The sequence below is a fragment of the Streptococcus sp. SG2 genome, assembly GCF_030439925.1.
GTDB lineage: Bacteria > Bacillota > Bacilli > Lactobacillales > Streptococcaceae > Streptococcus > Streptococcus gordonii.
This window is the reverse complement of sequence record NZ_JAQFJD010000006.1, coordinates 1-56451: the sequence shown is the minus strand read 5'-3', so window position 1 is coordinate 56451 and position 56451 is coordinate 1. Positions and strand designations below refer to the sequence as shown.

General features: G+C 41.1%; 61 protein-coding genes, 1 pseudogene and 1 other annotated feature (1 of these 63 only partly in view). Of the genes and pseudogenes, 53 read left to right on the top strand and 9 right to left on the bottom strand.

The features are described 5' to 3' along the window. A protein-coding gene (locus PCY09_RS10025; RefSeq protein WP_060554070.1) for an XRE family transcriptional regulator crosses the window boundary here: on the bottom strand, nt 1-372 show its 5' portion. Its footprint begins 306 nt before the window's first position; the window shows 372 of its 678 coding nt (coding positions 1-372); it begins with the start codon at nt 370-372; its stop codon lies off the left edge, out of view. A 182-nt stretch (nt 373-554) separates the two neighbouring features. Here PCY09_RS10025 and PCY09_RS10020 point away from each other — a divergent pair, with 182 nt between their 5' ends. From PCY09_RS10020 to trpA, 15 genes are all read left to right on the top strand, one after another. Next, complete coding sequence (locus PCY09_RS10020; protein ID WP_125397334.1) at nt 555-1043, top strand: YcxB family protein; 489 nt, start codon at nt 555-557, stop codon at nt 1041-1043. A 72-nt stretch (nt 1044-1115) separates the two neighbouring features. Further along, nucleotides 1116-1664, top strand: coding sequence for a 16S rRNA (guanine(966)-N(2))-methyltransferase RsmD (gene rsmD, locus PCY09_RS10015; RefSeq protein ID WP_185760636.1), 549 nt, complete (start codon nt 1116-1118; stop codon nt 1662-1664). Continuing rightward, the gene (gene coaD, locus PCY09_RS10010; RefSeq protein WP_125397336.1) at nt 1654-2148 is read left to right on the top strand and encodes a pantetheine-phosphate adenylyltransferase; all 495 of its coding nucleotides are present in this window, start codon (nt 1654-1656) and stop codon (nt 2146-2148) included. The genes rsmD and coaD overlap by 11 nt, the downstream gene beginning before the upstream one ends. Beyond that, nucleotides 2135-3178, top strand: coding sequence for a SepM family pheromone-processing serine protease (locus tag PCY09_RS10005; RefSeq protein WP_125397337.1), 1044 nt, complete (start codon nt 2135-2137; stop codon nt 3176-3178). The genes coaD and PCY09_RS10005 overlap by 14 nt, the downstream gene beginning before the upstream one ends. Nucleotides 3179-3349: 171 nt before the next feature. Continuing rightward, nucleotides 3350-3886, top strand: a complete 537-nt coding sequence (locus tag PCY09_RS10000; RefSeq protein ID WP_045773873.1) for a YutD family protein — start codon at nt 3350-3352, stop codon at nt 3884-3886. Between the two features lie 9 nt (nt 3887-3895). Beyond that, nucleotides 3896-4984, top strand: a complete 1089-nt coding sequence (rlmN, locus tag PCY09_RS09995; protein WP_045501838.1) for a 23S rRNA (adenine(2503)-C(2))-methyltransferase RlmN — start codon at nt 3896-3898, stop codon at nt 4982-4984. Beyond that, nucleotides 4971-5510, top strand: coding sequence for a VanZ family protein (locus PCY09_RS09990; RefSeq protein ID WP_125397338.1), 540 nt, complete (start codon nt 4971-4973; stop codon nt 5508-5510). The genes rlmN and PCY09_RS09990 overlap by 14 nt, the downstream gene beginning before the upstream one ends. Nucleotides 5511-5580: 70 nt before the next feature. Then, nucleotides 5581-5815, top strand: a binding site (T-box leader). Nucleotides 5816-5876: 61 nt separating this feature from the next. Beyond that, nucleotides 5877-7058: a tryptophan synthase subunit beta gene (gene trpB / locus PCY09_RS09985; RefSeq protein ID WP_125397339.1), complete on the top strand. Its 1182-nt coding sequence runs from the start codon at nt 5877-5879 to the stop codon at nt 7056-7058. A gap of 395 nt (nt 7059-7453) precedes the next feature. After that, nucleotides 7454-8812: an anthranilate synthase component I gene (gene trpE / locus PCY09_RS09980; RefSeq protein WP_125397340.1), complete on the top strand. Its 1359-nt coding sequence runs from the start codon at nt 7454-7456 to the stop codon at nt 8810-8812. Continuing rightward, nucleotides 8809-9372, top strand: a complete 564-nt coding sequence (locus tag PCY09_RS09975) for an aminodeoxychorismate/anthranilate synthase component II (RefSeq protein WP_046165907.1) — start codon at nt 8809-8811, stop codon at nt 9370-9372. The genes trpE and PCY09_RS09975 overlap by 4 nt, the downstream gene beginning before the upstream one ends. 10 nt (nt 9373-9382) lie before the next feature. Continuing rightward, the gene (gene trpD / locus PCY09_RS09970; RefSeq protein WP_125397341.1) at nt 9383-10387 is read left to right on the top strand and encodes an anthranilate phosphoribosyltransferase; all 1005 of its coding nucleotides are present in this window, start codon (nt 9383-9385) and stop codon (nt 10385-10387) included. Beyond that, nucleotides 10384-11151 carry an indole-3-glycerol phosphate synthase TrpC gene (gene trpC / locus PCY09_RS09965; protein WP_125397342.1) on the top strand — a complete coding sequence of 256 codons (768 nt, stop codon included), beginning with the start codon at nt 10384-10386 and terminating at the stop codon, nt 11149-11151. The genes trpD and trpC overlap by 4 nt, the downstream gene beginning before the upstream one ends. Further along, nucleotides 11138-11725: a phosphoribosylanthranilate isomerase gene (locus PCY09_RS09960; protein WP_061597630.1), complete on the top strand. Its 588-nt coding sequence runs from the start codon at nt 11138-11140 to the stop codon at nt 11723-11725. Before trpC ends, PCY09_RS09960 begins: the two co-directional genes overlap by 14 nt. After that, nucleotides 11715-12938 carry a tryptophan synthase subunit beta gene (gene trpB / locus PCY09_RS09955; protein ID WP_012000139.1) on the top strand — a complete coding sequence of 408 codons (1224 nt, stop codon included), beginning with the start codon at nt 11715-11717 and terminating at the stop codon, nt 12936-12938. Before PCY09_RS09960 ends, trpB (PCY09_RS09955) begins: the two co-directional genes overlap by 11 nt. Next, nucleotides 12931-13710: a tryptophan synthase subunit alpha gene (trpA, locus tag PCY09_RS09950; protein WP_125397343.1), complete on the top strand. Its 780-nt coding sequence runs from the start codon at nt 12931-12933 to the stop codon at nt 13708-13710. Before trpB (PCY09_RS09955) ends, trpA begins: the two co-directional genes overlap by 8 nt. Here the strand turns inward: trpA and PCY09_RS09945 are convergent. Together PCY09_RS09945 and PCY09_RS09940 are read right to left on the bottom strand one after the other, a co-directional pair. Next, nucleotides 13679-13834 (bottom strand): annotated as a pseudogene (locus PCY09_RS09945) (prepilin peptidase); the annotation flags it as partial. The gene trpA and the pseudogene PCY09_RS09945 overlap by 32 nt on opposite strands. An 81-nt stretch (nt 13835-13915) precedes the next feature. Then, on the bottom strand, nt 13916-14815 hold the full coding sequence (locus PCY09_RS09940) for a YafY family protein (protein WP_125397344.1): 900 nt from the start codon (nt 14813-14815) through the stop codon (nt 13916-13918). 78 nt (nt 14816-14893) lie between these two features. Between PCY09_RS09940 and PCY09_RS09935 the strand changes: the two genes are divergently transcribed. Beyond that, nucleotides 14894-15343 (top strand): effector binding domain-containing protein, encoded by a 450-nt coding sequence (locus tag PCY09_RS09935; protein ID WP_125397345.1) that lies wholly within the window; start codon nt 14894-14896, stop codon nt 15341-15343. Here the strand turns inward: PCY09_RS09935 and PCY09_RS09930 are convergent. After that, entirely contained in the window at nt 15337-15999 is a 663-nt protein-coding gene (locus PCY09_RS09930) for an A24 family peptidase (RefSeq protein WP_125397346.1), read from the bottom strand. The two genes, PCY09_RS09935 and PCY09_RS09930, sit on opposite strands and share 7 nt — an antisense overlap. 168 nt (nt 16000-16167) lie before the next feature. Here PCY09_RS09930 and PCY09_RS09925 point away from each other — a divergent pair, with 168 nt between their 5' ends. From PCY09_RS09925 to PCY09_RS09915, 3 genes are all read left to right on the top strand, one after another. Then, on the top strand, nt 16168-16683 hold the full coding sequence (locus PCY09_RS09925) for a DNA starvation/stationary phase protection protein (RefSeq protein WP_008809115.1): 516 nt from the start codon (nt 16168-16170) through the stop codon (nt 16681-16683). A gap of 142 nt (nt 16684-16825) precedes the next feature. Further along, on the top strand, nt 16826-17086 hold the full coding sequence (locus PCY09_RS09920; protein WP_012000142.1) for a YqgQ family protein: 261 nt from the start codon (nt 16826-16828) through the stop codon (nt 17084-17086). Then, nucleotides 17083-17460 (top strand): rhodanese-like domain-containing protein, encoded by a 378-nt coding sequence (locus PCY09_RS09915; protein ID WP_020992684.1) that lies wholly within the window; start codon nt 17083-17085, stop codon nt 17458-17460. The genes PCY09_RS09920 and PCY09_RS09915 overlap by 4 nt, the downstream gene beginning before the upstream one ends. Before the next feature lie 174 nt (nt 17461-17634). Here the strand turns inward: PCY09_RS09915 and PCY09_RS09910 are convergent, their stop codons facing one another. After that, nucleotides 17635-18360 carry a 16S rRNA pseudouridine(516) synthase gene (locus PCY09_RS09910; protein ID WP_125392777.1) on the bottom strand — a complete coding sequence of 242 codons (726 nt, stop codon included), beginning with the start codon at nt 18358-18360 and terminating at the stop codon, nt 17635-17637. A 181-nt stretch (nt 18361-18541) separates the two neighbouring features. On the opposite strand from PCY09_RS09910, the gene typA reads away from it, so the two are divergent. The 13 genes from typA (at nt 18542) to ileS (ending at nt 33434) form a co-directional block, all read left to right on the top strand. Beyond that, on the top strand, nt 18542-20389 hold the full coding sequence (typA, locus tag PCY09_RS09905; RefSeq protein ID WP_045634711.1) for a translational GTPase TypA: 1848 nt from the start codon (nt 18542-18544) through the stop codon (nt 20387-20389). A 23-nt stretch (nt 20390-20412) separates the two neighbouring features. After that, nucleotides 20413-20691: a DUF3165 family protein gene (locus PCY09_RS09900; RefSeq protein WP_012000145.1), complete on the top strand. Its 279-nt coding sequence runs from the start codon at nt 20413-20415 to the stop codon at nt 20689-20691. Nucleotides 20692-20935: 244 nt separating this feature from the next. Further along, on the top strand, nt 20936-22288 hold the full coding sequence (gene murD, locus PCY09_RS09895; RefSeq protein ID WP_125397347.1) for a UDP-N-acetylmuramoyl-L-alanine--D-glutamate ligase: 1353 nt from the start codon (nt 20936-20938) through the stop codon (nt 22286-22288). A 1-nt stretch (nt 22289) separates the two neighbouring features. Further along, entirely contained in the window at nt 22290-23360 is a 1071-nt protein-coding gene (locus PCY09_RS09890) for a UDP-N-acetylglucosamine--N-acetylmuramyl-(pentapeptide) pyrophosphoryl-undecaprenol N-acetylglucosamine transferase (protein WP_045773859.1), read from the top strand. Further along, entirely contained in the window at nt 23357-24538 is a 1182-nt protein-coding gene (locus tag PCY09_RS09885) for a cell division protein FtsQ/DivIB (protein ID WP_061602274.1), read from the top strand. The genes PCY09_RS09890 and PCY09_RS09885 overlap by 4 nt, the downstream gene beginning before the upstream one ends. Nucleotides 24539-24658: 120 nt before the next feature. Beyond that, nucleotides 24659-26038, top strand: a complete 1380-nt coding sequence (ftsA, locus tag PCY09_RS09880; protein WP_053794841.1) for a cell division protein FtsA — start codon at nt 24659-24661, stop codon at nt 26036-26038. 16 nt (nt 26039-26054) lie between these two features. Next, the gene (ftsZ, locus tag PCY09_RS09875) at nt 26055-27314 is read left to right on the top strand and encodes a cell division protein FtsZ (protein WP_045773856.1); all 1260 of its coding nucleotides are present in this window, start codon (nt 26055-26057) and stop codon (nt 27312-27314) included. A 2-nt stretch (nt 27315-27316) separates the two neighbouring features. Continuing rightward, the gene (locus PCY09_RS09870) at nt 27317-27988 is read left to right on the top strand and encodes a YggS family pyridoxal phosphate-dependent enzyme (RefSeq protein ID WP_045773855.1); all 672 of its coding nucleotides are present in this window, start codon (nt 27317-27319) and stop codon (nt 27986-27988) included. Between the two features lie 9 nt (nt 27989-27997). Beyond that, nucleotides 27998-28567, top strand: a complete 570-nt coding sequence (locus tag PCY09_RS09865) for a cell division protein SepF (RefSeq protein WP_046165895.1) — start codon at nt 27998-28000, stop codon at nt 28565-28567. 1 nt (nt 28568) lies between these two features. Beyond that, the gene (locus tag PCY09_RS09860) at nt 28569-28835 is read left to right on the top strand and encodes a YggT family protein (RefSeq protein WP_046165894.1); all 267 of its coding nucleotides are present in this window, start codon (nt 28569-28571) and stop codon (nt 28833-28835) included. Next, complete coding sequence (locus PCY09_RS09855) at nt 28832-29626, top strand: RNA-binding protein (protein ID WP_046165893.1); 795 nt, start codon at nt 28832-28834, stop codon at nt 29624-29626. The genes PCY09_RS09860 and PCY09_RS09855 overlap by 4 nt, the downstream gene beginning before the upstream one ends. Before the next feature lie 9 nt (nt 29627-29635). Further along, a complete protein-coding gene (locus tag PCY09_RS09850) occupies nt 29636-30376 on the top strand; it encodes a DivIVA domain-containing protein (RefSeq protein ID WP_045501894.1) in 741 nt (246 codons plus the stop codon). A 265-nt stretch (nt 30377-30641) separates the two neighbouring features. Then, complete coding sequence (gene ileS, locus PCY09_RS09845) at nt 30642-33434, top strand: isoleucine--tRNA ligase (RefSeq protein ID WP_061602275.1); 2793 nt, start codon at nt 30642-30644, stop codon at nt 33432-33434. A gap of 137 nt (nt 33435-33571) precedes the next feature. Here ileS and PCY09_RS09840 read toward each other — a convergent pair whose 3' ends face one another. Then, entirely contained in the window at nt 33572-34027 is a 456-nt protein-coding gene (locus PCY09_RS09840; protein ID WP_061602276.1) for a MarR family winged helix-turn-helix transcriptional regulator, read from the bottom strand. 22 nt (nt 34028-34049) lie between these two features. Between PCY09_RS09840 and PCY09_RS09835 the strand changes: the two genes are divergently transcribed. Continuing rightward, entirely contained in the window at nt 34050-34487 is a 438-nt protein-coding gene (locus PCY09_RS09835; RefSeq protein ID WP_061602277.1) for a GNAT family N-acetyltransferase, read from the top strand. Between the two features lie 36 nt (nt 34488-34523). Here PCY09_RS09835 and PCY09_RS09830 read toward each other — a convergent pair whose 3' ends face one another. Further along, nucleotides 34524-34823 carry a DUF1827 family protein gene (locus tag PCY09_RS09830; RefSeq protein ID WP_008809096.1) on the bottom strand — a complete coding sequence of 100 codons (300 nt, stop codon included), beginning with the start codon at nt 34821-34823 and terminating at the stop codon, nt 34524-34526. Nucleotides 34824-34921: 98 nt separating this feature from the next. Next, complete coding sequence (locus tag PCY09_RS09825; RefSeq protein ID WP_125397348.1) at nt 34922-35374, bottom strand: NUDIX hydrolase; 453 nt, start codon at nt 35372-35374, stop codon at nt 34922-34924. A gap of 159 nt (nt 35375-35533) precedes the next feature. Here PCY09_RS09825 and PCY09_RS09820 point away from each other — a divergent pair, with 159 nt between their 5' ends. Next, on the top strand, nt 35534-36424 hold the full coding sequence (locus PCY09_RS09820) for a YafY family protein (protein ID WP_045773848.1): 891 nt from the start codon (nt 35534-35536) through the stop codon (nt 36422-36424). Between the two features lie 59 nt (nt 36425-36483). Continuing rightward, complete coding sequence (locus tag PCY09_RS09815; protein ID WP_045773847.1) at nt 36484-37089, top strand: GyrI-like domain-containing protein; 606 nt, start codon at nt 36484-36486, stop codon at nt 37087-37089. A 51-nt stretch (nt 37090-37140) separates the two neighbouring features. Here the strand turns inward: PCY09_RS09815 and PCY09_RS09810 are convergent, their stop codons facing one another. Next, nucleotides 37141-39402 (bottom strand): ATP-dependent Clp protease ATP-binding subunit, encoded by a 2262-nt coding sequence (locus PCY09_RS09810; protein ID WP_125397349.1) that lies wholly within the window; start codon nt 39400-39402, stop codon nt 37141-37143. Between the two features lie 252 nt (nt 39403-39654). Between PCY09_RS09810 and PCY09_RS09805 the strand changes: the two genes are divergently transcribed. The 18 genes from PCY09_RS09805 to PCY09_RS09720 form a co-directional block, all read left to right on the top strand. Next, complete coding sequence (locus PCY09_RS09805; protein WP_008809091.1) at nt 39655-39885, top strand: DUF1797 family protein; 231 nt, start codon at nt 39655-39657, stop codon at nt 39883-39885. A 132-nt stretch (nt 39886-40017) separates the two neighbouring features. Beyond that, nucleotides 40018-40872 carry a bifunctional methylenetetrahydrofolate dehydrogenase/methenyltetrahydrofolate cyclohydrolase gene (locus tag PCY09_RS09800; RefSeq protein WP_061583573.1) on the top strand — a complete coding sequence of 285 codons (855 nt, stop codon included), beginning with the start codon at nt 40018-40020 and terminating at the stop codon, nt 40870-40872. Further along, nucleotides 40869-41642, top strand: a complete 774-nt coding sequence (locus PCY09_RS09795; protein WP_125369993.1) for an HAD hydrolase family protein — start codon at nt 40869-40871, stop codon at nt 41640-41642. The genes PCY09_RS09800 and PCY09_RS09795 overlap by 4 nt, the downstream gene beginning before the upstream one ends. A 107-nt stretch (nt 41643-41749) precedes the next feature. Continuing rightward, entirely contained in the window at nt 41750-42592 is an 843-nt protein-coding gene (locus PCY09_RS09790) for an NAD(P)H-hydrate dehydratase (protein WP_125397350.1), read from the top strand. 155 nt (nt 42593-42747) lie between these two features. Continuing rightward, nucleotides 42748-44088, top strand: a complete 1341-nt coding sequence (gene xseA / locus PCY09_RS09785) for an exodeoxyribonuclease VII large subunit (protein WP_046165881.1) — start codon at nt 42748-42750, stop codon at nt 44086-44088. Further along, a complete protein-coding gene (locus tag PCY09_RS09780; RefSeq protein WP_008809086.1) occupies nt 44066-44278 on the top strand; it encodes an exodeoxyribonuclease VII small subunit in 213 nt (70 codons plus the stop codon). The genes xseA and PCY09_RS09780 overlap by 23 nt, the downstream gene beginning before the upstream one ends. Then, nucleotides 44275-45150 carry a polyprenyl synthetase family protein gene (locus PCY09_RS09775; protein WP_125366920.1) on the top strand — a complete coding sequence of 292 codons (876 nt, stop codon included), beginning with the start codon at nt 44275-44277 and terminating at the stop codon, nt 45148-45150. The genes PCY09_RS09780 and PCY09_RS09775 overlap by 4 nt, the downstream gene beginning before the upstream one ends. Next, nucleotides 45143-45958 (top strand): TlyA family RNA methyltransferase, encoded by an 816-nt coding sequence (locus tag PCY09_RS09770; protein WP_125397351.1) that lies wholly within the window; start codon nt 45143-45145, stop codon nt 45956-45958. The genes PCY09_RS09775 and PCY09_RS09770 overlap by 8 nt, the downstream gene beginning before the upstream one ends. After that, nucleotides 45951-46382 carry an arginine repressor gene (locus tag PCY09_RS09765; RefSeq protein ID WP_008809083.1) on the top strand — a complete coding sequence of 144 codons (432 nt, stop codon included), beginning with the start codon at nt 45951-45953 and terminating at the stop codon, nt 46380-46382. Before PCY09_RS09770 ends, PCY09_RS09765 begins: the two co-directional genes overlap by 8 nt. Before the next feature lie 7 nt (nt 46383-46389). Then, on the top strand, nt 46390-48048 hold the full coding sequence (recN, locus tag PCY09_RS09760; RefSeq protein WP_125397352.1) for a DNA repair protein RecN: 1659 nt from the start codon (nt 46390-46392) through the stop codon (nt 48046-48048). 37 nt (nt 48049-48085) lie between these two features. Next, a complete protein-coding gene (locus PCY09_RS09755) occupies nt 48086-48814 on the top strand; it encodes a metallophosphoesterase family protein (protein ID WP_060554037.1) in 729 nt (242 codons plus the stop codon). Nucleotides 48815-48877: 63 nt separating this feature from the next. After that, on the top strand, nt 48878-49711 hold the full coding sequence (locus PCY09_RS09750) for a DegV family protein (protein ID WP_125366924.1): 834 nt from the start codon (nt 48878-48880) through the stop codon (nt 49709-49711). A gap of 144 nt (nt 49712-49855) precedes the next feature. Next, the gene (locus PCY09_RS09745) at nt 49856-50131 is read left to right on the top strand and encodes an HU family DNA-binding protein (RefSeq protein ID WP_008809079.1); all 276 of its coding nucleotides are present in this window, start codon (nt 49856-49858) and stop codon (nt 50129-50131) included. A gap of 365 nt (nt 50132-50496) precedes the next feature. After that, the gene (gene perR / locus PCY09_RS09740; RefSeq protein WP_082307102.1) at nt 50497-50967 is read left to right on the top strand and encodes a peroxide-responsive transcriptional repressor PerR; all 471 of its coding nucleotides are present in this window, start codon (nt 50497-50499) and stop codon (nt 50965-50967) included. 161 nt (nt 50968-51128) lie between these two features. Beyond that, nucleotides 51129-51821, top strand: a complete 693-nt coding sequence (locus PCY09_RS09735; RefSeq protein ID WP_125397353.1) for a phosphoglycerate mutase — start codon at nt 51129-51131, stop codon at nt 51819-51821. Nucleotides 51822-51931: 110 nt separating this feature from the next. Continuing rightward, the gene (locus PCY09_RS09730) at nt 51932-52147 is read left to right on the top strand and encodes a YozE family protein (protein ID WP_045634687.1); all 216 of its coding nucleotides are present in this window, start codon (nt 51932-51934) and stop codon (nt 52145-52147) included. An 84-nt stretch (nt 52148-52231) separates the two neighbouring features. Continuing rightward, nucleotides 52232-53230, top strand: a complete 999-nt coding sequence (locus PCY09_RS09725; protein WP_125397354.1) for a PhoH family protein — start codon at nt 52232-52234, stop codon at nt 53228-53230. Between the two features lie 388 nt (nt 53231-53618). Continuing rightward, nucleotides 53619-56451: isopeptide-forming domain-containing fimbrial protein (locus PCY09_RS09720; protein ID WP_301556716.1), on the top strand; the 2833-nt coding region annotated here is incomplete at its 3' end.

Below are 56451 nucleotides of genomic sequence, written 5' to 3'. Positions count from 1 at the left end.
GTAGTCTGTTTCATTGTCATAGTAGCTGTGACCGAGACCTGCAGCCAGCTCAACTGATAGAACCTTATAGGCTGTAAGGGAGCTAATCTTACGCTGTCTCTCTAAGAGCCGACTAGCTAGTTGGTCTACTTCTTTTTTATGTGGTGCGGTTAGTAAAGGGTAGGTGTAGATCGCGCTGGTCTTATCCACAAAGTAGTTCTCTTGGACCTTGAGACAGGTGGCCAACCTCCTGAGATTTTTGGCGTGGGGTTCTGCTAAACCATTTTCCCAAGCAGAGTAAGTCTTTCTGGAAATCCCAAGCTCTTGGTAAATGGAAGACTGAGTCAGATTAAGCTCCAACCGGCGTTTTTTTAATTTTTCATGCGAAAACATATCACACCTCCTATGTAACGTTTAAAAAGTTACATATAGTATAACAGAAGAACATTTTAAATGCAAGTTCTTTATCATGGAAAATTAGGCGTAAATCTAAGATAGGATTTGTCAGTATTAAGATTGCTATCTCCGTAAAGTTTGTGGTAAACTAGAAAAAAGATTGATTTGGAGGTAGAGACATGTTTCCTATGACAGCAAAAACGACCATGACAGAAGAAGCTTATCGCCGTTTCGCTTGGGCCAACTTTTGGTATCGAAAGACAGGGCTCTTTCCTCTGATCATTGGTGAAGTGGCTTTGTTAGCAGTAGGATTGGTCTGTCTATTCTTTAGGGAGCCTTTGCCAGCTATTGGTATTTTCATTTTCATGCCGATCATGCCTTTTTTACTTTATCGTTCTTTTAACCAACAATTCCTCAAGCTCTATAAGGATAATCCTCTCTGGCATGATTTGGAGCAAGAGTTTAACTTCTATGAGAGGGATTTTCAGGTCCTTAATCGCAATCATACCTCCCGATATAACTATCAGGATATTGTGGCGATTTTGGATAAGCCAGAGAGTTTTTACATCATGGTTGGTCGGTCAATGGGGTTGATCTTGGATAAGGCAGATTGTCAGCCTGAATTAATTGATCTTTTACTGAAATTAAAAGAAAACAGAAGTCTTTGATATTCATCTACTTCTGTTTTTTATCTGCTTAATTTTCAAAAGATTGGCCTGCTAGAGGCTAGTTATGTTATAATACTCTTTATGAGAGTTGTTGCAGGTAAATACGGGGGCAGGCCCCTCAAGACTTTGGATGGCAAGACGACTAGGCCTACGACCGATAAGGTTAAGGGGGCGATTTTTAATATGATTGGTCCTTATTTTGACGGTGGCCGAGTGCTGGATCTTTATGCCGGGAGCGGGAGTTTGGCCATTGAAGCTATTTCGCGAGGTATGGAGGAAGCTGTCTTAGTCGAAAAGGATCGCAGAGCTCAGGCTATCATTTCAGAGAACATCCAGATGACTAAGGAGGTCACACGTTTTGACTTGCTCAAGATGGAGTCTGGCCGAGCTTTGGAAATATTGACAGGTGCTTTTGACTTAGTTCTCTTGGATCCGCCTTATGCCAAGGAGCAGATTGTGGCAGACCTTGAGAAGCTAGAGGAGCATCAGCTATTGAGTCAGGATGTCCTAGTAGTCTGTGAGACAGACAAGGATGTGGAATTACCCGAAGAAATTGCAGGGCTGGGCATTTGGAAGCAGAAGATATATGGAATTTCAAAGGTGACGGTGTATGTCAGATAAGATAGGATTATTTACAGGGTCTTTTGACCCGATCACTAAGGGCCATGTGGACCTGATTGAGCGGGCCAGCAGCCTCTTTGACAAGCTCTATGTAGGAATTTTCTACAACCGAGAAAAGTCTGGTTTTTTCACCATTGAAGCCAGAGAACGGATAGTCAAAGAAGCACTGCAGCATTTGGATAATGTTGAGGTCATCATCTCTCAGAATGAGCTGGCGGTGACAGTGGCTAGAAGACTGGGAGCTAAAGTTTTTGTGCGTGGGCTTCGTAACAGCCAAGATCTAGATTATGAAGCTGATATGACCTTTTTTAATCGCGAGTTGGCAGGAGAACTGGAAACGATTTTCTTGCTCAGCAAGCCAGCCTATCAGCATATCAGTTCATCACGTATTCGTGAGCTGATTGCTTTTCAACAGGATATCGCGGATTATGTGCCCCAAAGTGTAATCAAAGAATTAGAAAGAAGAACTTATGAGAAAAATTAGTGTTTATAAATGGCCCATTATTATTTTTTCAAGCTTGATTTTGCTTGTCGTATCTTTGACGGTTCCTTTACCATATTATATTGAAGTTCCTGGCGGTGCAGAAGATATTCGAAAGGTCTTGCTGGTTGATAATAAGGAAGATAGGGAAGCTGGGGCCTATGAGTTTGTGACAGTTGGAGTTCAACGAGCAACCTTTGCTCATCTTGTCTATGCGTGGCTGACTGATTTCACGGATATCTACTCTGCTGAAGAAATGACTGGTGGATCATCGGACCAAGAATTTATCCGAATCAATCAGTTTTATATGGAAACATCCCAAAACATGGCCAAGTATCAAGGCTTGAAAACGGCTGGAAAAGATATTAGCATGAAATATCTGGGCGTCTATGTTTTGCAAGTCGCAAAAGATTCGACTTTTAAGGGAATTTTGAATATTGCGGACACGGTAACGGGAGTTAATGACAAGACTTTTGACAGTTCAGAAGAATTGGTGAAATATGTTAATTCGCAGAAATTAGGAGATAAGGTTAAGGTCACTTACCAGGAAGATGGCCAAGAAAAATCAGCGACTGGAAAGATTATTAAGCTAGAAAATGGTAAAAACGGAATTGGTATTAGCTTAATCGATAGAACAGAAGTTACTAGTAACATTCCGATTGAATTTACCACAGAAGGAATTGGAGGACCTAGTGCGGGTCTCATGTTTAGCTTGTCAATCTATACACAACTTGCAGATCCAACCTTACGAGATGGACGTGTGATTGCAGGTACAGGAAGTATCAACCGTGATGGAGAAGTTGGTGATATTGGAGGGATTGATAAGAAAGTCGTCTCAGCTGCTAAAAGTGGTGCCAGCATCTTCTTTGCTCCCAATAATCCTGTAACAAAAGAAATGAAAAAAATCGATCCAAAAGCAAAGACAAACTATGAAACTGCAGTTGAGGTTGCTAAAAAGATTAAAACAGATATGAAAATTGTTCCTGTTAAAACCTTACAGGATGCCATTGATTATCTTAAGAACAATAAATAATAAAGCTGAGGCAGTCTTGTCTCAGCTTTATTTTTTGATGGAAGTCTTATTTGTCAAATTAGAGAAATTATCTGACTTTTCTCAGAAATGACTTTTTAAGGGTAAAAGCTTAAAATCTGCCTGTTTTTGTAGTATAATAGAGGAGTTATCTAGATAGAAGTGAGAAAATATATGCGCAAAGAAATTGCTCCAGAGCTTTATAATTACAATAAATTTCCTGGTCCTGAGTTCAAACAGATTGGTTCACAGGTCTTAACGGAAGAGATTGAGTTTAATTTGGTAGAGAACTACCGAGAAGCCTTTGATGTGACAGCTTTTAACCAACGCTTTTCAGAAATTTTGACCAAGTTTGATTATATTGTCGGTGATTGGGGCAATGATCAGTTACGGCTACGAGGCTTTTATCAGGATGAAAAAGCTAAGGAAAGTGACTTTAAAATCAGTCGTTTGGAAGATTATTTGCTGGAATACTGTAATTATGGCTGTGCCTACTTTGTATTAGAAAATCTTCAGCCTAAGCGAGCTTCCTTTGATAAAAAATCTCGCAGTAAACGGGAGCAAGAACAGAATTCTGGCTCAGCTTCAAAACGCTCACGTTCTAGACGCTCAAGACGTCGGACTGACCAAAATCGCGATAATCGCCAAAACAAACCAAAAGAAAAAGTCGCAAAAGAAGCCAATCGTCACTTTGTCATCCGTCAAAAATAAAGGAGAAACATGAAACCATCTATTTATAGTTTAACACGTCAGGAAATGATTGAATGGGCTGAGTCCCAGGGAGAAAAGAAATTCCGTGCCGCCCAGATTTGGGAGTGGCTCTATCGTAAACGGGTTCAGTCTTTTGAAGAGATGACCAATCTGTCCAAGGACTTGATTGCCAAGCTAAATGATCAGTTTGTCGTCAATCCGCTTAAACAGCGTATTGTTCAGGAGTCGGCTGACGGTACGGTCAAGTACCTCTTTGAGCTGCCGGACGGTATGCTGATTGAGACGGTACTCATGCGCCAGCATTATGGACTTTCTGTCTGTGTGACCACCCAAGTTGGCTGTAATATCGGCTGTACCTTCTGTGCTTCCGGCTTGATTAAAAAGCAACGCGACCTCAATAACGGTGAGATTGTTGCTCAGATTATGCTGGTTCAGAAGTATTTTGACGAGCGTGGTCAGGATGAGCGGGTCAGCCATATCGTGGTTATGGGAATAGGCGAGCCTTTTGACAACTATGACAACGTGCTCAAGTTTGTTCGGACGGTCAATGATGACAAAGGTTTGGCTATCGGAGCCCGCCATATTACGGTTTCAACCTCAGGGCTGGCGCATAAGATTCGCGATTTTGCCAATGAAGGTGTGCAGGTCAATCTAGCAGTATCTCTCCATGCTCCAAATAATGATCTGCGGACCAGTATTATGCGGATTAACCGGTCCTTCCCTATCGAAAAGCTTTTTGCAGCTATCGAATACTATATTGAGACGACGAACCGCCGGGTGACCTTTGAGTACATCATGCTCAATGAAGTCAATGACGGTGTAGAGCAAGCCAAGGAGCTGGCTGAGCTGCTCAAGAACATTAAGAAGCTGTCTTATGTCAATCTCATTCCTTATAACCCCGTTAGCGAGCACGACCAATACAGCCGCAGTCCCAAAGAGCGAGTGATGGCCTTCTACGATACCCTCAAGAAAAATGGAGTCAACTGTGTGGTCCGTCAGGAACATGGAACGGATATTGATGCAGCCTGCGGTCAGCTGCGTTCCAATACTATGAAGCGTGATCGCGAGAAAGCATTGGTAGAAAATGTTCAGCCTTAAGAACTATCTGACTTCAGACGGTGAGCTGACAGCTAAGGGGCGGAAATTGCTGGTAGGGGGAAGCTGGCTCTATTTCTTGATGCTTTGCATTTTGTGCTTTATTCCTCAGGTTCCAGAGCCGGGAATGGAGACGCCGGGAGTCCAGTATTTTGGCCGAATAGTGGTTTTGTTAATCCCTTTTAATTCCTTTGTCAATATTGGCGAGATTACTTCTTGGATCCAGCTGGTCAAGGTTTTTATCCAAAATCTAGCTAATATCTTCTTGCTCTCACCCTTAATTTTTCAATTGCTTTGCCTCTTTCTGAAGTTGCGGAAGACCAAGAAGGTTGTATGGCTGAGCTTTGGGATGAGTCTGTCTATCGAAGTGACTCAGATTCTACTGGACCTTCTTATCAACGCCAATCGGGTTTTTGAAATTGATGATCTCTGGACCAATACTTTGGGTGGTTATCTGGCTTGGCGGGCATTTCAGCTTGGTCAGAAAATCTGGAAAAATCGTCAAGACGACGCTTTCAAAAGAGATTAGCGATAGAAAAGTTCGGATTTAGAAGAAAAATTAAAATTTTTTCTTGACAAGAAAAAGGGAAAGACCTATAATAAAATAAATCATCAGAAAAGTAATAATTTTTTCTACTTTCAGGGAGCCTGTGGTTGGTGGAAACAGGTAGTGGAAGATTATGAAGTGGGCTGATGTAAAAAATGAATTTGAAGCAATAAAAATTCGGTGAGCACACCTTACAGTGCAACTTGTTGTTAGACAAGACAGAGATATGGAGGCAGTCTATACTTTGCTCCATAATTGAGGTGGCACCGCGATTTTACGCCCTCACACAGATTTTTTCTGTGTGTGGGCTTTTGTTTTGCTTGAAAATAAAGAAATGAGGCAATCAAGATGACAGAAACTAAAGGATATTTTGGACAATTCGGCGGCTCTTTTGTACCGGAGCCTATCCAGGCCTTACTGGATGAATTGGAAGCGACTTTTGAGAAGTATAAGGATGACCCAGAATTTTTAAATGAATACCGACATTATTTGGCGGATTATTCAGGACGGGAGACTCCGCTCTACTTTGCAGAAAGTCTGACTCAGCACCTGGGCGGAGCTAAAATTTATCTGAAGCGGGAAGATCTCAATCATCTGGGCTCTCATAAGCTCAATAATGTTTTAGGTCAGATTCTTCTAGCTAAGCGCATGGGCAAGACCCGAGTCATCGCTGAAACTGGAGCTGGTCAGCATGGTGTGGCAACTGCGGCAGCCGCAGCTAAGTTTGGTATGAAGTGCGATGTCTACATGGGTGCAGAGGATGTAGAGCGCCAGCGCCTCAATGTCTTCCGCATGGAAATGATGGGAGCGACTGTTCACGCTGTGGAAACAGGAACCAAAACCCTCAAGGATGCAGTGGATGCAGCCTTTGGAGCTTGGATGAATGATTTGGAAGCCTTCTATGTTTTGGGGTCTGCTGTCGGACCTCACCCTTATCCGACGATTGTTCATGAGTTCCAAAAGGTGATTAGTGAAGAATCTCGCCGTCAGATTTTGGACAAGGAAGGCCGCTTGCCGGACTATGTCATTGCCTGCGTAGGCGGTGGTTCCAATGCTATCGGCGCCTTCTCCCAGTATGTGGCGGATGAAGAAGTCAAGTTAGTGGGGGTTGAAGCAGCCGGGCGTGGTCTTGATACAGGCCAGCACGCAGCGACCATGACCAAGGGAAGTGTCGGAGTAGTGGATGGTATGAAGACTTACGCTGTCTTTGCTGAAGATGGTCAGGTAGCGCCTGTTTACTCGATTTCAGCAGGCTTGGACTATCCTGGAGTTGGTCCTGAACATGCTTTCTTTAAAGATTCTGGTCGAGTAGAATACGTGGCAGCGACAGATGATGAAGCTGTTGATGCCTTGCTTCTCTTGACACAAAAGGAAGGGATTTTGCCAGCGATTGAAAGCTCTCACGCCATTGCTGAAGCCATCAAGCGAGCTCCGAAATTGTCATCCGACCAAATCATCATTATCAATGTATCCGGTCGTGGAGACAAGGATGTGGCAGCCATTGCTGACTATCTAGAAAAACGAAAATAAAATACCCAGCAGAAGAGTAGTAACATCCCTCCTTTCAGAGAGTCTGTGGTTGCTGAGAACAGGCAGGAGAAGTTATGAAATGGGCTGTTGGAGTCAACATTTTGTCCTTTAGTTGAACTTTTATTATTTTGTTAGTATGCTTTGCTGTAAACCAGTATGCTGACTTGTACTAAAAGGGATAAATGACTGTAAATAAGTAAATGAGATGTGGAGCCTGAATACTCCATAACTGAGGTGGCACCGCGATGATACGCCCTCACAGGATGAACTGTGCGGGCGTTTTTCTGTAGTTTTGGAGCAAATTATGACAGTGAACGGGTGCTATCTGTTCTTGTGAATGATAACTAGCAAATTGCTCATCCTTAAACGATTCTGATTAAATAGAAAGAAACATTATGCAAAAGATTTTACCAGCTGATATTTTATCTCCGATCCTAGCTTATATGCGGATTCAGGGCGACCACAAGGTGATTTTGGAAAGTATTCCGAGAGATAGCGAGACAGCTCGCTTTTCTATCCTAGCTTATAACCCAGTCTTTGAAGTTCGCTATGAAAACGGCCGATTAACAAAGAACGGGCAAGCAATCGAGGCGGATCCCTTGGACTATCTGCATGAGTTAGCAGTAAAGAAAAATCATCATTCAGACCTGCCTTTTGGTGGTGGAGCTATCGGCTTTGTCGGTTACGATATGATTTCCCTCTATGAGGAGATTGGCCAGATTCCAGCTGATGTGATTGGAACGCCGGATATGCACTTTTTCGTCTATGAGAGTTACATGGTTTTTGACCATAAAAAAGACAAAGTATATATCGTTGAGGAGGCGCTCTACAGTGATAGAAGCGAAGCTGATTTGGCTACTAGTCTGGAGCGTATTATGGCTGAGCTGGCGCAGCCTGCGGTAGATGAATTTTCACCGCTGGAACTGTCCAGTTTGAACTTCCAGAGCCATATTGAGCAGACAGCTTTTGAAAAAATGGTGGAAGAAGCGCGCAGCTTGATTCGGCAGGGCGACATGTTCCAATGTGTTCTCAGTCAGCGTTTTTCAGCGAAGTATTCTGGTAGGCCACTGGATTACTATCGCAATTTGCGTGTGACCAACCCTTCCAACTATCTCTACTTTTATGACTTCGGAGATTATCAGATCATCGGAGCCAGTCCAGAAAGTCTGGTCTCTGTCAAGCAAGGTCAGGTTACGACCAATCCTATCGCTGGAACCAGACCGCGCGGGAAGGATGAGAGAGAGGATAAGTCCTTGGCGAAGGAGTTGCTGGCTGACGAGAAGGAAGTGGCGGAACACCGCATGTTAGTTGATTTGGGGCGTAATGATATCGGTAAAATTGCCCAGAATAATAGTGTAGAAGTTACTAAGTACATGGAGGTAGAGTATTTCCGCTATGTTATGCATCTGACCAGTGTGGTCCGTGGTCAACTTTTGCATCAACTGACAGCTATGGATGCGCTCAAGTCCACCCTGCCGGCCGGCACCGTCTCGGGTGCGCCTAAGATTCGGGCCATGAAGCGAATCTATGAGTTGGAACAGGAAAAACGTGGCGTTTATGCGGGGGCTATCGGCTATCTGTCTGCGACAGGAGATATGGATTTTGCCATCGCTATACGCACTATGATTTTGAAAAATGGCAGAGCTTACGTTCAAGCTGGAGCGGGTATTGTTTATGACTCGATCCCTACTAATGAATACCAAGAAACCATCAACAAGGCCAAATCAATGACCAAGATAGGAGAGATGCAATGATTTTATTGATTGATAATTATGATTCTTTTACTTACAATCTAGCCCAGTATATCGGCAATTTCGCAGAAGTTAAAGTCTTGCGAAATGATGATGCAGGGCTTTATCAAGCGGCAGAAGAAGCTGATGCTTTGGTTCTGTCTCCGGGTCCAGGCTGGCCAGCAGATGCAGGACGGATGGAGGAAGTTATCCGTGATTTTGCTGGTAAAAAGCCGATTTTGGGGATTTGCTTGGGGCACCAAGCCATTGCAGAAGTATTTGGCGGAAAGCTGGGCTTGGCTCCCAAGGTCATGCACGGCAAGCAAAGTATTCTGCGCTTTGAGGGGAAATCTCCTATCTATCAAAGAATAGAGGATGGGCAGCCGGTCATGCGCTATCATTCGATTTTGATTGAAGAGATGCCGGAGGACTTTGAAGTGACGGCTCGGGCAGCCGATGATAACTCGATTATGGCTATCCAGCACAAGAGTCTGCCTATTTATGGTTTTCAGTATCATCCAGAAAGTATCGGCACGCCGGACGGCTTGTCGTCTATCAAGAATTTTATTGACTTAGTAAAGTAAAGGAGGATGTATGAAAGAGATTATTGCAAAACTAGCTGATTTTAAGGATTTAAGTAGCGCTGAGATGACAGATGTGATCGAGCGTATTGTCACTGGGCAGGTGGAAGAGTCCCAAATTGCAGCCTTCTTACTGGGGCTCAAGATGAAGGGGGAGACGATTGAGGAACGAACGGCTTTGGCTCAGGTCATGCGAGGCCATGCTAAGCAGATCCCGACCACTATTCGCACTGCTATGGACAATTGCGGTACGGGCGGGGACAAGTCTTTCAGTTTCAATGTTTCGACTACTGCAGCTTTTGTACTAGCCGGTGGCGGAGTTAAGATGGCTAAGCACGGCAATCGCTCCATTTCTTCTAAGTCAGGTTCAGCTGATGTGTTAGAAGCTCTTGGTATCAATCTAGACTTAGACGCTGCTAGCTTGGGTAAGGTTTTTGAGCAAACAGGTATCGTCTTTCTCTTTGCGAAGAACATGCACCCAGCCATGAAATACATCATGCCAGCCCGTCTTAGTCTAGGCATTCCCACTATCATGAATCTAACCGGCCCGCTTATCCATCCCATGAGTCTAGAAACTCAGCTTTTAGGAACCAGTCGGCCGGATATGCTAGAGAGCACGGCAGAAGTTTTGAAAAATATGGGACGCAAGCGTGCAGTAGTCGTGTCGGGGCCAGATGGTCTGGACGAGGCGGGTCTTCATGGCCGTACCCAGTATGCTCTGCTCTCAGATGGACAAATCAGCCTGCACAGCTTTCTGCCGTCAGATGTTGACATGGAAGAAATACCTCTTGAAGCGATTCGTGGGGGCAATGCCAAGGAAAATGCAGAAATTCTGCTATCTGTCCTGCAAAATCAAGCCAGCCCCTATCTAGAAACGACAGTTCTGAATGCGGGAATGGGTTTCTACGCTAATGGAAAATCAGATAGCATAGAAGAAGGAATAGCTTTGGCCCGCCAAGTGATTGCTAGCGGCGCAGCCTATGAAAAACTCAAGCAACTACAGGAGTATCAGAAATGAGCAAAGAATTTCTCCCAACCATTCTAAAGCAAAAAGAGCAGGAAGTGGCAGCCATGTCTTATGAAGAACTGCAACCCCTGCGCTCGACCTATTCCCTCTATGAGTATCTCAAAAGCCAGTCCCAAGAGCTGCAGCTGATTGCTGAGGTCAAAAAAGCCAGTCCAAGTCTGGGAGATATTAATCTCAGTGTGGATATTGTGGAGCAGGCTCGCACTTATGAACGATGCGGTGCAGCTATGATTTCGGTCCTGACAGATGAGATTTTCTTCAAAGGACATCTGGATTACCTGAGAGAGATTTCCAGCCGAGTGACCATTCCAACCCTCAATAAGGGCTTTATTATTGATGAAAAGCAGATTGTTCGCGCCCGCAATGCAGGAGCGACGGTTATTCTTCTGATTGTGGCTGCCTTGTCTGAAAAGCGGCTGCAAGAACTTTATGATTTTGCGACAGGTTTAGGCTTGGAAGTTCTGGTCGAAACCCATAATCTGGCGGAGCTGGAAATTGCTCATAGAATAGGAGCGCAGATTATCGGTGTCAATAACCGCAATCTAGTTACTTTTGAGACAGATATCAATACAAGTCTTCAGCTGTCTGCCCATTTCAAAGATGACAGGGTTTACGTATCTGAGTCCGCTATTTTCAGCAAGGAAGATGCTGAGCTAGTAGCTCCTTATTTCCATGCGATTTTAGTCGGAACAGCCCTGATGCAGGCAGAGGATGTGGCAGAAAAAATCAAGGAGCTGAAAATTGACAAAGGTTAAGATTTGTGGCTTATCAACGGCCAGCGCTGTGGAAACAGCATGCCAAGCTGGTGCGGATTACATTGGATTTGTCTTTGCTGAGAGCCGTCGGAGGGTCAGTTTGGAGCAAGCTCAGAAGCTAGCTGCCTTGGTGCCGCCTGCTGTCCGAAAGGTAGGAGTTTTTGTCTCTCCGAGTTTGGCGGAGCTGCAGGAAGCAATTTCGGTAGCAAATCTGGATTTGGTGCAGATTCATGGTGATTTTGATGAAGATCTTCTGCCTCAGATTGGCCGGCCGGTTATTCGAGCTTATCAGGTCAAGGGAGCGTTAAAAGATGTCAGCCAACAAGCGGACTACCTGCTCTTTGATGCACCTCTTGCTGGTAGTGGCCAGACATTTGATTGGCAAGCTTTTGACAAGAATCAAATCCACCAGCCCTTCTTTATCGCCGGTGGTTTGAATGCAGGAAATGTCCGAGAAGCTATTCAGCACTTCGCACCTTACGCAGTTGATGTCTCAAGCGGGGTCGAGACGGATGGCCAGAAGGATTTAAAAAAGATAAAAGAATTTATAGAAAGAGTGAAAGATGGCATATAATCAACCCAATCAAGAAGGATTTTACGGTGAGTTTGGTGGGCGCTTTGTTCCCGAAACGCTGATGACAGCAGTTTTGGAGCTGGATAAAGCCTACCGTGAGAGTAAAAAAGACCCAGCCTTTCAGGCTGAGCTGGACGAGTTGCTGAAGCAGTATGTAGGGCGTGAGAATCCTCTCTATTTTGCAAAAAATCTGACAGCCTATGCTGGCGGTGCTAAGATTTATCTGAAGCGGGAAGACCTCAACCATACCGGTGCCCATAAAATCAATAATGCCCTAGGGCAGGTTCTGCTAGCTAAGAGAATGGGCAAGAAGAAAATCATTGCAGAGACTGGTGCGGGTCAGCACGGAGTAGCCACTGCCACAGCTGCAGCCCTTTTCAACATGGACTGTACTATCTATATGGGCGAAGAAGATGTCAAACGCCAAGCCCTCAATGTCTTTCGAATGGAACTTCTAGGAGCTAAGGTAGAGTCAGTAACCGATGGCTCTCGAGTCCTCAAGGATGCAGTTAATGCTGCCTTGCGAGCTTGGGTAGCTCAGGTCGATGATACTCACTATATTATGGGCTCAGCCTTGGGACCTCATCCCTTCCCAGAGATTGTCCGCGACTATCAGAGCGTGATTGGGCGTGAGGCCAAGCGTCAGTTTGCTGAGCAAAATACAGGTGCCTTGCCAGATGCTTTAGTGGCATGTGTTGGCGGTGGTTCAAACGCTATTGGACTCTTTTATCCTTTTGTAGATGATAGTACAGTGGCTATGTATGGAACAGAAGCAGCTGGGCGGGGCGTAGATACAGATGAACACGCTGCGACCTTAACCAAGGGCCGGCCGGGTGTTTTGCACGGTGCCTTGATGGATGTCTTGCAGGATGAGCAAGGACAGATTCTGGAAGCTTTCTCTATCTCTGCTGGGCTAGACTATCCGGGCATCGGTCCTGAACATTCTCATTTTAATGCTATCCAGCGCGCCACTTATGTCCCAGTCACAGATGAAGAAGCTTTGGAAGCCTTTCAGCTCCTGTCTCGTATCGAAGGGATTATCCCCGCTTTAGAGTCTAGCCACGCTATTGCTTACGCAGTTAAGCTGGCTAAGGAGTTGGGACCAGATAAATCAATGATTGTCTGCCTATCCGGCCGTGGTGACAAGGATGTCGTTCAGGTAAAGGAACGCTTGGAAAGAGAAGCGGCTCAAAAAGGAGGTGCCCATGACTAAAACACTCACTCAGCATTTAGAAACCATCAAAAGAGAAGGCAAGGGGATTTTCCTTCCTTATATCATGGCTGGTGATCACGAGAAAGGTTTAGCAGGATTAGCAGAAACTATCGCATTTTTGGAAAACTTGGGTGTGTCAGCCATTGAAATTGGTCTGCCATTTTCAGACCCTGTTGCAGATGGACCAGTTATTGAAGAAGCTGGTCTGAGAAGTCTGGGTCACCATACTTCCGCCAAGTCTTTAGTCGCAAGCTTGCAGAAGTTGGACACTCAGCTGCCTCTCATCATCATGACCTACTTCAATCCTATTTTCCAGTACGGGCTCAAAGATTTTGTCAAGGATTTGGCTACGACACCAGTTAAAGGATTGATCATTCCTGATCTGCCCTATGAGCATAGAAATTTCATCTTGCCTTTACTGGAAGATTCAAATCTTGCTCTTATTCCTTTAGTGAGCCTGACGACTGGACTAGAACGTCAGCAGGAGCTGATCAAGGAAGCTGAAGGTTTTATCTATGCTGTAGCCATCAACGGTGTGACAGGTAAGAGCGGAAGCTACCGCAATGATTTGGACCAGCATTTGAGCAAGCTCCATGATATTGCTGAGATTCCAGTGCTGACAGGTTTTGGCGTTTCAACTTTAGAGGATGTTGACCGTTTCAATCAAGTCTCAGATGGAGTTATTGTTGGATCTAAGATTGTCAAAGCTCTTCATGAAAAGGATGACAGTATCGCAGCCTTTATCCAAGAAGCAGCAGCTTATAAGAAATAATCACCACCACACCAAACAAAAGACAGGGTACAAATGCCAGCCTGTCTTTTTTCTTTTTAAAGCAGAAACAGGCGAGGCCAGAGAAGCTAGCGATTTGGATAAGAACTAGAGCCTGACCCATGTTCTTGAATTTTATCACCAAAAAAAAGTAAGTTTCGTATAATTCATTTTTAAGAAATGTTTGATTTTTGATGTTGATTGAATATTAGTTTGGATATTGCTTATGAATGGTATCTATATAGCTGGTGAAATGTTTCAAGAAATGCTTAGGAGATATAACAGTGATGTATTTTCCAAAAGCAAGCAAGGTATTGTATCCCCAATCATTGTCGTTTAACGGATAAGTAATCTCGTAAATATCGCTATTAATAGGTTTTATGGCATTATAGCCTAAGAGTTCCACAAACCGGTCAAGGACAATTTTTTGGACATGCAGGATGACAGGTACTTTGTTTTCATTCATCCATGTACCCCCATCATAGGGGAGTGGTGTAAAATGTCTTTTTGAAAAAGTATCAGAGAGAGTAAGTTCACTAATTCTAGCAACTTTATAAACAGAAAAACGCGCTTTTTCAGTATCGTAGGCATCCATATACCAACTCCGGTCCTTATAGACAATACGGTAAGGCTCACAATTTTTTTGACTCACCAGTCCTTGTGAATTAATATAGGAAAATTTTATTTTTACTCTACCTCTGATAGCTTCCAATAAATTAAAAATTAAAGTGCGTATTTCCAAGTTCCCTTGAGATAGAGACAAATCAATTTCGAAATCAGAGTATGTATTGGTAGCATTTAATTTCAATATAGCATTGAAAGTAGAGGTGTCTTCCAAAACTTGATAACGACTTTTTAAACCGGATTCGATTGAAAGTCGTTCGGATTGGGTCAGGGGAGGTTTATCAGTTTGGAAGTCTTCCATAAGAAAAATGCCTCCGTTTTTTCCTTTCATTACATAGAGAGGGATTTCTGCAAGAGATAAATCATCAATATCTCTCATAATAGTTCGGGTGCTGACTTTAAAAAGTTCTGATAGTTCTTTAGCTGTTGTTTTTCGTTGATTTACTAAATGAGAAATGATTCCCATTTGACGGTCAATTTTCATGATTTTCTCCTTAAATATGACAGATAGATGTCATATTACTTTTGTTATGATTATACCATAAAGAAAGGAGTTCATATAATGAAACATCAAACCAAACCATCGTTTACCCTTATTGGCAGGAGTATTTTGATAGAAGGAACTACGGTTCATGAACAGCACTATTCTAAAGAGAAGACGGCGTTCTATGCTCAGTTATTTAAAGAAGGAATGCTGGAGAAATTGATGCCCCATTCTCTAGATAAAAAAGGCTATGCCTTGATTGTTCCTCATAAAGATGGTATTCAATACTATGCAGGAGTTGTGGCAAAGAATGCTGTGGCAGGCTACGAAAGCATTCTCGTCCCAGAGAAAGATTATTTAGTAAGCTCAGCCAGTGGTGATAAATCAAGACTCCTGTTTGACCAATTGGAGAATAACTTTTTTGAGAAAGAAAGCAGTTCCCTTTACCAAGATGGAATTATCTTAGAAATACTTTTAAATGGGAATCCTATGGATGCAGAAGTTGAGCTTTGGGTTCCAGTTCAGTAAAAGAGTAGGGATTTATAGAAAATAATCACCACCACACCAAACAAAAGACAGGGTACAAATGCTAGCCTGTCTTTTTTCTTTTTAAAGCAGAAGCAGGCGAGGCCAGAGAAGCTAGCGATTTGGATAAGAATGAGAATTTCCGTCAGACTGAAAATGGCTGAGCAGGACGCCAGAAATAGAAAGTCACCAGCACCAATACGAAGATTGTAGAAGAAGGCTAGAAGTCCTAAGGCTAAAAAGAAAAGCATGAGAAGATTGATGCCTGCTGTCACCATCAGCAAGAGCTGAAAAATTAACCAGACCATCAAGGGATACTGTTGTTCTCTTTGATCGTAGATAGCTAAGGTTAAGCCCATGGTGACTACCAATAATTGACTAATGGAAAGAATGCTCAGGGAAGTTGCCAGAAAAAGACCGCCCAAGATACATTCAAAAAATAAATAGCGTAAGGGAATCTTGTCTCCACAGAAGCGACATCGAAGACGGTTCAAGACTTGGGAAACAATAGGAATCAAGTCACGAGGGGCCAGTCTTTTCCCACAGGCATTACAATGACTAGCTGGTGTGATGATAGACTGCTCTGGGAAGCGGTCGATGACCAAGCCTAGGAATGAGGCAAAGACGGTACCAACAAGAAAAAAGTATAGGTGAATCATACTTATTTATTCGTAATTTTAAACATAAAAATTCTGAAATTTTGCAACTTTTCTAATAAAGTCTTTTTTTTAATCTTTTGTCTTGACTTTCTTATTTAGAAGCATTATAATTAAACCATAATCTAAAAAGATTAGAATGATTATAAATAAAATAAGCGAGGTAAGAATATGACTCAAGTAAAAAATGCCGCTGCAACTGATGTAGCAACTTTTGTAAACCAAAACTCTTTGCCAAAAACTAAGGCTGTATTGAACCAAGTCGTGGCAGATCTTTATACTGCTCATATTGCTCTTCACCAAGTTCACTGGTATATGCGTGGTGCTGGTTTCATGGTTTGGCATCCAAAAATGGATGAATACATGGAAACTTTGGATGCAACCTTGGATGAAGTTAGCGAACGTTTGATTACTTTGGGTGGTAAACCATACTCTACTTTGACAGAATTTATCCAACATAGTAAGATCGAAGAAAAAGCTGGTGAATTTAGCAAAAACGTAGAAGAAAGTTTAGCGCGTGTAATTGAAATCTTCCGCTATTTGACAAATGTATACCAAGAAGCGCTGGATGTGACTGACGAAGAAGGTGACGATGTAACCAATGATATCTTTGTTGGGGCTAAAGCAGATTTAGAAAAGACTATCTGGATGTTGACAGCTGAAATTGGCCAAGCACCAGGATTGTAAAAAAGTTTGAAGAAGGAATAAAATTCTAAAATATGATTAGAGTCTTATCTATAGAATTTTATTCCTAGAATGATAGATATTTTTTATCACCCCTCTTTTAAAGGCAGCTGACATAGCTGCTTTTTCTATTTATTTTTCCATCTTGAAAATATGTGTAAAATCTGGTACAATAAGGCACATGAAAACACTTTATGATGTTCAGCAATTTCTCAAAAGTTTTGGCATCGTAATCTATATGGGCAAGCGATTGTATGATATAGAACTGATGAAGATTGAGCTAGAGCGAATTTACGATGCGGGCTTGATGGACAAACTAGAATATTTAGAGGCTGAAGCAGTCTTGCGCCGTGAGCATCAGTTAGAGTTGAAATATATCGAGAAGAATGGAGAATGGAAGAAATGACCTGGATTTTGATGGCGATTATGGCTGGTATACTGGCTTGGATGGGCTTTAACTATTTTAGATTGCGTCGAGCAGCAAAAGTTGTTGAAAATGCTGAATTTGCGAGCCTAATCCGTCAAGGTCAGCTTGTGGATTTACGGGAACCTGTTGACTTTCATCGGAAGCATATCTTGGGGGCTCGAAACATTCCCTCAACACAGTTAAAAGGAAATTTGGGTGCACTTCGTAAAGATAAGCCAGTCTTGCTTTATGAAAATGCTCGCGGTCAACGAGTAATGAATGCAGCTCTACTCTTAAAGAAAAATGGTTTTTCTGACATCTATATCCTGTCTTATGGGCTGGATAGTTGGAAGGGAAAAGTTAAAACAAGTTAATTTAGCTTTAAACATATTATATATAAAAGGCACAGATTTTATCTGTGCCTTTTATTATGTCTCGCTCCCTTAGGTGCGAGACAAATGAACCACTCGTCTATCGGTGATTATGATTCAATTGGTTGGTCAAGAAGCGAGATCAAGTATTAAAGGTGGAAATTAGAAAAATATAATCTATCGACTTAGTTCTAGATAGTTCTTGATAAGCTTTAGCTCATCTTGATTTAAGGAACGATAGTCACCTTCAGCCAAACTGGGATCAAGTTGAAAGTCTCCAAAATGAGTTCTTTTGAGATAGATAACTTTCACACCTATTGCTAGGAACATTTTCTTCACTTGGTGAAATTTTCCCTCTGAGATAGTTACAGAAGCTGTGCTCAAAACAGGGGTAGCAGAATGGATTATGAGTTGAGCCGGCTTACAAACCTTGCCATCTAAGAAGCGAACGCCCTGTTGGAAGGTTTCAATAGCCTGATTATTTAGAAGTCCGTTGACTTGGACGTAATAAGTTTTATCTACATGATATTGAGGATGAAGTAGTTGAAAACCAAGGGGGCCATTATCAGTAATTAAGAGGAGGCCAGTCGTATCTCGGTCTAAGCGACCAATAGAGTATAGTTCTCCACTATAGTCTTCCTTTTTAATCAGATCAATTACTGTTTCTTTACTAGCATCGGAGTTGGCTGTTATATAGCCTCGCGGTTTATTCATCATAAAATAACGATGAGCAGGAGCAGAAATCTTTTGTTTATTGAGGAGGATTTCTTGTAGACCAGTATCTACATTTTGGCTAAGACTTCTAGCGGGGTTCTGATCTACCAGAATAGCCCCTCGGAGCAAGGCTCGTTTCATGGATTTTCGGCTAATTGATGCTTGAGCTAGTAAACAGTCTAATCGCATAATTCTTCCTTTCAATGATCTTATGATTAATTATAAAATTTCAATGTAAGAAATGCAAACGAATGCGAGAGGGGCTGATTTTTCAATGAAAACATTTACACTTAGCTGAACTGTGATTTTTGAATGAGACTGTGGTATAATTGTTCAGTTAGAAATAAAAATTTAAATATTAGAGGAAATCATGACAAAATTAAGAGAAGATATCCGTAACATTGCGATTATCGCCCACGTTGACCACGGTAAAACAACCCTCGTTGACGAATTATTAAAACAATCTGAAACTCTTGATGCACGTACTGAATTGGCAGAGCGTGCTATGGACTCAAACGATATCGAAAAAGAGCGTGGAATTACCATCCTTGCTAAGAATACAGCCGTTGCTTACAATGGAACTCGTATCAACATCATGGACACACCAGGACACGCAGACTTCGGTGGAGAAGTTGAGCGTATCATGAAAATGGTTGACGGGGTTGTTTTGGTCGTGGATGCCTACGAAGGAACCATGCCACAAACTCGTTTCGTATTGAAAAAAGCTTTGGAACAAGATCTTGTCCCAATCGTGGTTGTTAACAAAATCGACAAACCATCAGCTCGTCCAGCAGAAGTAGTGGATGAAGTATTGGAACTCTTCATCGAGCTTGGTGCAGATGATGATCAGCTTGATTTCCCAGTGGTGTATGCTTCAGCGATAAACGGAACATCTTCATTGTCAGATGATCCAGCTGATCAAGAAAAAACAATGGCACCAATCTTTGATACCATCATCGATCATATCCCTGCTCCAGTGGATAACTCAGATGAGCCTTTGCAGTTCCAAGTGTCACTTTTGGACTACAATGACTTCGTAGGTCGTATCGGTATCGGACGTGTCTTCCGTGGTAGTGTGAAAGTTGGGGACCAAGTTACCCTTTCTAAACTAGACGGCACAACGAAAAACTTCCGTGTTACAAAACTTTTCGGTTTCTTTGGTTTGGAGCGTCGTGAAATCCAAGAAGCAAAAGCAGGTGACTTGATTGCCGTTTCAGGTATGGAAGATATCTTTGTTGGTGAAACCATTACTCCAACAGACGCCGTTGAACCTCTTCCAATCCTTCACATCGATGAGCCAACGCTTCAAATGACCTTCTTGGTAAACAATTCACCATTTGCAGGTCGTGAAGGAAAATGGGTAACGTCTCGTAAGGTGGAAGAACGCTTGCAAGCAGAACTGCAAACAGACGTATCCCTTCGTGTTGACCCAACGGACTCACCAGATAAATGGACTGTTTCAGGACGTGGAGAGTTGCACTTGTCAATCCTTATCGAAACCATGCGTCGTGAGGGGTATGAACTTCAAGTATCTCGTCCAGAAGTTATCGTAAAAGAGATTGATGGCGTTAAGTGCGAACCATTTGAACGTGTCCAAATCGATACACCAGAAGAATACCAAGGTTCTGTCATCCAAAGCCTTTCAGAACGTAAGGGTGAAATGCTAGATATGGTGGCTACAGGAAATGGACAGACTCGTTTGGTCTTCTTGGTTCCTGCCCGTGGTTTGATTGGTTACTCTACTGAGTTCTTATCTATGACTCGCGGTTATGGAATTATGAACCATACCTTTGATCAATACCTGCCAGTGATTCCTGGTGAAATTGGTGGTCGCCATCGTGGTGCCCTTGTATCAATTGATGCTGGTAAGGCTACAACATACTCTATCATGTCTATTGAAGAACGCGGAACGATCTTTGTCAACCCAGGTACTGAGGTTTATGAAGGAATGATCATTGGTGAAAACTCTCGTGAAAACGACTTGACAGTTAACATCACTAAGGCGAAACAAATGACCAACGTCCGTTCAGCTACTAAGGACCAAACAGCGGTTATCAAGACACCTCGTATCTTGACCCTTGAAGAGTCTCTTGAATTCTTGAATGACGATGAGTACATGGAAGTAACGCCTGAGTCAATCCGTTTGCGTAAGCAAATCCTTAACAAGGCAGAGCGCGAGAAAGCCAACAAAAAGAAAAAATCAGCTACAGCTGAATAAGTAAAAGGGAAAGGAGTAGCAAGATGGTTTATTTAATAATTGGAATTTTGATTCTCTTGTATTACCTTTTTGCGGCTCCTCAGAGCATTAAAGGCACCTTTAATGTCTTATCGGTTGTATTAGTCTTGGTTTTGTTTATCATTCTCTTGGTTTTAGCGGCATTTCGGATTTTTCAAATGCCGGGAGAGTTATTTGTTGGGGTGGCTATGCTTATTTTGGCTTATTTTGCCTTACGCGACATTGCTCGATTAGATAAGAAACCTGGTTTGTTTGATTTTTTAGACGATAAAAGCAAAGATTAAAAATTGGCTTTAGAACTAAAATTCGATTTAGTTCTGGGCCTTTTTTTATAGATTGTGAAATGAAAGGAGGATAAGAAGAAAATTCTGATAACTTTTAGAATTCTATTACAAATCATTGCAAATCAGAAAAAATATCACATTTTTTTCACAAGTTAACAACAGACGTAAATAAAGCGCATCTATGACTTTTTTATTTCTTTAAAAAAGGGTAAAATAGAATGAAGTACAATTAAAGAGGTTTTTTATGAAAAATATAGCAAGTTTTGCTAACAAGAAAGTCTTGGTTTTAGGTTTGGCTAAGTCAGGTGAATCTGCTGCTCGCCTTTTAGATAAATTAGGGGCAATTGTGACAGTTAACGATGGTAAACCTTTCGAGGAAAATCCCGCTGCCCAATCCTTGCTAGAAGAAGGTATTAAAGTAGTGACAGGAGGACATCCTCTAGAGTTGCTGGATGAAAACTTTGAATTGATGGTTAAAAATCCAGGTATTCCTTATGATAATGCTATGGTTGTTCGGGCTCTGGAGAAGAAGATTCCTGTTATCACTGAAGTTGAGCTGGCTTATCTGATTTCTGAAGCACCTATTATTGGTATTACAGGATCAAACGGCAAAACGACGACCACAACTATGATTGCTCAAGTCCTGACAGCTGGTGGTCAAAATGGTCTTTTGTCAGGAAATATCGGCTTTCCTGCCAGTCAGGTAGCCCAAACAGTCAGCAACAAGGACACGCTGGTCATGGAATTATCTTCCTTCCAGTTGATGGGGATTGAGGCTTTTCATCCACAGATAGCTGTGATCACTAATCTCATGCCGACTCATCTGGACTACCATGGTTCTTTTGAGGAATATGCATCTGCCAAGTGGAATATCCAGAAAAACATGACAGCTGATGATTATCTTGTTTTGAATTTCAATCAAGATTGGGCCAAGGGAATGGCTAGCCAAACTCAGGCTACTGTTGTTCCTTTTTCAACAACTGAAAAGGTGGATGGTGCCTATCTTGATGGTGATGTCTTGACCTTCCGTGGAGAAGCGATTATAAAGGTGGCTGAAATTGGTGTTCCTGGCAGTCACAATGTCGAAAATGCTCTGGCTACTATTGCAGTAGCTAAACTTCGTGGTATTGATAATCAGACGATCAAAGAAGTCTTGTCAGCTTTTGGAGGCGTTAAGCATCGTCTCCAGTATGTGGGGCAGGTAAATGAGGTTGCCTTTTACAACGACAGTAAGTCTACCAATATCTTGGCAACCCAGAAAGCCTTGTCCGGTTTTGACAATAGCAAGGTGATTCTGATTGCAGGTGGCTTGGACCGAGGCAATGAATTTGACGAGTTGGTGCCTGACCTCAAAGGGCTCAAGAAGATGGTAATCTTAGGGCAATCAGCTCCGCGTGTAAAGAGAGCCGCTGATCAGGCTGGTGTTTCTTATCTGGATGCGACTAATGTCCGGGATGCAGCTCATAAGGCTTTTGCTCAAGCAGAGCCAGGAGATATTGTCTTGCTCAGTCCTGCCAATGCTAGCTGGGATATGTATAGTAATTTTGAAGTCCGTGGCGATGAATTCCTCGCTGCATTTGAAGAATTAAAAGGTTAAGATGAAAAAGATTGTATTTACAGGCGGAGGAACGGTCGGGCATGTAACCCTCAACCTTCTCCTGATTCCGAAATTTATTAAAGAAGGCTGGCAGGTCCATTATATTGGCGATAAGCATGGTATTGAGTATCAAGAAATCCAAAAGTCGGGACTGGACGTGACCTTCCATTCGGTAGCTACTGGTAAACTTCGTCGCTACTTTTCGTGGCAGAATCTGCTGGATGGCTTTAAGGTCGTCTGGGGCATTTTTCAGTCTTTGGGCATCATGCTCAAGGTACGGCCGCAGGCCCTCTTTTCTAAGGGAGGTTTTGTATCTGTTCCGCCCGTGATTGCAGCTCGGCTGTCAGGAGTGCCCGTCTATGTTCATGAATCGGATCTATCCATTGGCTTGGCCAATAAAATCGCCTATAAGTGTGCGACCAAGATGTATTCAACCTTTGAGCAAAGCTCTAGTCTGACCAAGATTGAGCATGTCGGAGCTGTGACCAAGGTCGGTAGTCAAGAGCCAGTCCTACCGCAGGAACTAGAAGAAATCCGTCAGTATTTTGATAAAGAGTTGCCAACTCTTCTTTTTGTGGGTGGTTCTGCTGGTGCCAAGGTTTTTAATGATTTTGTCAGTCAGAATCAAGCTACACTGACCGAGTGTTATAATATCATCAATCTGACAGGCGATGAGAGTTTGGATACTTTGTCTGACCGACTCTTTCGCAGAGCCTATGTGACGGACCTCTATCAGCCTTTGATGGACCTGGCAGATGTAGTTGTGACCCGTGGTGGTTCTAATACAATCTTTGAGCTCCTTGCTATGGCTAAGTTGCACATTATCGTTCCTTTAGGACGCGAAGCCAGTCGTGGTGATCAGATCGAAAATGCGGATTATTTTGTGAAAAAGGGATATGCTGTGAAGCTGGAAGAAGAGCAGCTAACTTTAGAAGGGCTTGAAGCTTCTGTGGAACAGGTTCTAAGGGATAAAGATACATATTATCAAGCCATGAAAAATTCTCATGAAATCAAGTCAGTAGAAGATTTTTATGCTGTATTGAAAAATGATATAAACAAAGGGAAAAAATGACGACAAAAGATAAAGGTGACCAAAAAGAACTCCAAAAATATTTATCTGAGTGGCAAAAACGTCATCAGGAGTACTTAGAAAAAAAATCTCAAGAAAAAGCCTCTGAAACTGATGAAGAAGAGCGTAACGATGAGACTTTGGAAACTTCAGAATCTGCTGGGACAAACGAAACAGATAATAGCGAAGATGAAAAAGAAGACCAAGCTCAAGATCAAGCTTCAGATGACGATGAGACAAATGAGTCTGAAGAGACAGAAGATGTTGAAGAGCCCGAAGAAGAAAATATCGAAGAGTTAAGTGATGTTTCAGAAGATCGAACTGAAAATTTTATAGATCAAGCTGATATAGAAATTGAAAAAGAAGCTAAGTCAGACAAACCTAGAATCGAGAAAATTCATCTATACAGGGCTATACCAGTTCTGGTTATCAGCTCTCTCTTGATTCTTCTGTCACTCTACTTTATCACTCCTTTAGGTAGCCTTAAAAATTTAGTAGTTACAGGAAATGAGCGTGTAACTCAAGATGAAATTATCAAATCTACCCAAATTGATAGTCGAGATTACACTTTAACAACGTTTTTGAATCGTAATCAGTATGCTAACAACTTGAAAAAAGCGAATTCTTGGATCGAAAAGGCTGAAATTTCATATCAGTTCCCGATTACATTCAAGATTCAAGTCACAGAATTTAAGATTCTAGCCTATGAAGCTTCTACTGGAAATATCTATCCAGTCATCAGCAATGGAACTGTGATTAATCAACCAGTAAAGAAAGAGGCTTTGCCTGAAAATTACATGCGTCTTAATCTATCTGATAAAGCTAAGGTTAAGAAACTTATGCAAGAATTATCAGATGTACCGGATAGTATAAAAAATGAAATTCAAACTGTAGATTTGACTCCAAGTAAGGCTACAAAAGATTTATTAACTTTGACAATGAAAGATGAGCATAAGATTATTGTTCCTCTTTCAGATATTCATAAGAAATTACCTTACTACAGTCGTGTACATCCATTGTTGACGGAACCTAGTATTGTGGATATGGAAGCGGGAATCTTTAGCTATTCTGCTAGTCTTGCGCAAAAAGAAGAACAAGAGAAAAACGAAAGTTCAGAAGAAACTGAGCAAAGTGAAACAGAGGCAGCACCGTCAGATGTTACTGATGAAACAAATAACTAAAGAAAACGAAGAAAAACTCTCCACTTTTGCTAATTTTGTGTTATAATAGGCAATGGATAACTGTATTTTTTAGAGTTGTCGATAAAGTAGGAAACTCGGATGATAGAGAGGAATGATGTAATGGCTAGAGACGGCTTCTTTACAGGATTAGATATAGGAACTAGCTCCATTAAAGTATTAGTGGCTGAGCACATCAATGATGAAATTAATGTAATTGGTGTTAGCAATGCCAAAAGTGCTGGTGTAAAAGACGGAATTATTGTAGATATTGAGGCGGCAGCAGCTGCTATTAAAACAGCAATTGCTCAAGCAGAAGAAAAAGCGGGGATTTCAATCAAAGTGGTTAATGTGGGCTTGCCTGCGAACTTACTACAAATTGAGCCTTCACAAGGAATGATTCCTGTTACAAATGATGCCAAAGAAATCACAGATATTGATGTAGAAAATGTTGTTCGGTCTGCATTGACAAAGAGTATGACTCCTGATCGGGAAGTAATCACATTTATTCCAGAGGAATTCATCGTTGATGGTTTCCAAGGAATTCGCGATCCTCGCGGTATGATGGGGATTCGTTTAGAAATGCGTGGTTTGCTCTATACTGGTCCGCGTACTATTCTTCATAACTTGCGTAAAACTGTGGAACGTGCAGGTGTTCAAATTGAAAACATTATTATTTCACCACTTGCAATGACAAAATCAGTTTTAAACGAAGGTGAACGTGAATTTGGCGCCACAGTCATCGATATGGGTGGAGGCCAAACAACAGTAGCTTCTGTTAGAAATCAAGAACTTCAATACACCAATATCTACCAAGAAGGTGGCGATTATGTCACAAAAGATATTTCTAAAGTTCTTAAGACTTCTCAAAAACTAGCTGAAAGTTTGAAGTTCAACTATGGTGAAGCATACGTACCAGCAGCTAGTCAAGAGACATTCCAAGTTGAAGTTATCGGTGAAGTTAATCCAGTTGAAGTAACAGAAAGTTACTTAGCTGAGATCATTTCAGCACGTTTGAAACATGTTTTTGAGCAAATTAAGCAGGATCTAGAAAGAAGACACTTGTTGGATTTGCCAGGTGGGATCGTGATCATCGGTGGTGGTGCTATCTTACCGGGCGTTGTAGAATTGGCTCAAGAAATTTTTGGAGTTCCAGTTAAACTTTATGTTCCAAATCAAATTGGAATTCGAAATCCAGCCTTTGCTCATGTGATTAGCTTGTCTGAATATGCTGGAAACTTGACGGATGTTGATGCTTTGGCTCAGGCAGCCGTTCAAGGTAATGAGATGTTGCGTCAGCAACCAAGCAATTTTGTACGTCCGCTCCAAACGCAGTCTATCAATCCTTCTCGTATTACTACTCAAAGAGATCCACTACCTCAGGTAGAAGCTGAAACTAGAGTTGAACCTGCGATTGAAGTGGCGCAAAGCCAAGAACAAGAAACAAAGACAGAAAAATTAACAGATCGTGCCCGTAACTGGTTAGGCAATCTGTTTGATTAAAGGAAAGGGTTTAAATATGACATTTTCATTTGACACAGCTGCGGCTCAAGGCGCAATCATTAAAGTAATTGGTGTCGGCGGTGGCGGTGGTAACGCTATTAACCGCATGATTGACGAAGGTGTTGCTGGCGTTGAGTTTATCGCTGCCAATACGGATGTTCAAGCGCTGAGTAGTACAAAAGCAGAAACAGTTATCCAGCTTGGTCCAAAATTAACACGTGGACTTGGTGCTGGAGGACAGCCTGAAGTAGGTCGTAAAGCTGCTGAAGAGAGTGAAGAAGTATTGACAGAAGCTCTTTCAGGAGCAGATATGGTCTTCATTACGGCTGGTATGGGTGGAGGTTCCGGTACTGGAGCCGCTCCGGTTATTGCTCGTATTGCGAAAGGTTTGGGAGCTTTGACTGTTGCAGTTGTAACTCGCCCATTTGGTTTTGAAGGAAGCAAACGCGGTAATTTTGCAATTGAAGGAATCAATGAGCTTCGAGAGCATGTTGATACTTTGTTGATTATTTCAAATAATAACTTACTTGAGATTGTTGATAAGAAAACACCTCTTCTTGAGGCTTTGAGTGAAGCTGACAATGTTCTTCGCCAAGGTGTCCAAGGTATCACTGATTTGATTACTAGTCCTGGTCTGATTAATCTTGACTTCGCAGATGTTAAGACTGTTATGGCTGATAAGGGTAATGCCTTGATGGGTATCGGTATTGGTAGTGGCGAGGAGCGTGTGATTGAAGCTGCTCGTAAAGCAATTTACTCACCACTTCTTGAAACAACTATTGATGGTGCTGAAGATGTGATTGTCAACGTTACTGGTGGTCTGGATATGACATTGATTGAGGCTGAAGAGGCTTCTGAAATTGTAAATCAAGCTGCTGGACACGGAGTAAACATCTGGTTGGGTACTTCAATTGATGAAAGTATGCGTGATGAAATTCGCGTGACTGTGGTTGCCACAGGTGTTCGTCAGGATCGTGTTGAAAAAGTTAGCGGTATTCGTTCGCCAAAACGTTCACATAACGAGCCTGTTCGCGAAACTCGTAGTCATCATTCTTATGATAGAAATTTCGATTTGACTGAAACAGTTGAAATTCCAAAAACTACTCGTCAACAGCCAGAGAAAAAACAAACTTCAGCTTTCGGTGAGTGGGATTTGCGCCGTGACAATATTGTCCGTGAAACACAAGGTGGTTCTAAGCCAACTGTAGAAAGATATACAGATAGTTCATCTGATGACGATGAATTAGAAACACCTCCGTTTTTTAGAAATCGCTAAAAATGGATTTACAAAAAAATAAGGATCAAGTTTTTGCAGCAGTAGCGGAAGCTACTCGAAAGGCAAATCGTCCTGAAAATTCAGTAAGTATTGTAGCTGTCACCAAGTATGTTGACAGCTCTACTGCTAAAGAGCTGGTAAAAACAGGAGTAAAACATATTGGTGAAAACCGAGTAGATAAATTCCTAGAAAAATACCAGTATTTAAGGGACGAAGAGTTGACTTGGCATTTAATAGGGACGCTTCAGCGTAGAAAAGTTAAGGAAGTTATTAATTATGTTGATTATTTCCATGCTTTGGATTCCCTAAAACTAGCCGAGGAAATTGAAAAGCGAGCAGAACATACTATCAAATGCTTTTTGCAAGTCAATGTGTCTGGTGAAGAAAGCAAGCATGGTTTTGCGGTGAATGAGATAGAAGCTGTTTTACCTGCTTTAGAAAAACTTGAACATATCGAAATAGTGGGGATTATGACTATGGCTCCCATAGACGCTGGAGAAGAAGACTTAGAAAAAATATTCCAAGCGACCCACGAACTTCAGAAAAAATTTCAAAATAAACAAATAACTAATATGCCCTTTTCTGAGATCAGTATGGGAATGAGTCGAGATTTTGCAACTGCAATTGCTAACGGGTCAACATTTGTGAGAATAGGGACATCATTTTTTAAATAGGGAAGAACCATGTCATTAAAAGATAGATTCGATAAATTTATAGAATATTTTACAGAAGACGGAGATGACGTACAGGTTGCAGAATCTAGAGTCCAGCAACAAGCAGTAAAGCCATCTAATTCACGTCCTGCTCAGCAGGAACCGGTTAGAGATATTAAACAGCCTCGTTTAGTGTCTAACACAGCTCAACATGTGACTAATACGTCGTCATCTAATGAAAATATTACACGTTTGCATGCTCGTCAACAAGAGTTGGCTCAAAATCATTCAGTTGCGACTTCAGAAAAAGTAACGATTGATGTTCGTTATCCTAAAAAATATGAAGATGCACCTGCAATTGTAGATTTGCTTCTCGCAAATGAAAGTGTTTTGATTGATTTCCAATATATGACAGAAGTGCAAGCGCGTCGCTGTATTGATTACTTGGATGGCGCTAAGCAAGTCCTGATGGGGAATCTCAGAAGAGTTTCTGGCACCATGTACCTCTTGACTCCAGTAAATGTCGTCGTGAATATCGAGGATATTAAATTGCCTGATGGCGTGCATAGTGAATTTGATTTTGACATGAAGCGCAGATAAGATGTTATTTATTATAAACTTTATCTTATTATCAGCGAGAATTCTTTCGCTGATTCTTGTTGCATATGCTCTTATGTCATGGTTTCCTGGTGCTTATCAGACGTCTCTAGGACAACTCGTTCTAAGAATTTCAGAATCTATCTTGAAACCTTTACGTCGTCTGCCACTTCAGTTTGCTGGTTTGGATTTGACAGTTTATGTTGCTGTACTTTGTATCCATTTCGGTAGCCAATGGCTTGTTCAGATTTTGCTCTCGGTACTTGCATGACAAGGGAACATAAAGAAATCTTTCAACACTATTCTGCGGAAGATCATGCTTTCCTAGATAAAAGTTTGGAATTGATTCAGCGGGTTGAGGATACATACAGTATAGAGGTTACTTCTTTTATTAATCCTCATCAGGCTAAAATTCTTGAAAGTCTTGCGAACAAATATCAATTACAAACTTTTGTCAGTAGTGACTATTTTCCTAGTGAATGGGTCAGGGTAATAATTGCACCTTCCTATTACCAATTAGATAAAGAAGATTTTGATTTGACCTTGCTTGAAATTGTCTATCCTAGTAAATTTCAGCAACTAACTCATTCTCAAATCTTTGGGACTTTGATGAACCGATTAGGATTGGATCGTCGAACTTTTGGTGATATTCTGGTGGAAAAGGATAGGGCTCAGGTTCTAGTAGATAAAAGGTTTACTCAATTTTTTATAGATCATATCTCTAAAATTGCTAAAACTCCTGTTAAACTAAAAGAAGTTGGCTTTGAGAGGCTTTTACGAGTGCAAGAGGCTCAGGTTTCTAAAGAGATTCTTGCTTCGAGTATGAGATTGGACAAATTGATTGCTAGTAGCTTTAAACTATCTCGGAATGATGCCTCCCAGTTGATTTTTGGGAAACACGTGAAAGTAAACTATTCTATTATTGATAATCCCAGTTATTTAGTTGAATTAAATGATTTGATTAGTGTCCGTAGATTTGGAAGATTTAAAATAGTAAAAGAAAATGGCTTCTCTAAGAATGGGAAGCATAAATTAACGATTCAAATACAATCTAGTAAATGAGGAAAAAATATGGCTCTTACATCATTAGAAATTAAAGATAAATCCTTTAGTACGAAATTTAGAGGTTACAATGTTGAGGAAGTAGACGAATTTCTTGATATTGTAGTTCGCGATTACGAGGACTTGGTTCGTGAAAATCATAATAAAGATGCACGCATTAAGAACTTAGAAGAGCGTTTAACTTATTTTGATGAGATGAAAGATTCTCTTAGTCAGTCTGTTTTAATAGCACAAGACACTGCTGAAAAGCTTAAACAGGCTTCTCAAGAAAGATCTGACAACATCATGCGTCAGGCTGATCAAGAAGCGCAACATCTTTTAGACCATGCTAAGTTCAAGGCAAACGAAATTTTACGCCAAGCAACGGATAACGCTAAAAAAGTTGCGATAGAAACAGAAGAGCTGAAAAATAAGGCTCGTGTCTTCCATCAACGTCTTAAGTCAACAATTGAAAGTCAATTGAGCATTGTTGATTCATCTGAATGGGAAGAAATTCTTCGCCCGACAGCAACTTATCTCCAAACAAGTGATGATGCATTTAAAGAAGTTATTCAAGAGGCACTTGGTCAAACGATGACGCCTTATGTAGATGACGAATCAGAAGTAACTCGTCAATTCTCACCTGAAGAAATGGCTGACTTACAGCAACGAATTGCTGAGTCAGATGGTGACTTGTCTGAGACAAGAGTTATGGAGGCTGTTCCAGAATCAACAGAAGAAAAAACTTCTGAACCTGTTGACATCCTATAAGAAAAAACTGTAAAAACACAAATTAACCAATATATTCCTAGCGAGCAAGTGACGGTGTAAGACTTGCAATCCCTATTAGTTGATTTATCATTTTACAATATCGTATTTGAAATTAGTAGAATGCGACGTTTCTTCCACGTTACGGAAAAAGAGGGATAGTAATAGTAGTAGCTATTTTCTATCTAAACAAAGGTGGTACCACGATTTTCGTCCTTTTTTGCGAATCGTGGTTTTTATTTTGTCATTTTAAATTAAAGGAGTAACAATGAAACTTAAAGAAACCCTCAATCTAGGGAAAACAGACTTTCCTATGCGTGCTGGACTTCCTACCAAAGAACCAGTTTGGCAAAAAGAATGGGAAGAAGCAAAACTTTACCAACGTCGTCAAGAATTGAACCAAGGGAAACCGCATTTCACCTTGCATGATGGACCTCCGTATGCAAACGGAAATATCCACGTTGGACATGCCATGAACAAGATTTCTAAAGATATTATTGTTCGTTCTAAGTCTATGTCTGGATTTTACGCTCCTTATATCCCAGGTTGGGATACACATGGTCTGCCAATCGAGCAAGTCTTGGCAAAACAGGGTGTTAAACGCAAAGAAATAGACTTGGTTGAGTACTTGAAACTTTGCCGTGAGTATGCTCTTTCTCAAGTTGATAAACAACGTGAAGACTTTAAACGTTTGGGTGTTTCTGGTGACTGGGAAAATCCATATGTGACCTTGACTCCAGACTATGAAGCAGCTCAAATCCGTGTCTTCGGTGAAATGGCTAAAAAAGGTTATATCTACCGCGGTGCCAAGCCAGTTTACTGGTCATGGTCTTCTGAGTCAGCCCTTGCTGAAGCAGAAATTGAATACCATGATTTGCTTTCAACTTCCCTTTACTATGCTAACCGCGTCAAAGACGGAAAAGGTGTCCTAGATACAGACACTTACATCGTAGTTTGGACAACCACTCCATTTACTATCACAGCTTCTCGTGGTTTGACAGTTGGAGCTGATATTGACTACGTAGTCGTTCAACCAGCTGGTGAATCTCGTAAGTTTGTAGTTGCTTCAGAATTGTTGAACAGTTTGTCTGAGAAATTTGGCTGGGCGGATGTGCAAGTCTTGGCAACCTACCGTGGTCAAGAATTGAATCACATCGTAACAGTCCACCCATGGGATACGGCTGTAGATGAGTTGGTAATCCTTGGTGACCACGTTACGACTGACTCTGGTACTGGTATTGTCCATACAGCCCCTGGTTTTGGTGAGGACGACTACAATGTCGGTGTTGCCAACGGCCTTGAAGTTGCTGTAACAGTTAACGAACGCGGTATTATGATGGAAAATGCTGGTCCTGAATTTGCGGGTCAGTTCTATGACAAGGTTGTGCCGACTGTTATCGAAAAACTGGGTGATTTACTCCTTGCTCAAGAAGAAATCTCCCACTCATACCCATTTGACTGGCGTACGAAAAAACCAATCATCTGGCGTGCAGTGCCACAATGGTTTGCCTCAGTTTCAAAATTCCGCCAAGAAATCTTGGACGAAATTGAAAAAGTGAAATTCCACTCAGAATGGGGTAAAGTGCGTCTTTACAACATGATTCGTGACCGTGGTGACTGGGTAATCTCTCGTCAACGTGCTTGGGGAGTTCCTCTTCCTATCTTCTATGCAGAAGACGGAACGCCAATTATGACAGCTGAAACTATTGAGCACGTGGCTCAACTCTTTGAGGAACACGGTTCTATCATCTGGTGGGAACGTGAGGCCAAAGACCTCTTGCCAGAAGGCTTTACCCATCCAGGTTCACCAAATGGCGAGTTCAAGAAAGAAACGGATATCATGGACGTATGGTTTGACTCAGGTTCGTCATGGAATGGAGTAGTGGTCAACCGTCCAGAACTCAAATACCCAGCTGACCTCTACCTTGAAGGTTCTGACCAATACCGTGGTTGGTTTAATTCATCACTCATCACATCCGTTGCCAACCATGGCGTAGCACCATACAAACAAATCTTGTCACAAGGATTTGCCCTTGACGGTAAAGGTGAGAAGATGTCTAAATCTCTTGGAAATACCATTGCTCCAAGTGATGTTGAAAAACAATTTGGTGCGGAAATCTTGCGTCTCTGGGTAACAAGTGTGGACTCAAGCAACGACGTACGTATCTCTATGGATATCTTGAGCCAAGTCTCTGAAACTTACCGTAAGATTCGTAACACTCTTCGTTTCTTGATTGCTAATACATCTGACTTTAACCCAGCTGAGGACGCAGTAGCTTACGATGAGCTCCGTTCAGTTGATAAGTACATGACTGTTCGCTTTAATCAGCTTGTTAAGACTATTCGTGATGCCTATGCAGACTTTGAATTCTTGACAATCTACAAGGCCTTGGTGAACTTTATCAACGTTGACTTGTCAGCCTTCTACCTTGACTTCGCTAAAGACGTTGTTTACATTGAAGGTGCCAAATCACTCGAACGCCGTCAAATGCAGACTGTTTTCTATGATATTCTTGTGAAAATCACCAAACTCTTGACACCAATCCTGCCTCACACAGCGGAAGAAATCTGGTCATATCTTGAGTTTGAAGCAGAAGACTTTGTTCAATTGTCAGAATTGCCAGAAGCGGAAACTTTTGCTAATCAAGAAGAAATCTTGGATACATGGGCAGCTTTCATGGACTTCCGCGGACAAGCTCAAAAAGCCTTGGAAGAAGCGCGTAATGCAAAAGTAATCGGGAAATCACTTGAGGCTCACTTGACAGTTTATCCAAATGAAGTCGTGAAAACTTTGCTTGAAGCAGTAAACAGCAATGTAGCTCAACTTTTGATCGTGTCAGAATTGACCATCGCAGAAGGACCAGCTCCAGAAGGTGCAGTAAGCTTTGAGGATGTCGCCTTTACAGTTGAACGTGCTGCAGGTGAAGTATGTGACCGTTGCCGTCGTATCGATCCAACTACTGCTGAACGTAGCTACCATGCAGTTATCTGTGACCACTGTGCAAGCATTGTAGAAGAAAACTTTGCAGACGCGGTAGCAGAAGGATTTGAGACAAAATAATTAATTTCTTAAAACAATAAAAACGGCTTTGCCTTTAAATGGCAAGCCGTTTTTATATAAACTAATTCTATTTTATATTGTTGGATAATGGAATAAAATCCATAGTTGTATTTGCAACTATAGTGTGCTATACTAGATTATAATCTAGGAGTGCTTATTTTAGATAAAATGTTTTGGAGCTGAAAGAGCTCAGAAGAGGTCAGTTGCTGCAGTGCCTGACTGACGTAGCTATTTTCAAAGCCAATCAGTTGGTCATAGAGTTTGAGAGCCTGACTACTAGGATAGAGCTCTTTAAATTTCTTATTTTGAGCTTTGGCCTTTTTGATAATAAGCCCTCGATCTTCCAACTTTTGTAAAGATCTGCTAAGGGTTGTTTTATCAATCTGGACCATTTCTGCTAGTTGAGATTGTGTCATCCCTTCATTCTCGACGATGCGAATCAGAAGTAGAAACAGATTATTGTCAAGCCCGTAGTTACTAGCTTCCTGATTCATTTTCATCATGGCCTGTCTTGAAATGAAACCCATTTGTCTGAAAAGTTGACGGTAATCCATAGGAACTCCTTTGTAGTTGCATTTGCAATTATTATACATTAAAAGTTTGGAGGAAACAAGTATGTGGTGGAAGAAAAATTTAAGTGAGCTGGATGTGATAGAATTTTATCAAATCCTAAAACTACGAATTGATACTTTTGTGGTAGAGCAGGAGCGAATCTACCATGAATTAGATGCGAAGGATCTAGAAGCAGTACACGTTTTTCATACTAATGAAGGTGGAGAAATTGACGCTTATGCTCGTGTCTTTGTAGAGGATGAACATCTAGTCTTTGGTCGAGTTGTTACAGCCAAATCTAGTCGAGGAAAAGGCTTAGGAGGACAGCTTATCAGAGAAATTCTGAGTTTCTGTGCCGAAAAATGGCCAGGAAAGGAAATTAAAATTGAGGCACAAGAACAAGTTGTTGAACTCTATGAGAAATACGGCTTTGAGGCAGTTGGTCAGCCCTTTCTATTTGAGTCAACACCTCACCTTACCATGGTTTATAAGGCAGATTAAGTTGTTATAAAAGAATAAAAAAATAAGCTTAAGAGCTTATTTTAATGGAATTGAAATTTCAATGAGTTTGTCAGCGTAGATTGTTTGAATACCGGCAGTATCAATCGCTTTTGTATCTATTTTTCTTTTGAGGAAGAAGTCACGAATTTTTTCAATTTCTTGTTCACGCACTGCACGGTGTGTATTTGCAATCAGTATTTCATAATGCTTGGGTGCTTGGGTAAAGACAACATCGGTATTACCAGCTGAGTAAGTCTCAACTAAAGTGGCATCAGTACTTTCAAGCTGACTTTGAATGAGAACCGCATGGCTATTAGTTGTATTGATAAGCTTCATAAGATCTCCTCCTGTATGATGATCTACTATTAATTATAACACTTATGCGATGAATTGTGAAATATCCTACGAAGTTATAGATGAAAAAATTGGCAGAATTATTTTGCTTGATGCTCCATTTTCCACATCTCTACACCCCATTTATGGCTGCCTCTTTTTAGTTTTTCAATTACTTCATCGATTGGAAACCAAGCAAGTTGATTGAAGTCTTCTAGTGGTTTTTGAGACTGCTCAAATGAAGTGATTTCGTAAATGTAAGCTGGATTGTAGAAGTATCGGTCTCGATGTCTTGAGTAAAAATATTCATCCGCTTGACCATAATATTTTCCAACTTTAGCGGTAAATCCCAATTCTTCTATTAATTCCCGCTCTAAGGCAGATAGGTGATCTTCACCTGCTTCAATTTCTCCTCCTGGAAGAAACCAAGCCCCATTAGGAGCCTGAACAAGGATGATCTTATCATTTTCTTGGTTAGGAATGACTGCGTAAACACTATATCGATTACTGTATTCAACGCCTTCTTTTTTTTGTCCAAATGTCGCTATTGCCATATTGAATCCTTCCCTTCTTTTACTAATATCATAAAGCAGAAAGCGCTGTCTGTCAAGGTTTACTGTATAGGAAAGTTAAAAAGAAAGTAGCCGAAATATCTTATTTTAATCTCTTACTTGAGATGTGTTACAATAGGTTTAAGGTAAGGAAGTGAAATTATGACAACTCATCGTTTATTTAGAATTTTATATTGTTTATTAGAAAAAGAGAGAGTCACTGCCCCAGAACTTGCTCAGAAAATGGAAGTATCAGTACGTACAATTTATCGAGATATAGACCGTCTAAGTGGAGCAGGTGTCCCAATATATTGCAACCCGGGAAAAGGTGGAGGAATTTTTCTAATGAACTCTTTCGTTTTAGATAAAAGCCTGTTATCAGAAGCAGAAAGAGAAGATGTACTCTTATCACTTCAGGGATTGGAGGCTTTAAAAGGTGAAAGCCAAGCTCTAGAGAAGTTACAAAGTCTCTTTCAAGCAAGCTCAGAAAACTGGATTCGTGTTGATTTTACAGATTGGCGAAATCAGAAATATCAAGCAGATCTTTTTGACATAATTAAACAAGCGATTTTCCAAAAATGCTTGATCAGTTTCCTCTATAGGGGTCAGGAGAAAGAAGAAACTCGAATGGTTGAGCCTCTGCAATTGCTCTTTAAAAGTCAGGCTTGGTATCTATATGGTTTTTGTAGGAAGAAGCAAGATTTTCGCCTTTTTAAACTAAGCAGAGTCAGTCAATGTCAGATATTGCCGGAAACATTTGAAAGAAAAACAGTCCAACTGGCCATCAATAAAGAGAAGGTGAAGGAAGAACTTGTTAGCCTTACATTAAAATTCGACAAAAGTCAGGCTTTTCGTGTCTATGAAGAATTTTCTGGTCAAATTAGACAGGACCCCGATGGCAATTTACTAGTAGAAACGGAATTTCCAAAACACAGTAGTTTGTATTCTTATCTTTTATCTTTTTTGGATAGTGTTGAGGTGTTAGAGCCACTTGAAGTTCGGCAAGAGCTTGCCCAAATTGTTAAAACTATTTCACAAAAATACAAAACCTGACAGATCCTGTCAGGTTTTTCTTGCTATACTATAGATAGAAAGAAGAAAGGAGTAAACATATGAAATACGAATGGAGAAAAGCAGAGAAAAGCTTATACGGTGTGAAGGCGAGTCCGAAAGTAGTTGATGTTCCTCAACAGTCCTTTATCATGCTTGATGGGACAGGGAATCCCAATCTTCCTGGTTTTGCAGAAGAAGTTTCAGCTCTCTATGCTTTGGCTTATGCCATAAAAATGGATTATAAAAAATCTCATGCCAATCAAGAAATTCAAGACTTTACGGTTTACCCTCTTGAGGGGATTTGGCTGCAAAAAGAGCAAGGAGAACTGGTCAAAGAAGAGTTGATTTATACCATTATGATTGCCCAGCCAAGTTTTATCAGTAAAGAAATGGTAGAAGAGGCGCTTGAGAAAGTTAAGGTAAAAAAACCAAATGCTCATTATGAAAAGATTCGTTTTGAGACTATCAAAGAAGGAAAATGTTTGACCATGCTTCACCTTGGTTCTTTTGATAGTGAACCCCTTTCTTTTGCAAAAATGGATGAATTTTGTAAAGAAAATTTCTTGAATAGAAGATCTCTTTTTCATAGAGAAATATACTTAAATAATCTTAACAGAACTTCTCCAGATAAGTTGAAAACGATCCTTCGCTACCAGGTAGAATAAAAGAAAACTCCAGCCTAAAATATTAGACTGGAGTTTTTTAATTCTCTATCATCAATCCGAGCTAGTGCTGATGTCACTTGTTTGATCAAGCTCAGCTTTCTGTTTGCCCTTGATTATAATCTTGCCATTGCTAGTCATGATTGCTTTTAAATCCTTATCTGTCGGATGTTCTAGGTAATAGTCCGTAATAGCATCTTCAATATGATCTTGAATAGTTCTACGGAGTGGTCGTGCCCCCATCTTAGGATCGTAGCCAAGATCAACTAGTTTTTCCTTGACTTTAGTTGTTACATCTAGATGAATTTCGTTGCTAGCGAGTCGATTATTAACATCTTCCAGCATTAGATCCACAATCTGTAAGAGATTATCCTTGCTTAATGCCTTGAATTCAATGATACCATCAAATCGATTCATGAATTCTGGACTAAAGAAGTTACCTAACTCACCTAAGACAGAATTTGTCCGACCTTCTCGAGCAGCACCAAAGCCAACGCTAGCTTCCACTTTGCCAGTTCCTGCATTGGAAGTCATGATAATAATGGTATCTTTGAAGCTGACTGTCCTACCTTGACCATCAGTCAAACGTCCATCATCTAGGACTTGTAAGAACATATGCATGACATCTGGATGAGCTTTTTCCACCTCATCTAGGAGAATGAGTGAGTATGGATTACGACGAACACGTTCAGTCAACTGGCCTGCTTCTTCATAGCCAACGTAGCCTGGAGGTGCTCCCACAAGTTTGGCAACGCTATGTTTTTCCATGTATTCACTCATATCAAAACGAATCATGCTATCGGCAGAGCCAAAAAGTTCGATGGCCAATTGTTTGGAAAGTTCAGTTTTTCCAACGCCTGTCGGTCCAACAAAAAGGAAACTTCCGATTGGCCGGTTTGGACTGCCTAATCCCACACGATTACGACGGATGGCTTTTGCAATCTTATCAACAGCATCATCCTGCCCAATGACATGAGACTTCAAATCACTGGCTAAATGAATAAGCTGAGACTGCTCTTTTTCCTTCAAATCCCCAACAGGAATATTTGTTTTTTGCTCGACAATAGCTTCGATCTCCTTCTCACTGATGATAGGAGTATCTTGTTCATCTATTTTAGCAGTTTGCATTTCCTTATATTTGGCAATTTGGTCGCGGAAGTAGGCTGCTTTTTCGTAATCTTCATCGCGAGTGGCCTGTGTTTTCAGATTTTCAGCCTCTATCAAGCGTCTGTCAATTTCTTTTGGATCAACAAAATTGAGGGTTAGGTTCATCTTAGATCCTGATTCATCCAAAAGATCAATAGCTTTATCGGGAAGGAAACGGTCCTGAATATAACGATTGGATAGGATGGCAGCAGCTTCAATAGCTTCATCTGTGTAGCGAACATGGTGGTAATCTTCGTATTTCTTTTGAATTCCCTTTAGAATTGTGATTGTTTCTTCTACAGTTGGTTCATCTACCTTGACTGGTTGCATCCGTCTTTCTAATGCTGCATCCTTTTCAATGATTCGGTATTCGTTGAGAGTAGTAGCTCCAACCAGTTGAAGTTCACCTCGAGCAAGAGCAGGTTTGAGAATATTTCCAGCATCCATATTACCGTCGCCCGCAGAGCCAGCTCCAACAATTTCATGGATTTCATCAATAAAGAGAATGATGTCATTACGATTGCGAATCTCATCCATGAGTTTTTGCATTCGTTCTTCAAATTGCCCGCGAATACCAGTTCCTTGAACAAGGCTGACAACATCGAGCCGAATGACCTCTTTTCCTTGCAGTTTTTGAGGAACGTCACTATCGACTATTTTCTGTGCCAAGCCCTCTACAACAGCAGTCTTCCCGACACCAGGTTCGCCAATAAGGACTGGATTATTCTTAGTTCGGCGATTGAGAATTTCTATAACACGACGAATTTCATCATCTCGTCCAATCACTGGATCAATATCACCACGTCGAGCAATTTCTGTAACGTTAATACCAAACTCTTCCAAAAGACCTTTTGGTTTATTGGAGGCTGACTGAGGACGCTGGTTGTTAGAACCAGGACCATAGTTGCCCCCTCCATAACTACCACCTGACTGAGTTGGAGGTGTAGAATCCTTTGGTCCTTGGAAATTCCCCAGATGATTAAAGAAATCATCAAAAGGATCCATATTATGATTATTCATGTTCGTCAGTCCACCCAAAAGAGAGTTATTTGGATCAGTTTTCATAATCTGATAGCAATTTTGACAGAGGTCAACTTGTTGTTTTTTACCATTTACATTAGTGTATAAATGAATGGTAGATTCATTGATTTTACAGTTTTGACAAAGCATATTTTTACCTCTTTCTTGGCAAATTATAAAGAAAAATTATTTGGTCAAAAATAGTCAAACTTTATAATCTCATTATATCAGTATTCTCTATCTTTGCAAGAATAAAGAGTCAAAATCAGTATCTATTTTTCAAATTATTTGGTTTTGTCAAACAAATTTCGTTAAAAAATCACAAAATTTTAAACTTTTATTAGGTGTTCACTTTCTATTTATGGTAAAATAGAAACGATAAAGCAAATAGGAGTACTAAAAATGGAATCACATTTAGTTAGAATTATTAATCGATTAGAAAGTATGGCAAGCGATGGTGGTAGTCTAAAGCGCAACTTCGAACGTGATGGCGTTGTTGTTGCTGAAGTCGCTTACAGTTATGATGAGGAAAATGGATCTGTCTTCACACTCCGTGATGTTGCAGCTCGTGAAACTTTTACTTTTGATAGCATTGACTTGATTGCGATGGAAATCTATGAATTGTTATACTAAGAAGCACACATGAGGTGCTTTTTCTTTTAGTCAAAAGATTAGACTATAGTCTGGTATAAGGAAAATGTATAGGGGGATTAAGTCGTTTTTTGATATAATAGAAGGCACAGTGATAAGAAGAGGGGGAGAGAGATGGCTGAGTTAATTGATGGGAAGGCATTAGCTGCAAAGTTACAAGGGAAGTTAGCCCAAAAAACTGCTAAGTTAAAAGAGAAAACAGGACAAACACCTGGTTTGGTAGTGATTCTAGTGGGGAATAATCCTGCTAGTCAAATTTATGTACGTAATAAAGAACGCTCAGCCTTGGCAGCTGGATTTCGGAGTAAGGTAGATCGTCTGCCAGCAGAGACCAGTCAGGAAGAGTTGTTGAGTTTAATTGAAACTTATAATCAAAATCCTGATTGGCATGGAATTTTAGTTCAGTTGCCCTTGCCAGATCATATTGATGATGAAGCGGTACTGCTGGCCATTGATCCAGATAAGGACGTAGATGGCTTCCATCCGCTTAATATGGGCAAGCTATGGAGTGGCCATCCGGTTATGATTCCGGCTACTCCAGCAGGCATTATGGAAATGTTCCATGAATACGGTGTTGAACTGGAAGGTAAGCGAGCGGTTGTTATCGGGCGAAGCAATATTGTCGGTAAGCCTATGGCTCAGCTCCTTTTGGCTAAGAATGCAACAGTGACTCTGACACATTCTCGAACCCACAATCTAGCCAAGCTTGCTAAGCGAGCGGACATCTTGGTAGTGGCTATCGGTCGTGGACATTTTGTAACCAAGGACTTTGTCAAGGAAGGGGCTGTTGTCATTGATGTCGGTATGAATCGAGATGAGAACGGCAAGCTAATTGGCGATGTTAAGTTTGATGAAGTGGCTGAAATTGCTAGTTTGATTACTCCTGTACCTGGAGGTGTTGGGCCTATGACCATTACCATGCTGATGGAGCAGACCTACCAGGCCTTTAAACGGAGTCTTGAATCATGAAATTTGTCTTTGATTTGGATGGGACCTTGTCTTTCGATTATATGACGATTGATGAAGAGATTAAACAGGTCCTGCTGATGGCGCCTCAGTTTGGGCATGAGGTTCTGTTTGCTTCGGCGCGCTCCTATCGGGATTGTTTGGGGCTATTAGATCCGGAATTGAGCCAGCAGATAGTGATTGGCCTGAACGGCGGAGTAGCTTATCAGAATGGACAGCTGGTGTTTGAGCGTCAGCTGCATCAGTCGAGTTATCAAGCCATTCTAGATACTTGTTTGACCTATAATTTGCCTTTTTTCGTTGATAATACTTTTGACTATAGTGGCCAGATTTTAGAAAAAATCCCTTTTATTGCCAGTGTAGATCCTCTAAAGCGAGCAAGACGGCTGGAACTGACTGAACTCCAGCATCCTATTAAGGTCGTTATTTACATGGGGAATCATGAGCAGCTCTTAGACGATTTACAGGCTCGTTTTACAAACTTGCCCAATCTAAGTCTAGACTATCATGAACATGAGAAATGTTTTTATATCAATCCGGCTGAAACCAATAAGGCTTCAACTGTAAAGGAACTCTGCGGTTCGGATTATGTGGCTTTTGGTAATGATCAAAATGATATCCAGCTATTTAAGAATTCTCTCTACGCTGTGCAGGTTGGAGATTTCCCAGGCTTGAGCGATTATGCGGATGAGCAGGTTGCCTTTCAGGAAAATCTACCCAAGGCAGTCGCAGCAAGAATCTTACAAAAATTTGCAGATTTCCGAGAAAAATAACTTTCTAGCGATACGAGGCACCTGTTTAGGTGCCTTTTGGTGTATAATGAAGATAGGTTTGGTCATCTTGAGACCAGTACAGGATGAAGTTGGTCTAGGAGAATATCATGTCAAAAAATGCTGAAAATATTTTAAAAAAAGTTATTAGGAAACGTCCCTTGGATAGTCACAAGGGGGACTATGGCCGTCTCTTACTGATTGGGGGAACCTATCCTTATGGTGGTGCCATCATCATGGCAGCTTTAGCGGCTGTCAATAGTGGAGCAGGTCTGGTGACCGTTGCTACAGATAGAGAAAATATCGCCCCTCTGCACAGTCATTTACCGGAGGCCATGGCCTTTGACTTAGAGGAGCAAGACCGATTGACAGAGCAGCTGGCTAAATCAGATCTAGTCTTGATTGGTCCTGGTTTGGCGGAGAATCAACTAGGTCTAGATATCCTACAAAAGGTAATCCAGACTGTGTCAGAACAGCAGATACTCATCATGGATGGCGGCGCCATTTCACTCTTTAGCAAGGCAGCTTTGCCATTTCCAAAAGCCCAAACAGTTTTTACCCCTCATCAAAAGGAGTGGGAAGGCTTAGCAGGTTTGAGCTTGTCAGAACAGACAGCGGTAGCCAATCAGGCGGCGGTCAATCAGCTGCCTCTAGGCAGTATTGTTGTGCAGAAAAAGCATGGGACGACCATCTATCAAAGTGGTCAAGAGCAGGTCTTTGAGCTGACAGTAGGCGGACCTTATCAGGCAACTGGCGGCATGGGGGACACGCTGGCTGGTATGATTGCCGCTTTTGCGGGTCAGTTCAAATCAAGCAGTCCCTTTGAGCGAGTCACGGCTGCAACCCTTCTTCACTCCCTTATCGCGGATGAATTGAGTCAGGAGGCTTATGTCGTCCTACCAACGTCAATCAGCAGAGCCATTCCAAGGTGGATGAAGGAGATGAGTCGGTAGACTGTTTCTTGGTTTTTTTGTATGCTGGGTTCTATTTTGAGGTGCCCAGTTTTTTCTTGCTTTTCAAGGCATTTTTAAGTTTTGAAATCGGTTTTTTATGCAGTTTTTTGTTATAATAAATGTTATGTGAAAACTAGATAAGAAAGGAAAAGGACATGCCAGAATATTTGTCGGTTTCGACCTTGACCAAGTATCTGAAGATGAAGTTTGAGCGCGATCCTTATTTGGAGCGGGTCTACTTGACTGGTCAGGTGTCCAATTTCCGCCGGCGTCCCAATCATCAGTATTTCTCATTGAAAGATGAAAAGGCCGTCATTCAGGTCACGATTTGGTCCGGTGTCTACCAGAAGTTGGGCTTTGAGCTGGAAGAAGGCATGAAAATCAATGTCATTGGCCGGGTACAGCTCTATGAGCCGAGCGGTTCCTATTCTATTATCATCGAAAAGGCAGAGCCGGATGGTATCGGAGCTTTGGCTATCCAGTTTGAACAGCTCAAGAAAAAACTTGGAGAAGAAGGTCTTTTTCAAGACAAATTCAAGCAAGCCTTGCCACAATTTCCTAAGAAAATCGGCGTCGTAACCAGTCCCAGCGGAGCGGTCATCCGAGATATTATCACGACGGTCAGCCGTCGCTTTCCGGGAGTGGAGATTGTCCTTTATCCTACCAAGGTGCAGGGGGATGGGGCTGCAGCTCAGGTTGCTGACCACATCAGACTGGCCAATGAGCGGTCGGATTTGGATGTGCTGATTATTGGTCGAGGTGGCGGTTCTATCGAAGATCTCTGGGCTTTCAACGAAGAGGAAACAGTACGGGCTATTTTTGAGTCTCGGATTCCTGTTATCTCTAGTGTCGGCCATGAGACAGATACGACTTTGGCGGACTTTGTAGCAGATCGCAGGGCTGCGACTCCAACGGCAGCGGCTGAGCTAGCAACACCAGTCACTAAGCTAGATCTGCTAGGACATTTGCAGCAGCAGGAAAACCGCATGTCACGGGCAATGTCCAATCGCCTGAGCTATTATCGAGAGCGGTTGAATAAGCTAACCCAGTCGGTTATCTTCCGTCAGCCAGAGCGGCTTTACGATGGTCATCTGCAGAAGTTAGACCAGCTCAACCTGCGACTAAAGCAAAAAATTCGCGAATATTATAGTGAAGAGCAACAGCGGGTCAAAATCTTGCAGCATCGTTTAGAAGTATTGAATCCGCTCAGTCGCGTTCAGCGTTTTCAAGAGCAGACTGTCCAGCTGGAGCGTTTGTTGCGTAGCAACATGGCGGTCATTTATGATAACAAGGTGGCTCAAGTCAGGAGATTGTCCGAGGCCTTGCTTATGCTGGATACCAGTCGAATCGTGGCGCGTGGCTATGCTATTGTCCAAAAGAATCAAAAGGTTATCGAATCAAGTGCAGGCATTGAAGAGAAAGATGAGCTGACCTTGCTTATGCGGGATGGGCAGCTGGAAGTAGAGGTGAAACATGTCCAAAGAAAAGAAATTTGAAGAAAACTTAGCAGACTTGGAAGTCATTGTTCAAAAGCTGGAAAATGGTGATGTAGCCCTGGAAGAGGCGATTGCGGAATTTCAAAAGGGGATGAAGCTTTCAAAGGAACTCCAGGCTAGTCTGGACAAGGCAGAAAAGACCTTGGTTAAGGTCATGCAAGAAGATGGTACAGAAACGGAAATGGAATGAACCAGGAAGAAAAAATAAGACAGATAGACCAGACGATCATTGACTATTATAGTAAGAAAGCAGTGTCAGATTCTTTGGTAGAATCCATTCTCTACTCTGTTCAAGCAGGTGGCAAGCGGATTCGGCCTTTGCTATTATTAGAGCTAGTTGAGGCATTTGGTTTGCCTCTTCAGTCTGCACATTTTCAAGTAGCTTCCGCTTTGGAAATGATTCATACTGGAAGTCTCATTCATGATGATTTACCAGCAATGGATGATGATGACTATCGGCGTGGGCGTTTGACTAATCATAAAAAATTTGGCGAAGCCATGGCTATATTAGCAGGAGATTCTCTCTTTTTAGATCCTTACGGCTTGATAGCTGTAGCAGAGTTACCAAGCCAGGTTAAGGTGAATTTGATTATGGAACTATCGCAAGCAGCTGGGACCTTCGGCATGGTTGGGGGGCAAGCTCTCGATATGGAAGGGGAAGGCTGTCAGCTTGATTTGGAAGAACTTCAGGCTATTCATGCTCACAAAACGGGCAAGCTCTTAGCCTTTCCTTTTGTAGCAGCAGGATTGCTAGTGCAGGTTGATGAAGGAGTCCAAGCTAAACTTCGCCAGATTGGTGAGTTGATAGGTTTAGCATTTCAGGTTCGAGATGATATTTTAGATGTGACGGCGAGTTTTGAAGAATTGGGTAAAACACCGCAAAAAGACTTGGCTGCAGCTAAGTCTACCTATCCAGCTCTTTTGGGGTTAGAAAAGGCAAAAGAAATTTTGGATCAAGCTTTAGATCAGGCTCAAAATTTACTGAAGGAGATCGCTCAGAATCGCCCCTTCTCAGGAGAAAGCCTCACGAAAATCATAGAAAGTTTGAGATTATATGACTAAGGAAAGAGTAGACGTTCTAGCTTTTAAACAAGGACTTTTTGAAACTAGAGAGCAGGCAAAACGGGGGGTTATGGCTGGCCTAGTTGTGTCAGTTATCAACGGTCAGCGCTTCGATAAGCCAGGTGAAAAGATTGATGATACAACTGAACTAAAACTTAAAGGTGAAAAATTGAAGTTTGTCAGCCGTGGTGGACTAAAATTAGAAAAGGCCTTGCAAGTTTTTGGAATTTCAGTGAAAGATAAGGTAACGCTAGATATTGGTGCTTCGACTGGTGGCTTTACTGATGTTATGTTGCAAAACGGTGCAAGTCTCGTCTACGCTGTTGATGTCGGCACTAACCAATTAGCTTGGAAACTTAGACAGGATCAGCGCGTCATCAGCATGGAACAGTATAATTTTCGCTATGCTTCAGTAGCTGATTTTGAACAAATACCGCAGTTTGCTAGCATTGATGTCAGTTTTATCTCTCTGAGTTTGATTTTACCTGCCTTGAAGGAAATTCTGGCGGAAGAAGGGCAGGTTGTTGCCTTGATAAAACCACAGTTTGAAGCCGGTCGAGAACAGATTGGCAAGAACGGCATCATCAAAGATAAAAAAGTCCATGTAGCGGTCTTAGAAAAGGTCACATCTTTTATGGTAGAACTTGGTTTTTCTGTCAAAGGCCTGAATTACTCTCCTATCCAAGGGGGACACGGCAATGTTGAATTTTTGGCTTATTTAGAAAAAGAATCTCAACCCCAAAATCTAGTAGCAGACCTGATCGGCACGGTGGTTGAGGCAGCGCATAAGGAATTTAAGGATGAATAAAAAGGAAAGATTAGAAAAAATTAGACGATTTGTCAATGATTTTGAGATTGGTACCCAGGAGGAGATTGTTACTTATTTAAGACAGTCAGGGATTAAAGCAACTCAGGCGACAGTTTCTAGAGATATCAAGGAATTGGGGATTGTAAAAACGCCACTGAAGAACAACACCTATATTTATGAAATTCCCAAGTCAGTGAGTAGTAGTTTAAAGCTAGCTGAGAATACAATTCTAGAAGCTAGCACCTTAGGAAATATGATTAATCTGAACTTGGTTCCTGGAAGTACGGCTGTCATTAAAAGACAAATCACTGAAGCATTCTCAGAAAAAATATTTAGCATTATCACAGATGATGATAGTATTTTGATGATTCTTAAAGATAAAGAAGACATTTCAAGAATTTTAGACGTTATCGAGAATTGGTAGGAAAGCCATGTTATTAGAAATCTCTATAAAAAACTTTGCTATTATTGAAGAAATCTCTCTTCATTTTGACCAAGGGATGACAGTCCTGACCGGCGAAACTGGGGCAGGAAAGTCTATCATTATCGATGCTATGAATATGATGCTGGGTAGCCGTGCTACTACAGATGTTATTCGTCATGGAGCTACTAAGGCAGAAATTGAAGGATTGTTTTCATTGGAGAATAGCTCAGCTATAGAAGCAATTTTTGAAGAGCAGGGCTTGGAATTGACTGATGAGCTTATTATCCGCCGAGAAATTCTGCAAAATGGCCGTAGCGTCAGCCGGGTTAATGGACAGTTAGTTAATCTATCAGTTTTGAAGGCTATTGGTCAACATTTAGTAGATATTCATGGTCAACACGATCAGGAAGAATTAATGCGTCCTCAGCTTCATATAGCCATGTTGGATGAGTTTGGAGATGAGGATTTCGTTGCCTTGAAAGCTTTCTATCAAGAAACCTTTGATCACTATCGTCAGCTTCGCAAACAGGTTCTGACCTTGCATAAAAATCAAGAGGAGCATAAGGCTCGCATTGAAATGCTAGAATTTCAGATGGCTGAAATTGATAGTGCTTCCTTGAAAACTGGTGAAGACAAAGCTCTCCACCAAGAACGTGATCGCTTACTCAATCACAAGCTGATTGCTGATACCTTGACCAATGCATACGCTATGTTGGATAACGAGGATTTTTCTAGTTTGGCTAATGTGCGTTCAGCTATGAACGATATGGAGTCTATTGAAGAATATGACCCAATATATAAGGAATTATCTTCGAGTCTTTCTGAGACCTATTACGTTCTGGAAGATGTGACTAAACGGTTGGAGGATATCTTAGATGGCCTAGATTTTGATGGCAACCGCTTGATGCAGGTTGAAAGTCGTTTAGATTTGATTAACAGTATCACTCGAAAATATGGTGGCCAAGTAGATGATGTTCTAGAATATTTTTCGCAAATTTCGAAAGAGTACCAGCTACTGACAGGTAGTCATTCATCTTCTGAAGATTTAGAGGCAGAACTTAAAGAGTTAGAAAAGCGGTTGGTGAATTTGGCTGGACAGCTTAGCCAAGCAAGGCATACTTTAGCTAAACAACTTGAGTCGGAAATTAAGCAGGAACTGCAAGATCTCTATATGGAAAAAGCGAATTTTCAAGTTCAATTTAACAAGAGCAAGTTTAACCGTGAAGGTAATGAGCAAGTGGAGTTTTATATTTCAACTAATCCTGGAGAAAACTTTAAGCCTTTAGTTAAGGTTGCATCAGGTGGGGAATTATCTCGTCTAATGCTTGCAATTAAATCAGCTTTTTCTCGGAAAGAAGGAAAGACTAGTATAGTCTTTGACGAAGTTGATACAGGAGTTTCGGGTCGTGTAGCTCAAGCTATTGCACAAAAAATCCATAAGATTGGCAGTAATGGTCAGGTTTTAGCAATCTCTCATCTGCCACAAGTCATTGCCATTGCAGACAACCAATTCTTTATTGAAAAAATTTCTGATGAAAATTCTACTGTTTCAACTGTTCGTCTCTTGGACTTCGATGAGCGAGTGGAAGAAATTGCTAAGATGTTAGCTGGTGAAAATGTAACAGAAGCCGCTTTGAGCCAGGCGCGTGAATTATTAAAGAAATAGGCTTGCAGAAGTACTTTTGATCAAGAGGGGGAGAAAGATGACTGATTACTTTGTTATTGGGGATGTTCATGGCAAGTATGACATGCTAAATGACTTATTGCAAAAGTGGGATGGTCATTCTCAGCTGGTCTTTTTAGGTGATTTGATTGATCGTGGGGAAAATAGCCGAGCTGTTTTAGAGAAAGTTAGAGACTTGGTAAATCAGCAAGGAGCGATTTGCTTATCAGGAAATCATGAGTTTATGTTTCTGACTTGGTTGGATAATCCAGCTAAGTCTTATGACCATTACCGCCGAAATGGTGGGGATACAACTATTAATTCTATTTTGGGACGGCCTTTGGATGCTCCTGTTGACGCAGTATTGGATGCGCAAGCTGTTTTAGAAAAGGCACCAGATTTAGTTGAATTTATCCGTAAAATGCCTTTTGTGCTGGAGACAGATAAATATATTTTTGTTCATGCTGGAATTGAATTAGACTTGGATGATTGGCATGATACTTCAGACTATCAAAAAGTCTGGATTCGAGCTCCTTTCCATGAAGGAGACAATCGTACAGGGAAGACGATAGTCTTTGGCCATACACCAACTTTCTATCTTTTCCATGAAAAACCTGGAATCAGCCAACTTTGGCAGACATCAGATGGGAAAATTGGTATGGATGGCGGTGCTGTCTATGGTGGTGTCTTGCACGGACTACTTTTGGATGATTCGGGGATTAAAGAGCATCACTTTATAAGAAATGACCAATGTTCTTCAGAAGGTTAGCCATTCCAAAAATGAAATTATTTTGATATAATAAAAACAATAAATGCAATAAGTAGGGAAAAAATGGCAAAAATAAAAATTGTAACCGATTCTTCCATCACGATTGAACCAGAAGTTGTAAAAGAGTTAGATATTACAATTGTTCCGCTCTCTGTCATGGTTGACGGTGTAGTTTATTCAGATTCGGATTTAAAAGAGGGTGAATTTTTACGCCTGATGAAGGAAAGTAAGAATTTACCAAAAACGAGTCAGCCTCCGGTGGGAGTCTTTGCTGAAGTGTTTGAAGCACTGGCAGAAACAGCTGATCATATCATAGCTATTCATATGTCACATGCTTTGTCTGGTACTATTGAAGCAGCAAGGCAGGGTGCTACTCTAGCTAATGCAGATGTGACCATTATTGATAGCTCTTTTACAGATCAGGCTCTTAAATTTCAGGTGGTAGAGGCTGCTAAACTAGCTAAAGATGGTGCTGAGTTGGATGAGATTTTACAAAGAATAGAAGAAGTAAAAGAAAAATCCGAACTTTATATTGGTGTTTCGACTCTTGAGAACTTGGTTAAGGGTGGGCGAATCGGTCGGGTGACTGGCTTAATCAGCTCATTGCTTAATATCCGAGTAGTGATGCAAATGAAAAATCACCAGCTCCAAACAATTGTAAAAGGCCGAGGGGATAAAACCTTTAAAAAATGGTTGAATGAGCTGGAGGATAAGTTGACGAATGTAGATATAGAAGAAATTGGCATTTCCTATGCAGGAACTCCTGCTTATGCTACAGAAATGAAAGAAAGATTGCAAAAGTTTGTTGAAAAATCAATTTCTGTACTCGAAACTGGGTCGATTATTCAAACGCATACTGGCGAAAATGCTTGGGCAATTTTAATTCGATACCGCTAAGTATTAAATAAGAAAAATCAAAGGAAATCAGCCTAGAAAAATTGTAAAAACGTTGTTTTAGGCTTGACCTAAAAACGTTTTTAAGTTATGATAGTACATGTTAGGGTATTCATTACCCGATAAAATTTTTGGAGGATTTGTTAAATGGCTAACAAACAAGATTTGATTGCAAAAGTAGCAGCAGCTACAGAATTGACTAAAAAAGACTCAGCAGCAGCTGTTGATGCAGTATTTGCAGCTGTAACTGAATACCTTTCAAAAGGTGAAAAAGTTCAATTGATCGGTTTTGGTAACTTCGAAGTTCGTGAACGTGCAGCTCGTAAAGGTCGCAACCCACAAACTGGTAAAGAAATCAAAATCGCAGCTTCTAAAGTTCCAGCTTTCAAAGCAGGTAAAGCACTTAAAGACGCTGTTAAATAATCTTGATTTTCAAAGCCTATTGTATCAACGTTTTGACGTTGTACAATAGGCTTTTTTGTTGCTTTGGGGCAAAGTTGGGGAGATTATCTGTTTAATAGTTTAACAATATGTACGTCTATTTTTGAGTGATATGTGTAAGTAGTTATATAATAGACATAGAATCTGAAAGATAACTATTTTTAATGTTCAATTATTTTCAATGCCGTTTTGCAATTAAATGATTTAATAAAATTATTCCAAGTCAGATTAATGATAGAGAGTAAAAAATCTATTGATAAAAATTCTTATTTACAATCATTCTTAATAGTCAAGATTGCTTATACGTGATATAATGTAGGTAGCTAGTAAGAATAGGGAAGAAGAATATGAAAGAACATAAGCACCATCTGGACCAGAATAAAGAGTACTATCAAGATGTACTAAACCATTTGAGAGAAAAAGGAGTTCGTATTACAGAGACTCGAAAGGCTGTGATTGATTTTATTATCCAAAGCCATGATCATCCCAGTGCTGATATGATTTATCAGGCTCTACTGCCTGCATTTCCAAATATGAGCCTGGCAACAGTTTACAATAATCTCAAGGTTCTCATTGATGAGGGATTTGTTTCCGAGCTTAAGGTCCGGAATGATACTACAACTTATTACGATTTTATGGGTCATCAGCACCTTAATGTTATCTGTGAAAAATGCGGTCGGATTGCTGATATGGATTTAGATTTACCAGATGTTCAGCAAGAAGCGGCAGATCAGACGGGATATCAGATCACTAAGAGTCAAATGGTGGTCTATGGTATCTGCCCAGATTGTGTGGCCCGACAGCAGGAAGCTAGTTAAAAATAAAGGGAAAGTTGGGATCGCTCTCCCTTTTTGCTAGCTCTAATATTCTGGTTAAAAATATCACAAATATCTTACTGAGACTAGCTTTTTAAGGAAAAATTTTGTAAAATATAATGGTAGCTGTATGACAGTTTTCAAAAATTAAAGGAGAATTTCTAATGGTAAAATTAGTTTTTGCTCGCCACGGTGAGTCTGAATGGAACAAAGCTAACCTTTTCACTGGTTGGGCTGATGTTGATTTGTCTGAAAAAGGAACACAACAAGCGATTGACGCTGGTAAATTGATCAAAGAAGCTGGTATCGAATTTGACCAAGCATACACTTCAGTATTGAAACGTGCGATCAAAACAACAAACTTGGCTCTTGAAGCTGCTGACCAATTGTGGGTTCCGGTTGAAAAATCATGGCGCTTGAACGAACGTCACTACGGTGGTTTGACTGGTAAAAACAAGGCTGAAGCTGCTGAACAATTTGGTGATGAGCAAGTTCACATCTGGCGTCGTTCATACGATGTGTTGCCACCTGCAATGCCTCGTGATGACGAATACTCAGCACACACTGACCGTCGTTACGCTTCACTTGACGACTCAGTAATTCCAGATGCTGAAAACTTGAAAGTGACTTTGGAACGTGCCCTTCCATTCTGGGAAGACAAAATCGCTCCAGCTCTTAAAGATGGTAAAAACGTATTCGTAGGAGCTCACGGTAACTCTATCCGTGCCCTTGTAAAACACATCAAACAATTGTCAGATGACGAAATCATGGGTGTGGAAATTCCTAACTTCCCACCATTGGTATTTGAATTCGACGAAAAATTGAACGTGGTAAAAGAATACTACCTTGGAAAATAATAGTTAGAAAACAGGAGGCTTAGGCTTTCTGTTTTTGATTTATTTGATATAATAGACTGTAATATTTAAAGTATGTGCAATTCTATAGAATTGTGACAGAAAGGAATCAAGTGAGAAAATCATTTTATAGTTGGCTCATGACTGAGCGCAATCCAAAGAGCAATGAACCAAAGGCGATTTTAGCTGATTTAGCTTTTCAGGATACGGCTTTTCCCAAGCACACTGACGATTTTGATGAGGTCAGTCGATTCTTGGAAGAGCATGCTAGTTTTCCTTTTAATCTAGGTGACTTTGATGCAATTTGGGAGGAATATCAAGCACATTAGAGAAAGGTTCCAAATAGTCTTTTTTTGCTTGCTTTGATATAATAAAGGTAATTCATTAAAAAATAAATGAGAGAGGTTCTTTGTTTGCAGGAACATTCAGTAGAAATTAAGTTGAGCCATCCAGATGATTCATTCCACCTTTTTGGATCTAATGAACGACATCTGCGTCTGATGGAGCAGGAATTAAAGGTGACGATTCATGCCCGTACTGAAATTGTGCAGGTATTGGGAGAAGAGACTGCTTGTGAAGAGGCTAGACAAGTGATTCAAGCTCTCTTGGTCTTGGTCAATCGTGGCATGACCATTGGAACGCCTGATGTGGTAACAGCAATTACTATGGCCAAAAATGATGAGATTGATAAGTTTGTTGCCCTTTATGAAGAAGAAATCATCAAGGATAGTTACGGTAAGCCGATTCGGGTCAAGACACTTGGCCAAAAAATATATGTGGACAGTGTCAAGAATCATGATATTGTCTTTGGAATCGGGCCAGCCGGAACAGGTAAGACCTTTCTAGCAGTGACCCTGGCTGTAACTGCTCTTAAACGTGGGCAAGTCAAGCGAATTATCCTGACACGTCCAGCAGTAGAGGCTGGTGAGAGTCTGGGATTTCTGCCTGGTGACCTTAAGGAAAAGGTGGATCCATATCTGCGGCCGGTCTATGATGCCTTGTATCAGATTTTGGGCAAGGACCAGACGACGCGCCTTATGGAGAGAGAAATTATTGAAATTGCTCCTTTGGCCTATATGCGGGGTAGAACTTTGGATGATGCTTTTGTAATTCTAGATGAAGCGCAAAATACGACCATCATGCAGATGAAGATGTTTCTGACTCGGCTGGGCTTCCAATCTAAGATGATTGTTAATGGAGATATTAGCCAGGTTGACCTACCACGTAATGTTAAATCTGGTTTGATTGATGCCCAGGAAAAATTAAAAAATATTTCTCAGATTGACTTTGTGCATTTCTCGGCTAAAGATGTAGTCCGCCATCCAGTGGTGGCTCAGATTATTCGGGCTTACGAACCGGCAAATCCTATCAAATCTGACACCTCAGAAGTAACAGATAAGGAAACTGAATAAAGAAAAAGAGCAGATTTATTTCTGCTTTTTTTCTGCGATTCTCAGCCTATTGTGATTCATAAAATTAGGGACAAAAAACGCCATACATATAATTTCGCGCTTTGCTTATTGAAAAATATGGCGCAATAAGGTGTGCAACTCAATTGGAAATCGGACAGTAAAAAATATAGTATAAAAGGCATAATTTTTGTTTTTATTAAGATGATAAGATCGTTAATGTATGTATTACAGAGGGTAGTAATTGAAAAATACAAAAAAGTAATTATTTTTTTGATTGTACTTTCATTTGCAATATTTTTGTGATAGAATATGGTGAATATGTCTATTTAAAATGATTGAATGCGGATCATTTTAAATTTGGAGATAAATTATGAAAAGGAGAAGTCGGATGAAGATGCGATTTACTACCGATTTTGGTAGAAAAATGAAGGCGTTTATCGGCCTAATCGTTTTATTTTTTTCTATTTTTCTTCTTCCAATTCAGTCTTATGCTGCGTTAGAAGAGATTAAAAATGGAACGGATATCTCTACCTTGGATATTCGTAAGTTTAATTTGAATATCAACAATGTCAGTGTTTTATCCAAATCACAGTCTGTTGATCAGTTTCATTTATCTAATCCCCATTATGAATATCTCAGTGGTGGTGCCTATCCGGGTGAGATGGAGAACTTTACTCTTAAAGTAGATAAAAGTAAAAAACAGGATCAAGTTTTTGAAAATCCTCTTTCTCTAAAATTCACAAATATTGGAACCGTTAATGGTAAGCAAGTAGATGCTTATCTAAATTTCAATAAAGTAACCCTGCACTATCTAAACACTGCTCAAGCAGAATCTGAGATGAATAGCGCTCAAAAATCTACTGTTGAATTTTTCTCAATCTCAGAATTGTGGGAAAGCAATGCATTTGAAATTGGGAATGTCCCTTATGTGGATGCGAATCATGATTACATCATGAATAAGGCATTTTGGATTGATGCTGATGTAACTGCAGAGTTGCGTTATGCAGATGGATCAGAGACAGATTTGAAGTTGGTCATGAAACCAACGGACATCGATGCAATGGATGCAAATAACTTGAAGGAAACCTTCTATGTTAAAGATTATCAAAATGGTGTTAATCTTCGTCTGATGAATAACGCCAATGTTTTGAAACAGGAAGACCAAGGAGAACGAACTGCTTGGATTGCGACTCAAGTAACAAGTGGTAGTAACTATGAAAATAACGTTTCAGGTTTAGCGCTTAGATCTAATAATAACAGTATGAATTTCGGTTATTCATCAACTGAAACCTGCTCGGCGGTATTTGGGCTTTATATTGAAAAGATTGATCCGCGACCAGTTCTTGAGGTAGATCCAGCTGAGATTCCAGCTAAGGAAGGACAAGATGTAACATATAAAGCTACTTTTAAAGTTCCGGTTCCAGGTAAGGACATTTTAGCAGCCCCTTCATCTATTGAAATGGTTCAAAAATTTGATGAGCGTTTGGATTATAAAGAACTTAAAGTTGAATCAGGTGGAGTAACGCTGCAAGAAGGTCGTGATTATACGATTGAAAAGACAGGTCAAACAGTTACCGTTAAAATGACACCTGAATACCTAAAAGGGAACTCTTCGTCGGATATCATTATTACCTATAAAACAGCTACAAACAAAAAGGTAGAAGAAAAGGGTTCTGAAAAAATTGACAACACTGTAACATTGCATGTTGATAATTTATCAGCTCCTTCTAATCAGGTAAGTACTGCTCTTCTTTATGAAAAGCATCATGAGTTTGTGAGTGGAACTCCAGGTAAAGAACTTCCACAAGAAGTGAAAGACCTGCTTCCAGCAACAGAAAAGAATTTATCTAATGGAAGCCAAGTAACCCCGACTCAACCAAGTAAAACCGAGGTTAAGACAGCAGAAGGCACTTGGAGCTTCAAGTCCTATGACAAGACTTCAGAAACCATCAATGGAGCAGACGCACACTTCGTAGGCACCTGGGAATTCACCCCAGCGCCAACCTACAAGGCGACACACGAGTTTGTCAGTGGAACTCCAGGCAAAGAGCTTCCACAAGAAGTAAAAGATCTGCTTCCAGTAGCTCAAACAGACTTGAAAGATGGCAGCCAAGCAACGCCAACACAACCAAGTAAAACGGAAGTTAAGACGTCAGAAGGCACTTGGAGCTTCAAGTCCTATGACAAGACTTCAGAAACCATCAATGGAGCGGATGTTAAGTTTGTAGGCACTTGGGAATTCACCCCGGCGCCAACCTACAAGGCAACTCACGAGTTTGTGAGTGGAACTCCAGGCAAAGAGCTTCCACAAGAAGTGAAAGTCCTGCTTCCAGTAGATCAAACAGACTTGAAAGATGGTAGTCAAGCGACTCCAACGCAACCAAGTAAAACAGAGGTTAAGACAACAGAAGGTACTTGGAGTTTCAAATCATACGATAAGACTTCCGAAACCATCAATGGAGCAGACGCACACTTCATAGGAACCTGGGAATTCATCCCTACCCCAACCTACAAGGCAACTCACGAGTTTGTCAGCGGAACTCCAGGCAAAGAGCTTCCACAAGAAGTAAAAGATCTGCTTCCAGTAGCTCAAACAGACTTGAAAGATGGCAGCCAAGCGACTCCAACGCAACCAAGTAAAACAGAGGTTAAGACAACAGAAGGCACTTGGAGCTTCAAGTCCTACGACAAGCCGTCTGAAACCATCAATGGAGCAGACGCACACTTCGTAGGAACATGGGAATTCACCCCAGCTCCAACCTACAAGGCGACACACGAGTTTGTCAGTGGAACTCCAGGCAAAGAGCTTCCACAAGAAGTAAAAGATCTGCTTCCAGTAGATCAAACAGACTTGAAAGATGGTAGTCAAGCGACTCCAACGCAACCAAGTAAAACAGAGGTTAAGACAACAGAAGGCACCTGGAGCTTCAAGTCATATGACAAGCCATCTGAAACTATCAATGGAGCGGATGTTAAGTTTGTAGGAACCTGGGAATTCACCCCAGCGCCAACCTACAAGGCGACTCACGAGTTTGTCAGCGGAACTCCAGGCAAAGAGCTTCCACAAGAAGTAAAAGATCTGCTTCCAGTAGCTCAAACAGATCTGAAAGACGGTAGTCAAGCGACTCCAACGCAACCAAGTAAAACGGAAGTTAAGACAGCAGAAGGTACATGGAGCTTCAAGACCTATGACAAGACTTCCGAAACCATCAATGGAGCGG

What these genes read in the sequence shown, in the direction of transcription:
- PCY09_RS09940 (WP_125397344.1), bottom strand. Translation starts at nt 14,815, where the DNA reads ATGAAAATTGACCGTCAAATGGGAATCATTTCTCATTTAGTAAATCAA.
- xseA (WP_046165881.1), top strand. Translation starts at nt 42,748, where the DNA reads ATGCCAGAATATTTGTCGGTTTCGACCTTGACCAAGTATCTGAAGATG.
- PCY09_RS09765 (WP_008809083.1), top strand. Translation starts at nt 45,951, where the DNA reads ATGAATAAAAAGGAAAGATTAGAAAAAATTAGACGATTTGTCAATGAT.
- trpB (WP_012000139.1), top strand. Translation starts at nt 11,715, where the DNA reads ATGGCATATAATCAACCCAATCAAGAAGGATTTTACGGTGAGTTTGGT.
- ileS (WP_061602275.1), top strand. Translation starts at nt 30,642, where the DNA reads ATGAAACTTAAAGAAACCCTCAATCTAGGGAAAACAGACTTTCCTATG.
- PCY09_RS09930 (WP_125397346.1), bottom strand. Translation starts at nt 15,999, where the DNA reads ATGATTCACCTATACTTTTTTCTTGTTGGTACCGTCTTTGCCTCATTC.
- PCY09_RS09855 (WP_046165893.1), top strand. Translation starts at nt 28,832, where the DNA reads ATGACAAGGGAACATAAAGAAATCTTTCAACACTATTCTGCGGAAGAT.
- typA (WP_045634711.1), top strand. Translation starts at nt 18,542, where the DNA reads ATGACAAAATTAAGAGAAGATATCCGTAACATTGCGATTATCGCCCAC.
- PCY09_RS09910 (WP_125392777.1), bottom strand. Translation starts at nt 18,360, where the DNA reads ATGCGATTAGACTGTTTACTAGCTCAAGCATCAATTAGCCGAAAATCC.
- ftsZ (WP_045773856.1), top strand. Translation starts at nt 26,055, where the DNA reads ATGACATTTTCATTTGACACAGCTGCGGCTCAAGGCGCAATCATTAAA.
- murD (WP_125397347.1), top strand. Translation starts at nt 20,936, where the DNA reads ATGAAAAATATAGCAAGTTTTGCTAACAAGAAAGTCTTGGTTTTAGGT.
- PCY09_RS09775 (WP_125366920.1), top strand. Translation starts at nt 44,275, where the DNA reads ATGAACCAGGAAGAAAAAATAAGACAGATAGACCAGACGATCATTGAC.
- PCY09_RS09780 (WP_008809086.1), top strand. Translation starts at nt 44,066, where the DNA reads ATGTCCAAAGAAAAGAAATTTGAAGAAAACTTAGCAGACTTGGAAGTC.
- PCY09_RS09925 (WP_008809115.1), top strand. Translation starts at nt 16,168, where the DNA reads ATGACTCAAGTAAAAAATGCCGCTGCAACTGATGTAGCAACTTTTGTA.
- PCY09_RS09860 (WP_046165894.1), top strand. Translation starts at nt 28,569, where the DNA reads ATGTTATTTATTATAAACTTTATCTTATTATCAGCGAGAATTCTTTCG.
- PCY09_RS09805 (WP_008809091.1), top strand. Translation starts at nt 39,655, where the DNA reads ATGGAATCACATTTAGTTAGAATTATTAATCGATTAGAAAGTATGGCA.
- PCY09_RS09810 (WP_125397349.1), bottom strand. Translation starts at nt 39,402, where the DNA reads ATGCTTTGTCAAAACTGTAAAATCAATGAATCTACCATTCATTTATAC.
- PCY09_RS09885 (WP_061602274.1), top strand. Translation starts at nt 23,357, where the DNA reads ATGACGACAAAAGATAAAGGTGACCAAAAAGAACTCCAAAAATATTTA.
- PCY09_RS09820 (WP_045773848.1), top strand. Translation starts at nt 35,534, where the DNA reads ATGACAACTCATCGTTTATTTAGAATTTTATATTGTTTATTAGAAAAA.
- PCY09_RS09815 (WP_045773847.1), top strand. Translation starts at nt 36,484, where the DNA reads ATGAAATACGAATGGAGAAAAGCAGAGAAAAGCTTATACGGTGTGAAG.
- PCY09_RS09735 (WP_125397353.1), top strand. Translation starts at nt 51,129, where the DNA reads ATGGTAAAATTAGTTTTTGCTCGCCACGGTGAGTCTGAATGGAACAAA.
- PCY09_RS09990 (WP_125397338.1), top strand. Translation starts at nt 4,971, where the DNA reads ATGTTCAGCCTTAAGAACTATCTGACTTCAGACGGTGAGCTGACAGCT.
- PCY09_RS10020 (WP_125397334.1), top strand. Translation starts at nt 555, where the DNA reads ATGTTTCCTATGACAGCAAAAACGACCATGACAGAAGAAGCTTATCGC.
- PCY09_RS09915 (WP_020992684.1), top strand. Translation starts at nt 17,083, where the DNA reads ATGACCTGGATTTTGATGGCGATTATGGCTGGTATACTGGCTTGGATG.
- PCY09_RS09745 (WP_008809079.1), top strand. Translation starts at nt 49,856, where the DNA reads ATGGCTAACAAACAAGATTTGATTGCAAAAGTAGCAGCAGCTACAGAA.
- ftsA (WP_053794841.1), top strand. Translation starts at nt 24,659, where the DNA reads ATGGCTAGAGACGGCTTCTTTACAGGATTAGATATAGGAACTAGCTCC.
- PCY09_RS09790 (WP_125397350.1), top strand. Translation starts at nt 41,750, where the DNA reads ATGTCAAAAAATGCTGAAAATATTTTAAAAAAAGTTATTAGGAAACGT.
- trpA (WP_125397343.1), top strand. Translation starts at nt 12,931, where the DNA reads ATGACTAAAACACTCACTCAGCATTTAGAAACCATCAAAAGAGAAGGC.
- PCY09_RS09830 (WP_008809096.1), bottom strand. Translation starts at nt 34,823, where the DNA reads ATGAAGCTTATCAATACAACTAATAGCCATGCGGTTCTCATTCAAAGT.
- PCY09_RS10005 (WP_125397337.1), top strand. Translation starts at nt 2,135, where the DNA reads ATGAGAAAAATTAGTGTTTATAAATGGCCCATTATTATTTTTTCAAGC.
- PCY09_RS09890 (WP_045773859.1), top strand. Translation starts at nt 22,290, where the DNA reads ATGAAAAAGATTGTATTTACAGGCGGAGGAACGGTCGGGCATGTAACC.
- coaD (WP_125397336.1), top strand. Translation starts at nt 1,654, where the DNA reads ATGTCAGATAAGATAGGATTATTTACAGGGTCTTTTGACCCGATCACT.
- trpB (WP_125397339.1), top strand. Translation starts at nt 5,877, where the DNA reads ATGACAGAAACTAAAGGATATTTTGGACAATTCGGCGGCTCTTTTGTA.
- recN (WP_125397352.1), top strand. Translation starts at nt 46,390, where the DNA reads ATGTTATTAGAAATCTCTATAAAAAACTTTGCTATTATTGAAGAAATC.
- PCY09_RS09850 (WP_045501894.1), top strand. Translation starts at nt 29,636, where the DNA reads ATGGCTCTTACATCATTAGAAATTAAAGATAAATCCTTTAGTACGAAA.
- trpC (WP_125397342.1), top strand. Translation starts at nt 10,384, where the DNA reads ATGAGCAAAGAATTTCTCCCAACCATTCTAAAGCAAAAAGAGCAGGAA.
- PCY09_RS09840 (WP_061602276.1), bottom strand. Translation starts at nt 34,027, where the DNA reads ATGTATAATAATTGCAAATGCAACTACAAAGGAGTTCCTATGGATTAC.
- perR (WP_082307102.1), top strand. Translation starts at nt 50,497, where the DNA reads ATGAAAGAACATAAGCACCATCTGGACCAGAATAAAGAGTACTATCAA.
- PCY09_RS09800 (WP_061583573.1), top strand. Translation starts at nt 40,018, where the DNA reads ATGGCTGAGTTAATTGATGGGAAGGCATTAGCTGCAAAGTTACAAGGG.
- trpE (WP_125397340.1), top strand. Translation starts at nt 7,454, where the DNA reads ATGCAAAAGATTTTACCAGCTGATATTTTATCTCCGATCCTAGCTTAT.
- trpD (WP_125397341.1), top strand. Translation starts at nt 9,383, where the DNA reads ATGAAAGAGATTATTGCAAAACTAGCTGATTTTAAGGATTTAAGTAGC.
- PCY09_RS09770 (WP_125397351.1), top strand. Translation starts at nt 45,143, where the DNA reads ATGACTAAGGAAAGAGTAGACGTTCTAGCTTTTAAACAAGGACTTTTT.
- PCY09_RS09900 (WP_012000145.1), top strand. Translation starts at nt 20,413, where the DNA reads ATGGTTTATTTAATAATTGGAATTTTGATTCTCTTGTATTACCTTTTT.
- rlmN (WP_045501838.1), top strand. Translation starts at nt 3,896, where the DNA reads ATGAAACCATCTATTTATAGTTTAACACGTCAGGAAATGATTGAATGG.
- PCY09_RS09750 (WP_125366924.1), top strand. Translation starts at nt 48,878, where the DNA reads ATGGCAAAAATAAAAATTGTAACCGATTCTTCCATCACGATTGAACCA.
- PCY09_RS09975 (WP_046165907.1), top strand. Translation starts at nt 8,809, where the DNA reads ATGATTTTATTGATTGATAATTATGATTCTTTTACTTACAATCTAGCC.
- PCY09_RS09865 (WP_046165895.1), top strand. Translation starts at nt 27,998, where the DNA reads ATGTCATTAAAAGATAGATTCGATAAATTTATAGAATATTTTACAGAA.
- PCY09_RS09795 (WP_125369993.1), top strand. Translation starts at nt 40,869, where the DNA reads ATGAAATTTGTCTTTGATTTGGATGGGACCTTGTCTTTCGATTATATG.
- PCY09_RS10000 (WP_045773873.1), top strand. Translation starts at nt 3,350, where the DNA reads ATGCGCAAAGAAATTGCTCCAGAGCTTTATAATTACAATAAATTTCCT.
- PCY09_RS09755 (WP_060554037.1), top strand. Translation starts at nt 48,086, where the DNA reads ATGACTGATTACTTTGTTATTGGGGATGTTCATGGCAAGTATGACATG.
- PCY09_RS09870 (WP_045773855.1), top strand. Translation starts at nt 27,317, where the DNA reads ATGGATTTACAAAAAAATAAGGATCAAGTTTTTGCAGCAGTAGCGGAA.
- PCY09_RS09835 (WP_061602277.1), top strand. Translation starts at nt 34,050, where the DNA reads ATGTGGTGGAAGAAAAATTTAAGTGAGCTGGATGTGATAGAATTTTAT.
- PCY09_RS09935 (WP_125397345.1), top strand. Translation starts at nt 14,894, where the DNA reads ATGAAACATCAAACCAAACCATCGTTTACCCTTATTGGCAGGAGTATT.
- PCY09_RS09825 (WP_125397348.1), bottom strand. Translation starts at nt 35,374, where the DNA reads ATGGCAATAGCGACATTTGGACAAAAAAAAGAAGGCGTTGAATACAGT.